A 40,395-nucleotide genomic window follows, 5' to 3' on the forward strand; every position below is an offset into this window, starting at 1 on the left:
GACCAGGCTCGAGTGGCCCGCGAGATACTGGGCGGAAACGGGATCACGACCGACTACTCCCCGATGCGCCACATGGCGAACATGGAGACGGTCTACACGTACGAGGGTACCCACGATATCCACACGCTGATCCTCGGCGAGGATCTGACCGGCATTCCGGCGTACAGCTGATCGAGACGATCGTTCCACACCTCCTGTGGGACGATCTCGCAGATCCAGTGTGTTTCGATCGTATCGAACCGGCCGTCGTCGCCGGCTGTTACTCGTCTCGGTCTAACTCTGAGAGCGACTCGTCGACGCCGCGGTAGGCGAAAAAGCCCTGTTGGCGAAGCGTCTCGAGTAGCTCCCCTTCGCGGTTGTTCATCGAGCCGTCGGGTGACGGCGTCCAGTAGTGGGCGAGTGCGCCCTCCCAGACGCGATCCGTGCCGGCGTAGAGTTCGTTCATCTCCTCGTAACAGGCCTCGAGCAGTTCGGGCGAGGGATCCTCGTAGCTGTCTTCGTGTACCACCGCGTCCAGGGGGATCCGCGGCGTCGGCTCGTCGTGTGTCTCGCCGACGGGGACGCCGATACAGAGCCCGAACGCCGGGAGGACTTCAGCAGGGAGATCGACGATCTCGGAGATCGTCGACAGTCCCTCGCTGATCGCACCGATCGGACAGACGCCGTAGCCATAGCTCTCCGCCGCGGTGATCGTTCCCTGGGCGGCGAGGGCGGCGTCGACCGCCCCCTTGAGGACCGCGGTCATCGGCGCCATCTCGAACTCGAGGTCGCGGTGGTCGTGGAGCAGTCGGACCCGACGGAGGTCGATACAGACGAGGAAGAAGTGACTGGCCTCCTCGATGCGTGGCTGGCCGCCGCCTGCGGCCTCGTGGATTCGCGCCCGCATCTCCGGATCTCGGACCGACACGAAACTGTACATCTGGATGGTGCCGCTCGTGGGCGCTTTCCGGCCGGCGTCGAGGATTGCGCGAATCTCCTCGTCGGGGATCGTCGCGTCCGCGTCGTACTCTCGGACCGTTCGTCGTCGACTCAGCCACCCGGTCAGTTTCGGAACCGCTGGCATCTCGTCGGCGAGTGCCGGGCGGGCCGCCGTATCTCGAGTCGACTTCGGTGGGTTTTCGCTCATCGTAGAGCTTTCAGAGCCGTTCCGCCTTGAGCGTACTGATCGACGACTGCGCCGACGAAGCGACGTTCTCCGGCAACGATGGTACGTTCTCGGTGTGTATCGATTTATACACTATCGCTGAAATGGTCTATCGCTAGGACAGTTCTACGTTTCTGTCAGTATACCGAAGGTGGATCGGTGTTGTGCCGGTAGATCGCACGGTCATTCCTCTCAGTTGTCGACGGTTCCGATCGTTTCTCCCTGTGCTCACGGTCGGCCGGTGTTCTCGTCTGGCGGACGTCCGTGTCGTCTGCCGACAGGGACGAGACCCGAGTTGTCCCGGTCTCGACCCGGTGTCGTTCGTCTCCATCGGTCGATCTGTCGGCTTCGTTTCGAACATACGTCAGTACCAACTATTATGACAGTTCTCTGCGAATCCGAGCGTATGTCACATCGAGTAGCAGTCATCGGCACTGGGGCGGAACCGGACGAGCCAGGCGACGACGGGTACGCGATGGCCTATCACCACGCCGCAGGGTACGACGCCTTAGAGGAGTGTACACTGGTCGCCTGTGCCGACATCGTCCGTGAGAACGCCGAGGCGTTCGCCGCGGAGTTTGGAATCGACGACGATGGCGTCTTCGAGGAGTACGACGTGATGCTCGAGACGGCCGAGCCTGATATCGTCTCGGTGTGCGTTCCGCCGGCGATCCACGACACGATCGCGATCGACTGTATCCGCTCGGGCGTCGTCGACGCGGTTCACTGTGAGAAGCCGATGGCCGACAGCTACGGCGGCGCTCGCACGATGGCCCAGGAGGCGAACAGACACGACGTCCAGTTGACGTTCAACCACCAGCGCCGGTTCAGCGACGCGGTTCGGACGGCAAAGCGGTTGCTCGACGAGGGCGAGATCGGCGACCTCGAGCGGATCGAGTTCGCCGCGCCGGTCGGTATCTTCGATTACGGGAGTCACTCGTTCGACCTCTGTAACTACTTCAACGACGAACTGCCGGCGAGTTGGGCGCTCGGCCAGATCGAGTACTCCGAGCGGAACGTCCTGTTCGGAACGCACAACGAAAACCAGGCGCTCGTGCTCTGGGAGTACGAAAACGGCGTCCACGGGCTCGGAACCAGCGACAGCCTCGGGGAGAACAGCCCGACGAGTGCGATCGACTGTCACAACCGACTCGTCGGTACCGACGGGACGATCGAGCTCGGCCCTGCAGGCGACGGGAATCTCCCGACCTTGCGCATCCGAGGGGACGGACGCGAGGGCTGGGAGACAGTCGAGACCGACGACGGCCTCCACGACTGGGAACTCGTCTACCGCGCGATCGCCGACGTCGTTCGCTGTCTGGAGACCGGGGAGAAACCGGAACTCGGCGCGCGGAACGCGCTCAACGCGACCGAACTCATCTTCGCGACCTGGGAGTCTGCTCGCCGCCGCGGGCGGGTCGACCTCCCGCTCGAGATCGAGGACAACCCACTCGAGTCGATGATCGACGACGGCGACGTTCGGCCGGAGCCGACCGAGGCGGAAGGCGAGTAGATGCCGCGAATCTCCGTCTGCCTCGAGATGGTCTACGAGGACGAATCGTTCGCGCAGCGCGTGCGCCGGGCCGGTGCCGTCGGTGCCGACGCCGTCGAGTTCTGGGGCTGGCGCGAGAAGGACCTCGACGCCCTCGAGTCGGCTGCCGCCGATGCAGGCGTTCCGATCATCGGCTGTCTGGCGGGGGGAACGCTCACCGACCCTGACGAGATCGACGGGGCCGTCGAGACGATCCGGGAGTCGATCGAGACGGCGGCGGCGCTCGGAGTCTCGACGCTCATCGCGACGACCGGCCCGGAGCAGGACGACCTCGGCCGGGACGTCCAGCGCGAGGCAGTCGTCGACGCACTCTCTCGAGTCGCTCCCGAGGCCGAACGGGCGGGCGTTACGATCGCTCTCGAGCCGTTGAACACGGCGGTCGACCATCCGGGACACTATCTCTCCCGTTCCGCGGAGGGGTTCGCGATCGTCGACGACGTCGGTTCGCCGAACGTGAAGCTGCTGTACGAATTCTATCACCAGCAGATCACCGAGGGGAACGTGATCCAGACGATCACGGAACACGTCGATCGAATCGGTCACTTCCACGTCGCCGACGTTCCGGGTCGACACGAACCCGGAACGGGGGAACTCGACTACGAGACCATCTTCGAGGCCATCGACGACACCGGGTACGATGGCTACGTCGGCTGTGAGTTCTCGCCGACCGGCGACCCGGACGAGGCGATGGAGGCCGTTCTCGCGATGCGGTGATGTGGTCTCCTGTCCGCCGGATCACACCTCGGTGACCGTATTCGAGAGCGTTCCGATTCCCTCGATGCCGATCTCGATCCGATCGGCCGGCTCGAGGGTGAACTCGTCGTCGGGGACGAGTGACGTGCCGGTCAGCAAGACGGAGACGTCGGGGACCGCGTTGTGTCTGAGATACCAGTCGACCAGCTCGTCGATCGAACGTACCATCCGACTCGTGTTCGTCGACTCGTCGTACAACACGTCGCCGTCTCGCTCGATGCGCATCCGGATCTCGAGGTCGGCGGGATCGTCGATCGACGCGGCCGACCGAACCGCCGGACCGATAGCACAGCATCGATCGTACACTTTCGATTGCGGGAGATACAGCGGGTTCTCACCCTCGATCGCCCGGCTGCTCATGTCGTTGCCGATCGTGTAGCCGACGATCTCTCTGCCCGAGAGGACGACGCCGAGTTCGGGTTCGGGTACGTTCCAGTCCGAGTCGCCCCGGATTCCGACCCGGTCGTTCGGTCCGACGACCCGTTCGGGCGTGGCCTTGAAGAACAGCTCCGGGCGATCGCTGTCGTACACCTCGAGATAGAACTCCGGCTTCGAACTCTCGGCCTCTCGAGCCTCCTCGCTGATCCGATAGGTGACGCCTGCAGCCCACACTTCCTGGGGGGTTACGGGCTCGATCAACGACTCGCCGCCGACGTCCTCGGACGGAATCGGCTCCGCCTCGTCGATCAGTCGACGGGCGATCGTATCGATCTCCGTCTCCGCGACGTTCGACGCGTACAGGAGATCGTCGAACGTCTGCAGGCGCGGGTTCGCCGTCGAGAGGTCGGAATACGCCCCGTCTCGCTCTCCGACGAGGTGCGTATTCCCGTCGACGGATCGTTGATAATACCGCATACCTCTGGTTCTCTCCCCGATACACATCAACGTTTCTGTAAGATTGGTATCTGTTTTCACCTGTTATCGGCGTCGTTCGGCGACGTGATTCACTCACCGCTCGCACTCGAGCGACCAGCAGGGCTGCCGTCGGCTGTTGGTTCGCGATCGGGACTGCGATGACTGCCGACGATTACGCTCGGATGTGCCGACTTTCGAAGCTCGAGTTCGTTGTCTTCGGAGTCGAGTCAGAATCGAATGATGATACAGTATCGGTTAGTTACGAATCAATTACACTACGTGTTCGTCACTCTCATCCAGCGCCGATCCACAGTCGGGGTTCGACGATCCCCATCCCGAGTCGCGGTCCCAGAACTCGTGAGCTGATTCGATTACGAGGGAAGATTCGGGGCGTCACTGTAACGGCGCGTACGGAAGTTGGATCGTGTCGGCGTCGACGCCTCTCTTTGCGTGTGTTGTGCCAGTCACTCCGTCGCGATTACTTCTATTTCAACTCCGATATCGATCGGTAACTCGACGACCTGTACGGCACTACGAGCGGGATACGGATCGCTGAAATACTCCTGGTAGACCTCGTTTATCGCGTCGTAGTCGTCGATGTCCGTGACGAACACGGTGGCTTTTACCGTGTTCTCGAGGGAGCTTCCCGCCGCCTCGAGGATTGCTTCGACGTTTTTCAGCGTCCGATGGGTCTGTTCTCGGATGTCCGTCGAAACGATCTCGCCGGTTTCCGGATCGACGGGCCCCTGTCCTGACACGAAAATTCGTCCGTCGTCGACGATCGCCTGTGAGAAGGGGCCGATACTCGCTGGTGCGTGCTCTGTTTCGATTTCGTTCATTCGACGGTACGAGATCGATCACCGCGGGGTAATAATGGCTTCGATCTCGTGGATTCGTCACGCGCAGATCGGAACTGACTGTCCATCGACCGCTCCGTTCAGAATCGGTCGTAGCGGTGGTCGTGTCGACTCACTCCTCGAGACGGGGCCGTTCGACGGAAACCGATTCTCGATCGAACGCCGGGGAGTTACCCATGTTCGAACGTCGGTTCGGCGGAGCGGTCGCTTGCGCTTCTCTCACCGGGCCTATTACGAATGTATGACTGTAAATCCACGACGACGGTTTCAGCCATGCTGAAATCAGTGTCCCTCGAACGGGTTGTTCCATGAGAACAGTTATTACAATTCAGGATAAAGTAGCGATAATCAGAATCATGCCCCAAAACGACGAAAACGCCGTCAAAACGACGGCTCGGTCGCTGGACATCATCGAAATGCTCCGGGAACTGAACGGGGCTAGACTTACCGAGATCGCCGATGCCGTCGGATTGCCCAACAGTACGGTTCACAATCACCTTTCGACGCTTCTGGAACGCGGTTACGTCGTCAAGCAGGGACACCAGTACCACGTCGGACTGCGGTTTCTCGACTTCGGCGAATACGCTCGTCGAACTCGGGAAGCGTACCTGCCGGCCCAAGACGAGTTGGATCAACTCGCCGCCGAAACCGGCCAGACCGCCTTCCTCCTTACCGAGGAAAACGGCGTCGGCGTCGTACTCTACGTCTCTCGAGCCGATGGGGCGGTTCCGGTCGACCTCCGCCCCGGAAACCGACTGCCGTTGCACAGTTCCGGGGTCGGCCAGGCGTACATGGCGTATCTGTCCGACGAGAAGATCGACGAGATCGTCGACCGATTCGGGCTACCCGAACGAACCGAGTCGACGATATCCGAACCGGCTGAACTCCACGACACCCTCGCTGAGGTCCGAGAACGCGGTATCGCGGTCGAGGTTGGTGGTCGCCTTCCCGGCGTGACGAGTATCGGCACGGCGATCAAAGACGAGAGCGGAACGATCGTGGCGGCGATCGGAATCGCTGGCGCTGGTGGCAGTTTCGACGACGTCGACGGCGCAATCGATCACGTCAAACACACCGCGAACGTCATCGATCTCCGTATTGCTCACTCGTAACATCGCTCCAGAACTGTTGGGAACTCGGTTTCGACACTGCTGAAACGAGTTTGCTCTCGTTCTGGCTCGAACCTCGGATCCCCATCACAAGGATTGATATAGGACGCCACGAGCATGAGGTACATGACGATCACTGGCTTGGAGGCGATCCCCGTACGGATGGGTGTCGCCCCACTCGAGGAGGACCTCGGGTTGGCCCCGTACGTCAGCAATCACGATCAGGTCGAGTCGGTCGATCGCGTGCTCGTCCGACTGGAGACCGACGACGGAACCGTCGGCTGGGGGGAGATGTTGGTCGCCCTCAAATCGGCCACCGTCACGAAAACTGTCATCGAGGACGTGGTCGCACCGGAACTGATCGGCGAACCGATCGAGAACGCACACGCGGTCCTCGAGGAGTTTTACTACCCCTACGTTCGGATCGACCCGTTTCTGGGCGCGGTCGACACTGCCGTCTGGGACGCCCTCGGAAAGAAAACCGACGCGCCCATCTCGGAACTGCTCGGCGGACGCGTGACCGACGCCGTCGACGTCGCGTTCTGTCTGGGTATTCTCTCGCCCGACGAGTCCGCAACCCACGCTCGAGAGGCCGCTGAGGCGGGATTTACGGCGCTGAAGACGAAGGCGGGACCGGACTGGAACGTCGACGTCGAGCGGTTGTCCGCGATGTACGACGCCGTCGACGGCGAACTCGACTTCCGTCTGGATCCGAACCAGGGGTGGACGATGACCGAGGCCGTTCGTGCGTTGACGCGCTTAGAAGAGCAAGGAATCCTCCTCGAGTACATCGAACAGCCGCTTCGGACGGAGACGTTCGGGAGTTACGCGTCGCTGCGGTCCCGGACGCGGACGCCGATCGGCGTCAACGAGGATACGTACTTCAACGGCAATCTCCGGCAACTGCTCAAAGCTGACGCGATCGACGCCGCCGTCGTCGATCTCGTTCCGGCCGGCGGTCTCTCGGCTGCTCGAGGGCAGGCCGCGGAGGCCCAGGCGGCCGGCGTCTCGGTCTCCCATCACTGCGGGTTCGATCTCGGGATCAAAACCGCGGCGATGCTTCATCTCGTCGGCTCGACTCCTGCCATCGATCTCGCGCCGGATTCGGTCTATTACGGGTGGGACGATTACGTGATCGAGAATCCATTCGAGGTCGAGGATGGGGCGTATCCGGTCCCCACCGGCCCCGGCCTCGGGATTACGGTCGACGAGTCAGCGGTCGAACGCTACCGTCTCGACGTATGATCGGCGGGAAGAACGCGGTCGGGATGCGAACGACTGGCAACGGGGATTCCGAATGACGGCCGTCTGGGCGTATCCGTGGGCACTCCGGGAGACGGGATTGGACCGAACCTGCCGGGAGCTAGCCGCTGCGGGCGTCGATCGAATCAACGTCGCGGCTCACTATCATTCGATCAGGACGCTCAATCCCCGCGCCGAATCGAACCCCTTTACCGATTCACCCGGTGGATGTTTCTTCCGTCCGACGGGAGAGCAGTTTCGTGACTCCCCGATCGAGCCACCCGTCTGTGACCTCCCCGGGTCGTCCGATCCCCTCGACGACGTGATCGAGGCTGCAGCCGACGCGGATCTAGAGGTATCCGCCTGGACGGTCTGTCTCCACAGCTCTCGACTGGCGAGCGAACACCCCGAGTACCGTCCCGTCGGCCCCTTCGGAACCGAACACGAACACGGGCTCTGTCCCAGCAACCCGGCCGTCCAGAGCTACCTGTCGGCGCTCGTCAGCGCGCTCACAGACCGCGGGGTGAGTCGGATCGACCTCGAGTCGATCGGTTACCCGACGGCGTTTCATCCCCACGGCGAGTCCTACGGGCATCTGAAGAACTTCGCCGCGACCGACGATGTGAGCCGGGTCCTGCTCTCGCAGTGTTTCTGTGAGGCCTGCCAGGAACGGGCCGACGTCGACCTCGAGGCGACTGCACAGTTGGTCCGGGATCTCCTCTCGCGGTCGTTGAACGGCGTCACCGATCCCCAGGAGACGTCGATAACCGACCTCGTGGACGAACACCCGCGTCTCGCAGATCTACTGGCGTTTAGACAGGAGACGATCACCCAGCTCGTCTCGCGTCTCGCTGGGAGTAGCGGCGACGTCCCGTTGAACTACTACGTCGCGGACGGATTGGGGAGGGGTGTCGACGACGGCCGGTGGGCGGGCGTCGATCTCGAACGACTCGCACCGCACCTGGATTCGGTGACGGCGCTGTATTACTCGGACGATACGGCGATGACGGACGGACGCGTTCGCCGACTTCGGGACCGGACGGGGATCCGAACCGAGGCGGGGATCACGGTCGATCCGTCCCTCTGGGCCGACGAGTCGGAGTGGATGGAGGCGGTCGACGCGGTACTCGAGGAAGAGCCGGCGGCCGTCCACGTCTACAACCACTCGTTGATGACCGACGACCACGTCGACTGGCTTCGGCGGGTCGACCCGTGATCGGTAGCCGGACAGCGGTAGTAGAAGCGTTTATTTACGATGGTCGTAGACTGATTTAGTAGAATGGTTACACTAGGGATCGAAGCGTTTCTCGATGCGGATCGGGGACGAGTGTCTCCGACGGTCGGACTCGTTACGAACCCGTCGGGAGTCACGGCCGATCTCGAGTCGACGATCGATCTCTTGAACGGCAGTGACGCCGTCGACCTCGAGGCGCTGTTCGGTCCGACACACGGTATCCGTGGGAACGAACACTCCCAGGACGAGATTACCGAGCATATCGACGAGAAGACGGGACTTCCGGTGTACGATCTGACGTCCCAGGGCACCGGTCGAAACGGCGGCCCGAACGGAACGACGGTCGAGCAGATCGCGAACCTCGATCGACTGATCTACGACATCCAGGAGGTCGGGACGCGCTTTTCGACGTTCGCTCGCGTCCTCGGACGCGTCCTCGCCGAGGCGGCGAAGGCGGACACGCCCGTGACGGTGCTGGATCGTCCCAACCCCATCGCCCCGTTCGGTTCTGCCGGGACACTCGCAGGACAACCCGGCGGGGCCGCGCTTCCGATCGTCCACGGGATGACGGTCGGGGAACTCGGACGCTACTTCGCAAACGAGATGGCCCTGGACGCCGATCTCAGCATCGTCGAGATGGAGAGGTGGTCCCGCGACCGGTGGTTCGACGACCTCGAGTTGACGTGGGTTCCGCCGTCTCCGAACATGCCGTCGTTGGATACCGCACTCGTCTATCCGGGGACGTGTCTCTTCGAGGCGACGACGCTGTCGGAAGGTCGCGGGACCACGAACCCGTTCGAACTGATCGGCGCACCCTGGGTCGACGCGACGGCGTTCGCGGCGATGTTGAACGACATCGATCCCCCCGGGGTGAAGTTCAGACCCGCGTATTTCACCCCCATGTTCTCGAAGCACGAGCGATCGGACGTCGAGGGCGTCCAGGTGCACGTACTCGACCGAGAGACGTTCGATCCGATCAGAGTCGGCGTGACGATGGTACTTACTGCATTTTACGAGTACGCCGAGTGCGGCTGGGTCCGAACCAACGGTGGCTATCCGATCGACGAGCTCACGGGTGGATCCGAACTGCGAACCGCGACAGCAGACGTTCGAAACGGGGCCAATCTTCGGATGACGATCGATCACGTCGTCGAAGGGTGGGAACGCGAGGCCGCCCAGTTTCTCGAGGAGAACGCCGAGTATCTGCTCTACGACTAGCGCCTCGCCTCGAGGGGTTCGTTGACGCCCTCGTCTCGGTCCCGCTCCTCGGTAGTTTTATATTGATCCAAAACAGTTCGCTACTCGAAGTATGCAACGCGATAGCAATGACGTCGGCATCTCTAGACGTAACGCTCTGCGTGCCGTCTCCGGAGTCGCGGTCGGAACCGCACTCGCAGGGTGTAGTGATGACGACACGGAGCCACAGGAAGGAATTGGTGGGAACGGCAACGGCAACGGAAACGGCGTGGGGGCCGGCCAGGTTCTCAACGTGACGTTTCCCGACGATCCCGAGAACTTCGATCCACATCTGACGACGATCAACATGGCCCAGCGGGTCCTCGAGAACGTCGTCGAGGGGTTGTTCCGGCTCAACGCCGACCTCGAGCCGGAGCCACTGCTCGCGACGGACTACGAGATCAGCGACGACGAGACCGAGTACACCATCTCGTTGAAAGAGGGCGTCCAGTTTCACGAACCGATCGGCGGCGAGATGACCGCCGCCGACGTCGTCTATACGTTCGAACGGGTGATGGATCCGGACGTCGGCTCGCCCCGTGCGGAGAACTTCACGCGAGTCGACTCCGTCGAGGCGGTCGACGAGTACACGGTGCGATTCGACCTCGAGGAACCGTTCGCACCGATGCTCACGGCGTTCGCGGAGTCCGTCGAGATCATCCCCGAGGGGGCCGCCGACGAGGTCGACCTCCAGGAACATCCGGTCGGCACGGGCCCGTTCTCGTTCGTCGACTGGACGGTCAATCAGGGCGTCGAGATCGAGGCCTTCGACGACTATCACGTCGACGGCGTTCCCGCACTCGAGAGCGTGGAGTTCGATATCGTCCCCGAGCCAGCGGCCCGACTGACGGCCCTCGAGGTCGGTGATACCCACCTTCTCGAGAGCGTTCCGTTCCAGGACATCGAGGATGTCTCCGGGAGCAGTGAAACGGAGGTCGCGACCCAGACTGGCCTCTTCAATCAGGGCTACTGGTTCAACGGCGACGAAGCGCCGTTCGACGACGCACGCGTTCGACGCGCTGTGAGTCACGCGATCGACCGGGATGCGATCATTCAGGGGGTACTCTTCGGCCACGGTGAACCGGTTCATTATCCGATTCCACCAGCCAGCGAGTGGGAGAACACGATCGATCCGGGCCCTGTCCCGTCCCAGGATATCGACCACGCACTCGAGTTGCTCGACGACGCGGGTGTCGATCCGGAGTCGGTCGAAACGTCGATCAAGGTCTCCCGTACTCCCGGACCCGGTGCGGACGCGGCGACGCTGATCCAGGGACATCTCTCCGAGCTCGGATTCGACGTCGAGGTCGTCGAACTCGACTTCTCGACCTGGCTCGACGAGGTCTGGGTCGACAACGACTACGAGATGGCGATCGGTTCCTGGAGCGGGCGTGTCGACCCCGACGGCTGGTACTACAGGCAGTACCACTCGGAGGGTGCCTGGAACCACTGGGCGTACGAAAACGACCGGGTCGACGAACTGCTCGAGGAGGGTCGTTCAGAGACCGATCCCGACGCTCGCGCGGATATTTACGGCGAGATCGAATCGATCGTCCAGGAGGAGGTGCCCATGACGTACCTCTACTTCGACGACGAGTCCGTCGGCTACCGCAGCGAAGTCGAGGGATACGAACTCGAGATCGCAAACCTCACGAGCTTCCACAACGTTACTATCGATAACTGATATCTCCCAAATGAAACGCTACGTCGTCAAGCGAATCGCCCAGTACGTTCCCGTCATGTTTGGCGTGACGCTGATCGCCTTTTTGCTGATCAACGTGGCTGGGGGCGATCCGGTCCGGACGATGCTCGGGACGGAAGCGTCCGAGGAACAGGTCCAGATGATCCGTGAGGATCTCGGGCTCGACCAGCCGTTGTACGTGAGATACTTCGATTGGCTGGGCGATGTTCTGTCCGGGGATCTCGGCACGTCGATCATGTACGGACAGCCGGTGAGCGACCTCATCGTCCAGACGCTTCCGGTGACGTTCTGGCTGGCCGGTGGCGCTCTCCTCGTCTCGATCTTCATCGGCATTCCGGCCGGGATCGTCTCCGCGACTCGGCGGAACACGAAGTTCGACTCCGGCGCGACCATCGCCGCCTACTCCGGAATCGCGATTCCGAACTTCTTCCTCGGGATCCTCCTGATCCTGGTGTTTGCCGAGTATCTCCGGGTGCTTCCGGCGTCCGGATTCGTTTCGCCGCTTGCGGACCCGATCCAGGGAATCCGACACCTGATCCTCCCGTGGATCGCGCTGGGGACGGCACAGGCGGCGATCGTGATGCGGTACATGCGCTCGAGCCTGCTCGAGGTGATGGACCAGCAATACGTCGAAGTCGCACGATCGAAGGGGCTCGTCCCCGCGTTGATACAGAACAAACACTCGATCATGAACGCGCTCATCCCTACGGTGACGATCATCGGCATCAACCTGGGCTACCTGCTCGGCGGCTCGATCGTCATCGAGGAGATCTTCGCGCTCCCGGGGTTCGGACGGCTCGCCTTAAACGGCGTCCTGAACCGGGACTTCCTGATCTTACAGGGTGTCTTGTTGGTTACGGCGTTCCTATTTACGACGGTCAACTTCGTCGTCGACATCCTGTATACCTATCTCGATCCGAGGATTCGCTATGAGTGAGACACAGACAACCGCCGACGTCGACAGCGAACCGGCCGAGACATCGGACCAGCAGTCGTTTCTGTCGGTGTTCGCACGAACCGTCCGCAACGACCGACTCGCACTCGTCGGAACGATCGGGCTCGGAATCACCATCTTCGTTGCGGTGTTCGGTCCGTTCGTCCTTCCCCACGACCCGACGGCGACCAATCTGGACCAGATGAATCAGGCGCCATCGTTCGTCCATCCGTTTGGCACCGATCGGTACGGCCGAGATATCCTCGCGCGGGTGGCACTCGGCGCTCGCACCTCGCTTATCGTCGCGTTCGTCGGGGTCGCCGTCGCGGCCGGGGTCGGCGTCACGCTCGGTGCGATCGCCGGCTACTACGAGGGCCTGCTGGGCGAGGGGATCATGCGCTTTGCCGATACGATCTTCTCGTTCCCGGCACTGTTGCTCGCACTCGCGATGGTCGCGATCATGGGCCAAAACTGGTACAACGTGATCATCGCTGTCGGGGTGGTCTACTGGCCGATCTTCGCCCGGATTACCCGCGGGAGCGTCCTGTCGGTCAAAGATGAGGAGTTCGTTCAGGCCGCCCGATCGATCGGGGAGTCAGATTTCCGGATCATCGGATCGGAGATCCTCCCGAATATTACGGCCCCGATCATCGTCCAGGGGACGATCAGTATGGCCGTCGCCATCTTACTCGAGAGTGCCCTTTCGTTTCTCGGACTCGGCGTTCCCCCACCGGACCCGTCCTGGGGACGTATGCTGGCGGATAGTCGCCAGTTCATGACGCACGCACCGTGGTGGACGATAGCCCCAGGTCTCGCCATCATGTTCACCGTGTTGAATCTCAACTTCGTGGGCGACGCGCTTCGCGACGCCCTCGACCCACACCAAGGAGACGAAATGGAGGCTACCCGATGAGCCACGATCGAAACGTCGAGACGGCGAGAATCGAGACGGAGCGAGATCAGTCGAACCCACCACAGCAGTTACTCGACATCAGCGACCTCTCGGTGACCTTTCCGTCCCAGGAGGGGCCAGTCGAAGCGGTAACGGACGTCTCGCTGTCGATCGAACCCGGAGAGACGGTCGGTCTCGTCGGCGAAAGCGGCAGCGGCAAGTCGGTCACCGCCGCGACGATTCTCGGATTGCTCGAGGAATCGGCCAGAATCGACGGCTCGGTCGAATTCGACGACCAGCAGCTGCTCACGAAAACCGACGACGAACTCCGCGAAATCCGCGGCGATCGAATCTCGATGATCTTCCAGGAGACCGGGTCGTCGCTCAACCCCGTCCTTACGGTCGGCGACCAGATCTCCGAGACGATCCGGACCCATCGGTCGATCCCGAACGAGGGGATCAGCCGACTCGAGACGTCCGTACTCGGCAATCTGCTTCGGTCGAAGTCCCACCCGACGAACTACGAGCGGTCCTGGGAGCAGACCGTCGAGTTGTTCGAGCGAGTGGGTATTCCCGCCCCGGAACAGCGCGCACTCGAGTACCCCCACGAGTACTCGGGCGGCATGAAACAGCGTGCGATGATCGCGATGGCGATCAGCTGTCGGCCCGACCTGCTGATCGCGGACGAGCCGACGACGGCACTCGACGTGACCATCGAGGCACAGATCCTGGACCTGATCGACGAAGTGCAAGCCGAGTTCGATACGGCGGTGTTGTTCATCACCCACGACATGGGCGTCGTCAACGAAATTTGTGACCGTGTCGCCGTGATGTACGCCGGTCGAGTCGTCGAGCGGGCGCCGACCGACGAACTGTTCGCACACCCGAAACACCCCTACACGCAGGCGCTCCTCGACAGCATCCCGAGCCTCGAGGGTGGCCAGACGCTCGATCCGCTCGCGGGCCAGGTTCCGGACCCGACCGACAAACCGCCCGGCTGTCCGTTCGGTCCCCGGTGTCCGTCGGCGACGGCCTGCTGTGACGCCCGGTTCCCGCCGGAGTATCCGGTCACGACGGCGGACGAACCACTCCCCGTCCGGGAGGGCGGAGACGACGACGTCCCGTCTCCCCGGCGAAACGATCCGACGGGACACGCCGTCCACTGCGTCCTCTACGGGAGCGGCGACGGCCTGGCACCGCGTCGGTCGCCGTCGGACGAGGATCGACAGAACGCAGATCGAGGTCGGCCGGAGACGGACGGAGGTGAGCCATGAACGCGAACGATTCACAGGAGTCGACGCCCGAATCCGTCGGCGGGACGGAACCGATCCTCGAGGTTCGCGATCTCGAGAAGTACTTCCGGGTGAACGAGGGGGTGCTCGCCTCGCTCGTCGGGGCCACGCAGTACGTCAGGGCGGTCGACGGCGTCTCGCTTACGCTCGCCGAGGGGGAGACGTTCGGACTCGTCGGCGAGAGCGGCTGTGGCAAGTCGACGCTCGCACGAACGTTACTCCGGCTGGAGGAGCCGACGGGCGGATCGATCACCTTCCGTGGGACCGAGTTGACCACCCTGTCGGACCGCGAGTTGCGCCCCATCCGGTCGGAGATCCAGTTCATCCACCAGGATCCGTCGTCGTCGCTGAACCCGCGTAAACGAATCGGGGACATCCTTCGGCGACCGCTCGAGCTTCACCGCGACCTCGACGAGACGGAGCGGGCGGCGGAGATCCGGTCGCTTCTCGACCGCGTCGGCCTCGATCCCGGAATGCGCCACCGGTATCCCCACGAACTCTCCGGCGGGCAGAAACAACGCGTCGAGATCGCACGGGCGATCAGCGTCAACCCGTCGTTTATCGTCGCGGACGAGCCCACGAGCGCCCTGGACGTCACCGTCCAGGCCCAGATTCTCGAGCTCATCACCGAGATCCAGGAGGAGTACGACCTGACGCTCGTGTTCATCTCCCACGATCTGCGGACCATCCGCTACATCACCGACCGCGTGGGGGTCATGTACCTCGGCGAACTGGTCGAGGTAGCGCCGACCGGGACGATATTCGATGAGCCGGCCCATCCTTACACTCAGTCGCTGCTCTCGGCAGTTCCGGAGATCGGCGGGAGCGAAACCGCACAGATCCGACTCGAAGGACAGCCACCGGATCCGATCGACACGCCATCCGGCTGTCGATTCCACACCCGGTGTCCGCTCGCCCAGGAGGCGTGTTCGGCGGTCGAGCCCGAGTCCGCGTTCGTCTCGTCCGACCACCAGTATCGGTGTCACTTCACCGATCCAAATACGCGGACCGGCACGATCGGCGAACCGACGGACGCGGCCCCGGATCGGATCGAGGACACCGGACCGGAGGTGTCGAATGACTGAGCCGGCACCGTCCCGTAACTCCCATCCGCTCCGACCGGTCCTCGAGCGCGGTCTCGAGCGCGGCCTGTTCGACGGTGCGGTCGTCCTCGTGGGCTCGAGCGCCGGCGTGGACGCGGAACTCTGCGTCGGGGACCGAAACACCGCCGGCGATCCGGTCACGTCGGAGACGGCGTTCGACGTGGCGTCACTCACGAAGGTGGTCGCGACGACGACCATCACCGTCCGCCTCGTCCAGGAAGGGAAACTGACGCTCTCGTCGACGATGAGCGATCACGTCGACGAACTCCAGGGAACGCCGCGGGGGGAGATTCCGCTGCACTCCTTACTGACGCATACGTCCGGCCTCCCGCCGTACAAGGCGTTTCCGTTCGGCTGGGAGTCTACATCCGCCGTCCTCGAGTCGCTGTTCGACAGCCCGCTCTCGGTGCTTGCCGAGCCCGGCGAGTGGCACGTCTACAGCGATCTGAACTTCGTCTTCCTCGGGGAGGTCCTCCGCCGCGTGACCGACGACTCTCTCGCGACGCTCTTCGAGCGCCACGTCACGGACCCACTCGGCCTCGAGGAGACCGTTCTCGGGCCGACCTCGGTCGAGAACGTGGCGGCGACGCGCGACCGCCGCTGGGAGGGGCGGGTTCTCGAGGGGGAGCCCCACGACTATCTCGCCCGGGCGATGGACGGCGAATCGGGGAACGCCGGCGTCTTTTCGACGGGTCGCGATCTGGCGACCGTCGCTCGGATGCTGCTGTCCGACGGCGAGTACGAAGGGGAACGATACCTCTCGCCAGGGATGGTCGAACGGCTGCGAACCGACGTGCTCGAATCGATGGAGACGCGACAGGGCCTTGGCTGGAAACTCGGGGACGCCGACACGCCCGGAACGGCGTGGTCGGCGGAGGCCTTCGGCCACACCGGATTCACCGGCACATCGATGTGGATGGATCCGCGCGCCGACCGATTCGTCGTCGTGCTCACGAACCACGTTCTGGCGATGGATCCGGACGGCTCCCTGGCCTCGTTTCGCCGGCGAGTCCACGACGTCACCGCCGCGACCGACTCGAGGGCTGATTCCCCATGAGCGTCGACGTTCGACGATACGAGGACGACGACTTCGAGGCGATCAACGAGATCCTGTCGACGACCTCGCCGTGGACGGTCTACGAGGAGAGCTACCGACTCGAGGTGGCAGACGTCGCGGACGACGACTTGCTCGCCATTGGGACCGTCGACGACACCGTCGCCGGCTTCGCGTGGACGGTTCCGAACGGCGCGTTCGATCGATCGGGCTATCTCAAACTGATCGGCGTCGCCGAGGACGCACAGGGCCAGGGCATCGGCTCCGCGTTGCTGGACCACGCCGAACGGTTCGTCTCGACGGAGACGACGAGCGACGAGCTGTTCCTGCTCGTCTCGGACTTTAACGAGGCGGCACAGGCGTTCTACCGCCACCGCGGCTACGACCAGGTCGGCCGACTCGAGGGATACGTACAGCCTGGGATCGACGAATACGTCTTCAGAAAATCACTCCATGACAGCTAACGCAGACGAGACGACGTCACGAGCGCATCGATCGGACGACCACCCCCGTACGAGCCAAACGTCGGGTACGCCTCCGCAGACCGACCGCTCCTCGGTCAGAACTGACGGCGGCGGGCCGCGGTACGCCGTTGGCCTCATGTCGGGGACCTCTCTCGACGGGATCGACGCCGCCTGCTGTTCGGTGACGGAGACGGGGAGAAACGAGGAGTATCCTTACGAGGTCACCGTCGAGTCGTTCGTCTCCGAGGAGTATCCGGACGAACTCAGAGAGCGGCTGGTACAACTCTGTGACGAGGAGACGGGGACCGTCGACGAGGCCTGCCGGCTGAACGTCGGACTCGGAACCCTCCTCGCGGACGTCGCGACGCGGGCGATGGACGAGGCGGGAGTCGACCCCGACGACGTCGCGGTCATCGGCAGTCACGGCCAGACGATCTGGCACATCGGAACCCGGGAGTCGCTTCCTGGCGTCGCCACTCCCCGGCGGTCGACCCTCCAGATCGCGGACGGAAGCGTGATCGCGCGGGAGACGGGCGTGAAGACGGTCTCCGACTTCCGGACGGCGGACGTCGCGGCGGGGGGTCACGGTGCCCCGCTGGCACCGTATCTGGACGCGACGGCGTTCAGTGACGGGGAACACCACCGTTCGTTGCAGAACGTCGGCGGTATCGGAAACTGTACGCTTCTCCCGCCATCGCCCGGACGGGACGACGTCCGCGCGTTCGACACCGGGCCAGGAAACATGGTCATCGACGCCGTCGTCGAGATCCTCACGGACGGCGAACGGACCTACGACGTCGACGGGGAGATCGCCGCGGGGGGAACGCCCGACGAGTCGATGATCGATCGATTCATCGAAGACCCCTACTTCGACGAGTCACCGCCGAAGACGACCGGCCGGGAGGAGTTCGGTCACGAATACGCTCGCCGGTTTATCGACGCGGGACGCGACCGCGGACTCGAGGATGCGGATATCGTCGCGACGGCGACGGCGTTTACGGCCGAAACGATCGCCGAGGCCTACGAGCGCTTCGCGGAGCCCTACCCCGACGAGATGTTCGTCTCGGGCGGCGGGGCGTACAACCCTACGTTGATGGCCATGCTGTCCGAGCGCGTGGCGTGTGACGTCTATCGGCTGTCGACGCTCGGGTTCGATCCCGACGCGAAAGAAGCCGCGCTGTTCGCACTCATGGGCGTCGCCCGCCTCGACGGTCGACCGAACAACGTCCCAGGCGCGACGGGGGCGGACCAACCGGTCGTGATGGGCAAGGTGAGCCTCCCGTGACGAATCGAACTATCGTCGACTCCCCCGACGTCTCGTTTCCCGAGGCGTCGACGTGGGGTACGAACCCGCGGCCGGAGCTCGCGGTGTTCGACTTCGACGGAACGCTCGTCGACCAGCGCGGCGGCTGGCTCCTCTTACAGGAGCTGTTCGGCACCCGTGAACAGGGGAAGCGTCTGACGGAGCGATACCGCGAGGACGAACTGACGTTCGCCGAGTGGTGTGACGAGAACGCGGCCCTGTTGGACGGTCGCGGCGTCAAGAAAACCCACATCGATCGTGCCGCATCGGCTGTCAAGCTCACTCGAGGGGCGGGCGAGTTACTCGAGACGATTTCGGACGCGAACGTTCCGTTCGGGACGGTCAGCGCCGGCGTGACGAACCTGCAGGACGTGTTGTCGAAATTCGAGCCCGCGTTCGTTCGGGGCAACGAGATCCGGTTCGACGATTCGGGATCGATCACCGGCGTCGACGCCGGGGTCGGTCCGAACGAGAAAGACGACGTCCTCGAACGGATCTGTCGCGACCGCGAGATCACCACGACTGACGTCTTCTACGTCGGCGACTCGCATACGGACGAGGAGGCGTTCGAAGTCGCGGGGACGTCGGTGTTGTTCGATCCGGACGATCGGATCGACGACGGCGTCTCCGAGACGGTCGACGCGGTGGTCGATACCAGGGATCTCCGCCTTGTCGAGCGACTGTTCGTCACCGCTGTCGGTCGGTAGTGATATCGCTCGAGGTAGCCGATTACCGATTCTGGACGTGGATCGCTTCGAAGAGGTCGGCGATCTCGTCCGTGAGATACTCGAAGAGCACCTCGCCTTTTTCTGCGGAGGCGCGTTCGGGGGCACCGATCGCACCCGATTCGGAGTACTCCTCGAACGGCCGGTAGACCCCGAGTGGCCCCGGCTGGACGAGGTCCTCGTCTCCGAGATCGTACGGTTCGTCGAACGGTTCGGCGTCCATGGCGTCTCGATCGACGAGCGAGGGATCCAGGTGGAACACGAGCGACGTCTCGAACTCACCGCCGTGGGCCATGCCGCCGAGATCGCTGTCTCGAATCTCCTCGACGAGATCGGTCGCGAGGTCGAAGTAGGTGAACCCGAGCACCTGACTGTCCGGATTCGCGTAGCCCACTTCGCTGACGACTGCGCCGACGAGCGCCCGGTTTCCGCCGTGGCCGTTGACGAGGACGACCGCGTCGAATCCGTTCGCCAGACCGGCCTCGACGATGCTCTGCGTGTGGGCGAGAAGCTGATCGAACGCGGCCGTGAGCGTCCCGCCGAGCGATCGGTGATGGGGCGAGTAGCCACACCAGATCGGCGGCGTCACGAGTATCGGAACGTCGTCGACGGCGTCGGCGCTCGCCGAGGAGACGGCCGTCGCGAGGATCGTGTCCGTCCCGACGGGGAGGTGATAGCCGTGTTGTTCGACGCTCCCGACGGGAACGACCAACACGGACCCATCCTGGGAGCCGATCGCACGAATGTCGTTCGCTGGCCTCATCGCCCACGACACGGACCGATAGCTCTCTTCGAACCCGAACATACGTCGACCTCACCGACAACCCCCATAAGACATTCGACGTGTCGGTCCGACAGGGAAACCTACTTGATGGAGCTACGGCAACTGATATCAGTATATGGACGACCGGGTACTCGAGGGCCAGACAGCTATCGTTACGGGTGCGGCCAAGGGGATCGGACGGGAGATCGCGACGACGCTCGCGGCGGAAGGTGCTGACGTCGTCGCCGCGGATATCGACGCGGAGAACGCATCGGAGACCGTCTCTCTGATCGAAGATGGCGGCGAATCGGCGCTGTTCGTCGAGACCGACGTCACGGAGACGGCGTCCGTCCGGTCGATGGTTGACGAGACGATAGAGGCGTTCGGATCGATCGACGTACTCGTAAACAACGCCGGCGGATCGCTCGACGACGACGTCGCCCACGCGGTAGATCCCGAAAGCTGGAAGCAGATCGTCGATCTGAACCTGACCGGACCGTACATCTGTACGCACGAGGTGTTGCCGGCGATGGTCGAGTCGGGTGGCGGCTCGATCGTCTTCGTCTCGTCGGCGAACGCACTCACCGGCATCGGTCTCCCGGCGTATTCGGCCGCGAAAAACGGATTACACGCCTTTTCGCGCCTCGTCGCGACCCAGTACGGACGGTACGGCATCCGATCGAACGCCGTCTGTCCGGGGACGATCGTCACCGACTCCCGACGCGAGCAACGCGCCGCCGACTGGGACGACGAGTTCCGCGAGCAACTCCTCGATCAGTACCCGATGGGGGAGTTCGGGACGCCGGAAGACGTCGCGAACGCCGTTCTCTACCTCTCAAGCGACCTTGCACGCTTCGTGAGCGGAACCGAACTCGCGGTCGACGGCGGACTGACCTGTGGACTCGATCAGACCTTCCAGCGGACGCTCTACGACGTCGATCGCCTCGAGTGAGCGCTAGAGCCCCCAGTTGCCCTGCGTTCTCGACGTGGCGCGCAGGGCGTAGCGTTCTCGGTACGTCTACGCTGAGTGTGGCGTCTTGGCAGGTCTACGCCGGGCGTAACCGTTGGTACCGCTCGAGGGTGAGCCACGAGGCGACGAGCAGACAGCCGACGAGCACGAGGAGAAATCCGCCGTAGGCCGCTGTGTACCCCGAGTGGCCGCCCACGATTCCGACGTAGGCGGGGCCGAGGCTTCCGAACGCCATGTATACCGTTCCGACGACGCCGTAGTCCCCTCCCTTGTGCTCCTCGGGAAACGCCGTGATGAGATACGACGACATCGGGGGCCAGAATCCGGTCAGTCCAACGGCGAGAAGCAGTATTCCGACAGCGACGCCGACGGTCGACGAAGAAAATAGGAGCACCGCGAGACCGACGAGACCGCTTCCGATCGCGGTGACAACGGTGGGGAGTGACCCGATGCGGTCGCCACAGTAGCCCGAAAGCGGCGTGGCGAGAACGCCGACGGCGAACACCGCGGCGTAGGCCACGTTACTCGCGCCGCGAGAGAGCCCCCGATCGGCCTCGAGGACGATCGGAAGGAAGCTGATCGTGCCGTTCCAGACGAACATGAACAGGCCCGCGACGAGAATCGCCGATCGAAGCCCCGGGGTCAGTGCAATTCGGCGCAGCGTCGGCCAAATCTCGAGCGTTGGTTTCTGGATCGTGTGCGGTTCGCTGCTCCAGCCGCTGTACAGTACGGTAACGACCGCGAGGCCGATCAGAATCGGCGCGAACGCGTACCGCCAGGTTGCGATCGCGATCGAAACGGCGGCGAACCCGGATGCGAACACGCCGGCCAGGCTCACGGCCGCATCGTTCAACCCGAACGCGCGCCCCCGTTTGCGCTCGAAGACGTCCGAAAGCTGGGCGAACCCTGCGGGGACGTAGATTCCGAGTCCGATTCCGACGAACGACACGCCGAGCAGAAACGTCAGGTATCTTGTGGCAGTGGCGAGAAGGCCGTAGCCGACGATCAGCGAAAGGAGACCGAGGACGATCGCGGTCGTTCTCGAGAGGTCGTCGGAGATCCGACCCCCTGGATACCGGAATGCCGCCGTACAGGAGGCGAGTACGCTTAGTGCGAATCCCGCCCTTGCCTCGGAAATCGAGAGCGTCGTGATGATCTCGGGGAGCAACGGTGGGAGGACGAGAAAGCCGAGTTGTCCACAAAGCGTTCCGAGAGTAACGACGAACAGGATTCGGCCGGAGTGGCCGCTCGTAAACGTCTCGTCCGCTCGTTGCTTTGCTGGCGCTTTGCTCACTACCATTTGATTATCGACCACAAACGTTAATCTTCAGATGGCCCACCGTAGCAACCAGTCCGAAACGGGTCAACGGCTCGACGATACACGCCTGATAGAGATACGAGCGCATACCCCCGCCTTCCCGTGAGTGACGAGTGTTCCGACGCTCTGTCAGAACCGAGGAGCGAACAGGCGGGGGTCGAGCGGACACCATAGTGTGGCAAGCACCGTTCTATTGCAGTGCCGGATTTCCCACGGGTTCACTTCCACTCCGGATGGCTGAGCTATATATCGAGCACAACCGAAATGCTCATACGGCGACGATGGGCGAACTCACGAAAACCCTCGAACTGAAGCTTGTAGCCCCCAACGCTCACAAGCGACAGAAACTTCGCGAGACACGCGACGCGTACCAGCGGGCGCTTCAGGCCGCCTTCGACGCTGGCTGTGACACACAGTCAGCGGCCAACGACGTGGTTGTCGAGTACGACCTGAGCGGCTACGCGAAAAACGCCCTCAAGAAGTACGTCCCACAACTCTGTGGGAACAGCTACGACGCCAACGAGCTTCACGACGACCATCCGGTTCGGTTCACCAACGAGGGACTGCAACTTGACCATCAGCCACAGAACGCTATCGAGTGGTACGTCAAAGTCCCGCACCACGAAGATTACCACCTCTGGATTCCGGCATGCGCCAATCCCGAACAGCGGGATTGGCTCGAAGCGGTGTACGCAGACGCCGCCGAGATGGGTGAGAGTCGGCTGTTCGAGCGGGACGGAACGTGGTATCTCCATATCACCGCCACCCGCGACGTAGAGGACCAATCTGCGGCGTCCGACAACGAACAGACGCCGATTGGTGTAGACATCGGAGAAGCGAGTCTCGTCACGGTGTGTCACCGCGACGAGAGCGGTTCTCCTGTTCGCCCCCGACTGTGGACCGACGACGGTAAGACCGTTCGTCGGCTCCGCAAAACCTACTTCACCGCCAAGAGACGCCTTCAGAAGCGCGGCAGTGAGCGGATCGTAGAGTCCTACGGTGACGCACTGTGGGACCAGATTGACGATGTGTTCCACCGTGTAACCCGCGAGGTCGTGGAGTACGCCGAGTCTGTCGAGAATCCAGTGTTGGTACTGGAAGACCTGACGTACATCCGCGAGAACATGGACTACGGCGAGTACATGAATCGGCGGTTGCACGGGTGGGGATTTGCCAAGCTCCACGCACAGATTCGCTACAAAGCCGCCGAGAAGGGGATTCCCGTCGAGACGGTGAATCCCCGGAACACGTCGAAGGCGTGCCACGCTTGCGATGAACACGGCTACCGGCCACGACAGGCGACGTTCAGATGCTCGAACGGCGGCTGTTGGGTCACAGAATATCAGGCCGACGTGAACGGGGCGATAAACATTGCAGACCGCTACCGTAGTGGAGAGAGTCACCGCCGAAGCGACCGAGTTTCCCGGCAGAAGGCCGGTGACGATGACTCGGCTACGGATGGGGCCTCTTTGACCGGGCCACAAGACAGCCACACCGATGCTGAAACCCAGCAGAAGACGTGTGGAACGTATGCGTCTTGAAACCAACAGGCCACAACGCTGGGCCTGAAATCACATGGTGGGATTCCCGCGTCTTCAGGCGCGGGAGGAGGTCAAGAGAAGGCCGATGCGGTATCACCCCGTCGTGAACAGTTGGTTTCCGTGTATATCTCCGATATGCCCAAATGCTTGTCATCGAACATATAATAATGACTTCAGCATCGCTACTGAGAATTATTTGAATATTTATGTGTCTGTTCGTGGTGTGTTATAGTAATGTTGTAATTATACAAGATTCACTGTCATCTGTCGCCTACTCATCGATGAGTTGTGGAGCGGTTGACCCACACCTTTAGTGTATGAAATCACTTTCCTAGCAGTGCTGTCCGAATAGTCGAGTTGACGCTCGATCGTAATCAAAAGGAGGCAATCAGATACTCGGGGAAATCGGGAAACTCAGCTTCCAAGAAAGTGCCACTCCATGCAAATATCACGACGTCGAAAAACAATTGTGAGTTGAGGATAATTGTAGTATATACACAAGATTAAAACCTGTTAAAACTAGCAACTTTTTTATTATTCCCGACACCACAATAGCTTCGCCATTGACGAGTTCGTCACATCATTACTCAGCTTTTCACGTAGTGTGAATGACGTATCTATCGCTCAAACAGCTACGAGAGGGTGTCTGCTAACTGATTTTCCCGATGCACGGAATGTTGAATTGATCACTACCCGAGGGAACTGCTCGCATTTTCGCATCGATAGGTGCACCGTCAACGTGGTCGGGTGCGAGACCAGCATCGGCATACCTGTTCAGCAGCGACTCTTCTACCGATCTGTCGACTCAAATTATAGGATACCCAACGTGCAAACCCGAGATTGGTGCCTGATCGCCCACTACCCACCGCTCCACGCACCTCCAGGTTCCAGGCTGTTCACGGCCGACGAGCGTTTTGCTGCCGGCCTTTCGCACAATTCCCGTCTCACGGTCGTACCCAGCGCTTAACTCGATAGGGCAATTTACTCTAGTCAATGGAACGCCTTCCCCGCCAGAAAGAGCGCGATACTGAAACAGAGCACGAAACCACTGGACAAGAGGGCGTTCGAAGCTGTCCTGAATGTGAGTCAACGTCGCTCACGAGAAGTGCAGATGGGAGTGAAATTAGCTGTGAGGACTGTGGACTGATTTTAGAAGAGGAGACGATCGACCGAGGGCCGGAATGGCGGGCGTTCAACGCGGCTGAACGTGACTCTAAATCACGCGTTGGTGCACCGACGACGCAGACGATGCACGATAAGGGACTGACGACGACGATCGACTGGAAAAACCAGGACGCCTATGGACGGTCTCTCTCCTCCGAGAAACGCAGTCAGATGAATCGACTGCGGAAATGGCAAGAGCGGATCCGAACAAAGGACGCTGGCGAGCGAAACCTCCAGTTTGCGCTCTCTGAGACCGATCGGATGGCCTCTGCTCTGGGCGTTCCCCGCTCTGTCCGGGAGGTTGCAAGCGTCCTCTATCGACGTGCACTCGAGGAGGATCTCATCCGGGGACGCTCGATCGAAGGTGTGGCCACGAGCACGTTGTACGCAGCCTGTCGGATGGAAGGAATCCCACGATCCTTAGATGAGATTGCGGCCGTCTCACGGGTTGACCGAATGGAGATCGGTCGCACGTATCGATACATCTCGAAGGAACTGGGTCTCGAGATGCAACCCGTCGATCCAAAAAAATACGTCCCCCGCTTTTGCTCTGAACTCGAACTTCCCGACGAAGTACAATCGAAGGCCAACGAAATCATCGATACGACTGCCGAGAAAGGGATGTTATCGGGGAAATCGCCAACAGGGTATGCCGCAGCTGCCATCTATGCTGGTGCGCTTCTTTGTAATAAGAAAAAGACCCAGCGTGAAGTCGCTGACGTCGCGCAGGTAACTGAAGTCACGATTCGAAATCGGTATCAAGAGCAAATCGCCGCGATGGGTATTCACGACTAACTTAGGCGATTGAGGTCTGGTTCACAGGTAGTAGTCCTCTCGTTCGACAACTTCACCGAAGCCGACGGTTTCTTTCACATCAGTGATTTCGATGGTCACCCGTTCTCCTTTCTCTGTCTCGGGGACGATGATCACATACCCTCGTTCGACGCGAGCAATACCATCTCCTTGCTCCCCGATACCTTCGATATCCACAGTGCGGTTTTCGCCTTCCTCAACAGGTGGCTCTGGACCCTCCACCGCTCGTCTCTGAGTACTGTCCTCTGTCGGTGTGGGTTCTGTTCCAAGTAGTGCGACGCGGTACTTTTCGCCCTCTTGGAGGTTTCCAGTTTCAATCTCGCGGTCGGGAATTTCGAGAATGTACGAATCGCGCTCTTCGATCACACGAGCACTGAACAGACATCGCAGGTTGTCGGGAATCTCCATCAGTATCGCTCCTTCTCAAAGAGCTATTTGGATAACCTCTTGAGACCATCGATAACAGACGTTCTCGATTGGGTCACGTCTCTGTTCCAAATGGTGATCACCGACGCGCTCGAGCCAGCGTTGACTTTGGCCGGACACAGGGTCCATTCTTCGATCATCTATTTCAAGATGTCCACGATCAGATGGATCTTTCTTCTCTCGATGAGGGAGATGGCTCCCCAGCAGCGTCAGATTCCCCGAGTGAGGACGTTGATGAGCCGGGAGAGTTTTTTCACCGACAGTTAGTAGTACTCTGAGTTCATAGTACAACATAACATGTCGGGTAGTACTCGAGACCCAGAGGTCGTACGTGTCTCGCAGAAGGGACAGACAACGATCCCGAAGACGCTCCGAGAGAAGTTCGGGATCGACACCCCTGGAGAGGTGTTCATTTACGAGGACGACGACCGAATCATCGTCGAACCAATCCCGTCACTCGAAGAGCTAGGCGGGATTCACGCCGACACCGACCACAAGCGTGGCGACGTGCTCGACCGGGTTCGCGAACTGAAACATGAGGAACGCCGGCGTGAAGAGGTCCGTGCTGACCGACTCCGACCGGCTGACTCGGAGGATGAATGAGCGACCGATACGTCTTTGACACTGAAGCGATCATCGCGTATCTCTACGACGAGCCTGGTCGAAGCGTCGTCGAAGCGTATCTTCGAGACGTTCGTGATGGGGTTGTCGAAGGGCTGCTGGCAGAAACTAACGCTGGTGAAGTACTCTATCTCGTTGCACGCTTCGAAGGAATTGACGACAAACCAACGACAGACTCGCTTCGCACTGCTGATCGAGATCTCCGTGCGCTCGAGCGGTGGGGAATTAGCATCGAACGAGCTGACTGGCGGCTTGCCGCCGAGGTGAAGGCGGACGGTCACATTTCGTTTGCGGACGCACATGGCGTTACACTCGCCCACGAGAGCGATGCGACACTCATCACCGGTGCTGATGACGACTTCGAGACGCTTCCGGTCGATGTCGACGTCGTCCGATTTCGCGAGAACAGCGTCTAACCCACTATGTACACCCACTTGGGTGAGGTAGCACCTGTCGTTGCCGACAGGGGGATACGTCATCTCGTCGTTCTCACATCGTAATATTGGTTCTTTGTATGACATAATCGACGAAGCCACTTCGAGCCTGTTCCCAATCAAAATAATCATAGGAAACTATATTCAATAATTGAATCAACCAACAAACACTCACTTCTTGGGATCAAGGATTTGTGTGGCGGGTTCGTGTCACATCTGCCATACCGGGTGTTCCACGACAAATCCCCGCCCCTTGCTAGCATCAGCCCTTGTGCAGGGTACATCCTGCCTGGGGTTTCGCCGAACTATCTTTAAGCAGCGAGAGAATCCCGCCGTTTACAGTAGACGTCGAACCTAATTCACGACACTGCTGGTGAGGTTGTCTATGGTCAAGACAACCGAAGCAAAACAGGTCTGTCGTGCCGCATCAACTCTTGTCTACCCAGAACTCGACTTTGACATCAAGTCGTGTGGAAAGTACACGAGAGAGGACTTTCTCGAAGTCCTCTCTCGGATCGCTTTTGATCAAGAGTTCGCCAATACAGGCGGGAAAACGTACCAGTTAGATCACAAGGAACCAGTTGACATCACGTCAACGGCTCGCAATTCGCTTGCAAAGTCACTTCTCTACCATCTTCGGAATCTGGAAGCGGACGCCATCGACGAGCAGTTCGATGGCGTCCGCGACGATCTCTTCGAGATTCTTCGGAAACGTCGGCTGTTACCGAACTGTGTCGATGTCGCGATCGATCTTCACGAATGGCGGTTCTACGGTGCAGCCGACACAGATCACGTTCTCACCACCTACCCGGATCAAGGAACGACTCGAACGTACTGTTTTGCGACTCTCTGTATTGTGGCACCTGGAACACGATTTACGCTTGCTGTACTTCCGCTCGAAGAGAACGGCTTTCGCGCCAAGCGCGAAGCCGTTCGAACGCTGCTGGAGACCGCCCAGCAGTACATCTCGCTCAGACACGTCTATCTTGACCGTGGCTTCTATCAGGTTCACGTTGTCGCGGAACTGGAACAACTCGACGTCGATTACATCATTCGTGCGCGTCCGAGTAAAGGGATGAAAGACCGTCTCAGCGCCGACGCTGAGACGGTCGTCGATGACTATCTCATGCAACGCAAACGGAAACCGACCGCATCAGTTCCTGTAACAGTCTTTGCTGTCCCACACCGGTCGAAAGAGGACGAACACGTGTGGTTTGTCACAAACCGAGAGATAGAGCCAGAAGCAGCACGAGCGTACGCGGCAGCATTCCGCCGCCGATGGGGGATTGAAACCTCATACCGGCAGATCGGTGACTTTCTTCCGAGAACGACGTCGCCGACGTTCTCGGTGCGACTGTTCTACTTTCTGTTTGCGGTTGCACTGTACAATCTCTGGGTTTTAGCGAATGTTATCGTCACAGATGGTACAATTCCAGGGAAGCCACCGATCTCAACGAAGATCTTCCAGGAATTTGTTCTTCCAACCGACTACGGATAGAACTCCACTCCAGACGACCGAGCTAATCGGTTAGGAAGCACCCAATGAGTGATAACGCTACGGAGCGCCGACGAGCGGCGCTCCTTCGCTCTCTCAACCGCACCTCCACTCACTGGATCAATTACTCCGTCACCGAAAGTGACGAAGCAATCTGTTTCAGTTTGTTCTACATTTTGGTTCGGCAACGACTGTTTACGCCGGGCGAGGATGTCATCGAAACGCCGTCTCCCAGTGTACCCGAGGGACATAGCTCGTTAAAACAGCGCCGCCGACAACTCTGACGTCATTGATCTCGGCCGCTCGCCTGCTCGTGATCGTCAGCGACGATAATATCGTCTGACTCCTCGTCTGTATCGTCGTCTCCGCTCTCGAGGTTCTGAATAGCTTTTTCGATGTCTTCTTGCGTGGCTTCGTCCATCCCAACCCCCTGAAACGCCATTTCACACTTGACGACGGTAAAACGCGACCACTGTATTCTCACTCTGAAAACGGCTCTCTCCCGCGGTTCGTAACGAACGCGACGTAGGGGATCTCGGCCGCGCTTGACGCAACTAACCGTCCTCAAACGGCTGGTGTTCGGCGTGGCGCCCGACAGTCTTGGGAGGACTGATACGGTTTACTGTAGATCATTTCCGGTGAGACCGCGACCCGGACGGCGGTCTCACCGGTAAATCGCTACAGTAATCCGTATGAATGGAGGGCGATTCCATAAGAGGAGCTTTTAGCGTGAATTGCGTCAACGGGAGCGTTCAGTCCGTATTTTCTTCGTCGTCTGTGATTTCGATGTAGAACTCGCCGTTGCCGCCGAAGTCGTCGTCCCTCTCGATGACGTCAAAGTCCACTGACTCAACCTCTTCAGCCGTCATTTGCGTCTCGTCGCCTTCGTCACTGTGCTCACCGTCGTCATCTCCGTTTTTGATTTCGATTGCGAACGCTTCCTCGTCGGAGTCGGCTGCGTTGTCATCGTCTATCTCGAATTCCATCTCGACGTGATGGCTGCGAACGGTCTCCTCTTCAAGAGCCACGGTGGCGAAGATTGTGGTGCCGTTCTCGCCGGCGGTCAGTTCAGCCCCGACTTCGTCGCCGTCGCGGTCGGTGACTGCTACCTCGACGGATTCGGGTTCGTCAAGTTGCGTCTGGACGTTGTAGGCGATGTCATCGTCGTCGAGTAGCGTCTCCGTGAGCTGCTCGGCTTCCTCGTCGGTCAGCAGGCCGTCGTCCTCGACGGTCGTGGTCACGTCACCAAGCGGCGCGACCGTATCGTCGATGACAAGCGCGCGTTCACCGAGGTCGATAGACAGCGACGCACGCGGGAGGCGGTCGTCGTCGGACGGCGCGAGGCGGACATCGTATTCGTCTTCGATGGCGACGAACTTGCCGTCGTCGAGTGCCTGTGCTTGATAGACGTCTGCCTGGAGGGCGTCGACGCCGTCGAAGTGTTCCTGGAGGGCTTCGATATCACGGACGAGTTCGAGGAGATCGTCGGTCTCCTCGTCGTCGAGCGCGTCGTCGTGGTCGACGACCTCGATGTCGGCGTTCGAAAGCGATGCGTCAGCGGGAACGGACGTGTTCGCGCTCCCGGCGGCTGCGAGCCCCACCGTTGCGAGGGTCACGAGCGCCGTAAGGGCGAGCACGTAGACGGTGTATCGATAGTCTCGGTGCATGGTAGAGTAGTTCAGGGCAGCAGTCCACCCGTCGCCTCGCGTCGACGACTGGGCAAACCGCCGCATCCGGACCTTGGCAGAAACACCTCTTTAATTCCCGTTGGAAAGTGGTGTGAAACGCGTTCGAAACGCGTTTTGCTGACGTTTCAGGCGTTTCATCCCGCCTCGAACCGGTGTTTTCATATCGGCGCTGGAGACCATATCAACACGATGGTGCCGGCTTCCCTCCCCCGGCTCGCGCTCGTGGCTTCGCTTGTCGTCCTTGGCGTCAGCCTCGCCGGGTTTGCCACTGTCGCCGGTCTCGCGGATGATCTCTCGACAGCGACGGCTGGTGAAGTCACCGTCGAGGACGGGGCTGTTGCGTTCGTTGACGCCGACGGCCACCGGACGCCAATAGCCGATGTCGGCGATGCAGAACAGCTTGCCGTCGCCGATAAGGGCGGTCTACTGGCGGTTACGACCCAACCGAACGAGACTGAAGCGTTGACTGAATCCCAACGCGAGACCGCCGCCCGGGTCGCCGTCTCGAATCCGGCCCTCGCGGAGATGCTTCGAACAGCCGACGGAGTGACCGTCGACGTCGTGCCGTTGCGGACCGACGACCCCGTCGACAGCCAGCTTCGCCGTCCGAATCCCTCAGCCGACAGCGCTGCCAGTACGACCCCTGAGTTCCGTCCGGCTGCGGTCGCTGACAGCTCAATCACGCTGGAGCGGGTCGGGCCGCAGTTCCACGAGCACCGTGCGCTCGTCATCGTCGAACCCGTTGATGCCGATGCCGAATATCGTGTCGTCGTCGACCTTGATGCGGAGGTCGTCGACCGAATCTTCCAGCTCGAAGTCCTCAGCTAACATGTTCCTAAACGCCCTCCGAGACGGCAGACTGATCGCTGCCGTTGTGCTTGTCGCTTCCACGTTCGCCCTCGGGGTACAGCTGTTGAATCCGCCCGAACTCGTCGTCGCAGCCGGCGGCGATGACACCGCCGTCGAGACGGTCGGCTACTACTTCGCCTATCGGGACGTCGCCGTCGTCGCCGTCTCCGCGGCTGTGCTCAGTGCGTCGGCGACGTTTCTCGCGCTCGATGCCCGCCGTTCTGACGGCGCGACACACAGCGGTCCCGAAGCTGGCGACGACGGGGCCGACGCCGTCGACAAAGAGCGTCGACGGGAGAGTTGGGAGGAGACAGCAGCGGGGCTGGCTGACACCGAGCGGGTCGTGTATGAGACGGCACTGGAGGCTGGGGGCGAGATTCCCCAGCGCGATATCGTCGAGCGAACCGACCTCTCGAAGGCGACGGTGAGCCGAACGCTTAGCAGCCTCGAGTCCCGCGGGCTGCTCGACCGCGAGCGGCGCGGGATGGGCAACGTCGTCGTGCTCCAGTAGTACGACTTCTGTCTGGACGACGGCGGCGTTCAAATATGAGTACGTATCGCGTTAGCGCAATTTTCCGGAGAGTACCTTCGCGGCGACGAGAACGGGATCCCACGTGGTGTTGAACGGCGGCGCGTACGCGAGATCGTAGTTCTCGAGGTCGGAGACGGTCGCTGCTTCCGTGAGCGCGCCGACGATCGCGTGGCTGCGGTGGACGGCCCCCTCACCATACTCGCTGACGAGGCTCGCCCCGAGGACGCGTCCCGTCTCACGATCTGCGATCAGCGTGATCGTAACCGTCCCGCCTTCCGGATAGTAGCCGGCGCGGGATTTCGCCGTGACAGTTTCGCTCACCGGATCGAAGCCGGCCGCTCGAGCCTCCTCGTGGTCGAGCATCCCGGTCCGTGCTGCCTCGATGTCGAACGCTTTGACGGCCGCCGTGCCAGCTATCTTCCCCCCTTCGGTCGGTCGTCCGGTGACGGTCTGGCCGATCGCCCGACCGTGACGGTTGGCGGTCAGCGCGAGCGGGACGTACGCCGGTTCGCCCGTGACGACGTGGGTCGATTCGGCGCAGTCGCCCGCCGCATACACGTCGGGAACGCTCGTCTCCCGATACGAATCCGTCTCGATTGCACCGGTCTCACCGAGTTCGATGCCAGCGTCCTCGGCGAGCGCCGTTCGTGGTCGAACGCCGGTTCCGAGCAGGACCATCTCGACGTCGATCTGCTCGTCGTCGGTGACGACGGCTTCGACGCGTTCGTCACCCGAAAGCGTCTGCACGTCGGCTCCGAGGTGTACCACGACGTCCTGCTCTCGAAGATGGTCCGCAACTGCGTCACTCGTCGCATCGCTGAACCCCTTCAAGACACGATCGCCGCGCTGGAAGAGATTGACTTCGAATCCGTTCGCGGCCAGTGCTTCGGCCATCTCGACACCGATGTAGCCGCCGCCGACGATGCCGACGGGACCGGCGCAGTCCTCGAGGTATCGGCACGCGGGGCCCCTGTCGGGCTGCTGGAGCGTGCCCCCGTCTCGTGCTCTCGCGACGTACTCGCGGAGTTCCTTCCCGTCGCTCATCGATCCGAGTGTGTGGACTCCCTCCAGCGCTGTTCCGTCGATCGGCGGCACCACCGATTCCGATCCCGTCGCAATCAGCAACTGGTCGTACGACTGGACCGTCTTGCTACCATCGTGTTCAGCCGTGACCGTGTTCTCGTCGGGATCGATCGCGACGATCTCGTGGCCCGTCCGCAGATCGATGTCCCGTTCCTCGCGGAACTCTTCCGGCGTCACCGAGACGAGGTCCTCGAGCGACTGAATTTCGCCTTTGATGTAGTACGGAAGCCCGCAGGCGCCGTAGGATACCCACTGTCCCTTCTCGAAGACGACCACCTCGAGATCGGAGTCCTCGCGTTTCGCTTTACTCGCAGCGGACATGCCGGCGGCGTCTCCACCGACGACGACGAACGTAGTCACAGGTCAAAATCGTCGTCTGCCGTAATAAATCCGAGTCGGCTGTGTGTCATCGATAGTAGCCACTGCAGGTCTTGCACACCCGATCGCCAGACGGATCGGCGATTGGTGTGGACATCGTTTCAGTTGTTACTATAGGATTGCCCGTCGAAACCCCGCGACCGCCCTGGTGCCAACTCATACTGGTGGACAAACCGAGTCACAGCCGGACACAAAGAGTTGTTCTTCGACTCAAAATTACTTTCGGGTTGCTCCAGAGCAAACCGTCAAGGCGGTCGAGAGAATACCTTTTGCTATGAGCGAGAATGACCGGGACAACCGTGGACACTTCCAGACTGAACATAGTGACCGGGAGTATCTTGCAGCTGTTGCTAACCGGGAGCCAGCTGGGACGTCGGAGATTGCAGAGGAGGTTGGTGTAACACGGCAGAATGCCGACCAGCGACTACGCAGGCTCGAGGATCAAGGGAAAGTTAGTTGCAAGAAAGTCGGGACGTCGCTCGTCTGGAGCCTCGAGGAGGAAACACACGTTGTCCAGCATGTTGATCCGGATGATTCCTTCTGGGAAGCAGAAACCTACCCTGGTGAAGAGATGAGTGCTGAGGATATCGACGACGTCCTCTACAGCTAGAGGTTTCGAATGGCACCTGCACCCGAGCCGTTATTTATCGATACTGCCGCATTCTTCGCCCGGTTTAACGAACGGGCTACGGAGCATGAACGAGCGACTGCCGTTTTCGATGGGATTCGGTCGGGAACCCTCCGGTTTGACCCCTTGTTTACGAGTCAGTACGTGCTTTCGGAACTTGCGACACTCATACTCCGGAAAGTTAGTCACCGAGCAGCGGTGAATGCACTTGAAACCATTCGAACTGCCCGTTCTTTCAACGTTCTACCGGTAGGTGGGAGTGCGTTTGACAGGAGTTGTGAACAATTTGCTAAGTACGATGATCAGCAGATCTCATTTGTCGACCACTCGAGTGCAGTACTCGCTGTTGATCGCGGTATAGATCACGTTTTCACGTTTGGCCGTAGTGATTTCCGAACGCTCGGTTTCACCGTTGTCCCGGACGATATCTGACGATCCTGGTCCAGTTTTTAACCAACACAGACTCCGCTGGCGCGGTGTCCTTGTCCTCTTCGACTTTCAGTCGCAACTCTCCCTGTCAACAATCTCCGTCGCAAGAGCGTCGACTAAAATACCTGTTGCCGCTTCCGATTTCAACGAGGGTATCCCCTGTCGAGAGACCACGCTGGCGGAGTGTCTCACCGGGAGTTGGCCACAGTTTCCACCACCAGTCCCAGTCCGGTTACCTCGTGTTCTGAAAGCGTTCCATATGACGTCTCATTTGGAGCTGTCGTCGAGCCAGGTATCGTGAAGGTCGAGCCAGACAACGCCGCCTGGAGCCGACGGATCGTCTCGGAAGAGCGCCGTACTGATTCGGCCGGTCGTTCCGTCAGTCGTCTCCTGGAACTCCTCGTATCGCACCACCGCGAAGTCGTCCATCTGTTCGACGACCTCGACGTTTCGAATATCGATCGAAAACGTCCCTTCGTCGTCTCGGCCGTAATCCTCGTGGATTCCGGACACGACGGCTGCCCGGTCGCGGCGATTACCGTCAGGAGTCACCAGTTCGAAATCGGGTGCGAGTGTTCTTTCGAGTCTGGTGAACGCATCACGGTCCAGCGCTCCGCTGTACCAGTCGACGAAAAACTCGTGTAGCGCCTCGATTTCGGCGCGATAGGTCGAATGGGATGGCACAGCAGTATTTTGGCTGGCAGTGGTATAGACGTGTTCTTCGACTACTGTACATCGCCGACGGCGTTATCGGCGACGTCGGAATGGAGGTTAGGGGTGCACCGGGCGACGAGGTCGTCGAAGAGCTCGACTAGTACGGATACTGGGTCCGCAGCGGAGCTGATACGGAACGGACGGCGTCGGGTCCTCGAGATATCGCCCCTGTCGATGCGACCTACGAAGCGGCTGAGTCCGTGGGGCCGTCGAAATTCCGAAGATCGAGTGACCTCGGGACGTCGACCGACGGCCGTCACTGGACTGAATTACAACGCAATCGATCACCAGGTCATCGCGCGAGCAACGCGTACAGCAGTCCCAGAATGACGCCGTAGACGGCGTGTCCCATCAGGCTCTGACCGTTCCAGTCGGGTACGGGCGGGGCCATCTCCGTCATCGCACCGACCCACGCCGGCATGACGAACGACGCCAGGACGACCCAGAGCACGACTCCGTAGGCTAGCCCCGCAACGGCGATGGTGAGGTTGCTACCGAGTCGGTCCCCAACTCTCGTCGTCTGTAACACGAGAGCGAAGACGACGCCGAGAACGACCGAGTGGAACATGTGGATCGCCCACCCGACGGCGAGCGACGGACCGAGGCCGTACATCCCCGGGATCGCCATCTCCACGATCATCTCCATCTGCATCGTCATCATCACGCCGAATATGAGACCGCCGGCTAAGCCACCGGTGAGGCCGGCTTGCCACGGTTCCAGTCCCGTCTGTGTTCGCGTGTCCGTCGGTGTGGCTGTTTCAGATGCCATACGATATCATGGGGCACTGTTGGAGGTAACGGTATCTCGGTTTGGTATACGGCTTGCACAACCACCTGGGACGTATGACTAACGACTGAAACGATTCACACACCGCTCGCAGCCATCGCCCGGAGACCGCTCAACCAGATCGGTCTCCAGGTGGACTATCACGATTGGGTGTGCAATGACGTAGAGGCTGCCAATATTCGAACAGCTTCGAGAGCCAATCCGTTACTCGGTTCAGTCGGAGTCCCCGAATTGTCGAATCTCTTTCGTCTGGCTGTATCCGTGAAATCGAAGGGACGGCCGCGAGTCAGACGGACTCCACTCGAGCTATCGAAGGGATTGTCGAACGCCGAACCCCTGGCCCGGTTCCAGTCACGAGTACTGATCTCACGTCGTTACTCCCGTTGTGTCGATCGTTCCGGCGACGTACGCGACGCTTAGAAGCAACAGAAGGATACCTGCCGGTAACAGCCACGCGAACATCGTCAAGAGGAGTCCACTCGCCTGTATCCCCAGAGCGATCAGAACGACGGGTCCACAACAGACCGTTCCGGACAGCAGTGCCGGAAATGACGCGAGTAGACCGGATCCGGCACTGATTCCACAGGCTGACGGCTGCACGACCGCGAGATAGGTCAGGCCGAGATTGATACCGACGAGGGTGGCGAGGAGAAGTCCGATAGCCACGTTCATCGGCGAGACGAGGATTCGAACGAATCCAGTGTCGACCATGGCAACGGCCTCGAACGATGCGGGGCCAGTTCGGTCGAATAGTCGACCTAGCGGATCGTCGACCACGATCAGACCGGCCGCCACGTCGGGTCGAACTGCGAGGTCGCCGACGGCCCAGAGGAACGCGACGAGGTAGCCGATCGTCACGATGGTCGCGGTCGCCAGCGAGTCGTACCGACGGACGACGAGCAACATCGCGGCTCTCGTTTCTTCGATCCGTAATCGGGGATTCAGCCGCCCCGCCAGTCGGTCGATCGTGCTCATTCGTGGACCACCGTCGACGGATAGTAGCCGTACCAGGCGAACCACATCGCGTCGAAACCGATTTCGCACTCGAGAGGGAGTGCGTCCGGATCGTACGGGTCACCGTCGACGACAACACTCCCACCGTCCGCCTCGACCGATCTTTCTTCCGGGTTTCGATACACGTAACCCGTATCGAGCACCTCGTCGTAGACGGTCACGTACGGCGTTTCACTCATCGTCCCTTCGACGACCGCCTGCTCGCGCAAGCTGTCCTTGGGGACGGCCATCGCGCCATCGGCGTTCCGGGCTCCGATGACGACCGCTTTCATCCGGAAGCGGTCGTCGGTCGCCAGCGGGCTGAACAGTGTATTCTCGTTTTCGTAGTACCCACTCCGAGGATTGTATTCCCCGTAGGGATCGTCGCCGTAGTTTCGAATGTGACCGGTGTCTTCGGTGAGGACGACCGTCTCCGGATACTGTTCGCGCCAGCGATCCCAGCTCGTCCAGTTCACCTGAAACTCCTCTACGTACTCGCCTTCGTGTGGGCCGCGGATACCCAACGCGAGTATCTGGGGCCACCACGTCTCCGTTTCGCGGTCGAACATGACGAGATTGCTGTTGATCAACCGGCCGGAGACGCCGAGTTCGTTCTCGCCGCGGTAGAACCCCTGTGCCGTCCCGGTCAACGGGCAGTACGTCACCGCGACCGACTCGCCACCGACTACGTCGTTGACGATTTCGTGCCACACGAGATTGTACTGTGGATAGGCCTTCGTATCGCCGTTCAGCACGACGCCAAAGATCGGATCGCCACCGTCTAGGTTTTCCGGTGGATCGTCGGCCGAAGCGAACTGCGGATCGTCGACCGAGGGAATCCCGTCTTGACCTGGTCCACCGGGCAGGATCGCATCGTTCAGTTCTTCGACCGTGTACTCCTGGGGAAGCGATCGGTCAGCCGTCGGTAGACCGTTGGTTACAGCCGGTTTATCGTCCGACTCGCGATCGAGAATGTCGGGACTACCGAGACAGCCTGCAAGGGCAGCCAGGCCGACAGCTGCCGCCGATCCGAGGAAACCCCGTCTAGAACTGCCGTCTGTCGTGGGACTCTCTCGCATACCTCTCGAAACGGTCCCAACTTAAATAACCGGGCGGCGGCTGTGTCCCTGTCACGCACAGCCAGTATCTATCCGGACGACGAGCGCTGATCGTGGTACTTGACATCGGGAAACTGTCTATGACATTGCTCGCCGCTGATCGGTGGGACGGTTCTGGCCGTCGGCGTGTCGGTACTTTTTGACAGAGTGTGTTACCTCTCGTTACCTGATACTATTCGGGTGCTGGCTCCTGAACGCTGTGTGTGAAATGGCATGAAACGGACACGCCGGAGACGATTTTGGAACGATGGTGAAACGACCGCTTTGCGGACAGTAACCGACCGCAGTGAGTGGACCGTACCTGACGACAGTTGCCGATCCGATCGATGCGATCCCAAAACCGAACTCCCGGCAGTGGGCACTTTGGGCGATACTACTTGCCCTCGAGTCCGGATGTATTCTTGCGAACGCCCTCTTCAGGGTCGCACAACTCGTGTTGTTTCATCTGTCTCCGTTTGGCTGGTTCATTCTCGGTGTCTGGGTCGGCTGGAAGACGGGCCCATCTCGGCGGTACGAACGCACGAAGTCGTTACCGATGTGATCGCTGGCCCGTATTTCCCCGTACTCGAACGCCACGTTCGTCGCAAGGGTATTGCCACTCAACTGGCAACCGTTTCATACGTACCAGTAGCGTACACACATGTATAATTACGATTACTTATCTAAGCAGGTTGACGAGTTGTATTGGCACTGTTCACTATCACCTATCAGTTCAAAACCATTATATAGACAGTGCAGTTAGCTAGATACCCTCTCTATTATCAAAGATCCGATAACGATTACGAGTGGACCGATAAACCCAAAGAGCACAAATGGCAACACCAGGACGACCTCGAGTAGGGAGTGGGCAGCAAGTATCGAATCGAGGCTCTCACCCTCACTCGTTGTATCTCCCATATAGTGACCGAACAGAACGAGTGCAGCGACGAGCCCGTATCCTTTAATGACGATTCTGGCCCACTTCAACCCGACAATACCGCCAGCGACGCCCGCAGCGACCAGCGCTCCGACTGTTACGATCGTGTGGATTCCGCCGACGATATTGACCACTGTCCCGACAGCGTAGAGATACACGAAGACGAATAGTAGCGGTGCACCGATATGATAGAAGAGGGGAAAGAAAATCCACTCAACAATCTCAGTTCCAGCCGAGGATCCTGGCTGGGACGACCTGGTGATGTCGTGATCGTGTTGGGTATTGTGGCACCGTCGGCACAACGTCACTAAGTTCGTGAGGTCGTGAGATCCTCCTCGAGAGATTGGCACACGGTGATGTGCATGGAGTTCGAGGCTCCCGTGTGGTCCTCCTTGTCAACCACATAATTGACAGGTGTAGTTATCACGTTGATAGACGCGCTGTCGTCGGTCGTCCCAATCCGGTGGGTAGTTGGCTGCGGTCATTTCTTCCTCTGGTGAACTGATCTATATCGAATCCGTTCTCGGGTACTGTCATGACTCATATCTCAACTGTTCGTTTCACCACCCAAATCGGTAGCGGCCCGTGGGTCAACAGCCCCACATACTTCACTCAGTCTGACGACGTCGCTCGTTGAGGGTGGGGTTTCTCCACGAACTCAGCCGTTGGGTTCGTTTGCGGACGGGAAGGCGGTGGGTCAGGAACTCGAGGACCGCGTCGATGGTACGTGAGGCGTGGTTCTTGGTGTCTCCTCGCTGATCTCTTTCCGCTACAAGGAGAGAATCCCGTCGTTTACGACGTCCTCAGAACGCGAGAGTGGTCGGCGCTATGTTTGTATCTCCAGGGCGCCTATAGGCTCTGATGAAGAGAGTTCGTCGGACTGAGATGGTGGAGCATTTGTCGGAACAACAGCTTGATGAAGCGATCAATGAAGCCCAGAAGGCGGACGAGACTCGTCTCGTCCGGCGACTCTGTTTCATCAAGAACGTCTCTTTCGGCGACACCGACAAAATGGCTGCACGACGTGTCGGTGCGTCCCAACCAACCGGCGGACGCTGGCTCAAAGCCTGGAACGAAGGTGGGATCGATGGACTTCGGCCGAGCTTCGCGGGCGGCCGTCCCGCGAAGCTCTCCCCTGAACAGTTTGACGAATTCTTTGAACTCCTCGAAGACGGTCAGCCGTGGACACCACAGGAGATCGAGGATCTTCTCTGGGATCGCTACGGCGTTACGTACGATCGTGCCCACCTTGCACGAATTCTCCGGAGTGATGGAATGCAGTAT

At 60.6% G+C, this 40,395-nt stretch carries 42 protein-coding genes and 2 pseudogenes (1 of these 44 cut by a window edge); 28 read left to right on the plus strand and 16 right to left on the minus strand.

All coding sequences use genetic code 11. From position 1 onward, the window contains the following. On the plus strand, positions 1-171 hold the 3' portion of the coding sequence (locus FYC77_RS12425) for an acyl-CoA dehydrogenase family protein (RefSeq protein WP_149081817.1). It extends 993 nt beyond the left edge of the window; only the last 171 of its 1,164 coding nucleotides appear in the window; its start codon lies off the left edge, out of view; the stop codon is at positions 169-171. 88 nt (positions 172-259) lie between these two features. On the opposite strand, the gene FYC77_RS12430 is transcribed toward FYC77_RS12425, so the two are convergent. Then, positions 260-1,126 (minus strand): nitroreductase family protein, encoded by an 867-nt coding sequence (locus tag FYC77_RS12430; protein WP_149081818.1) that lies wholly within the window; start codon positions 1,124-1,126, stop codon positions 260-262. Between the two features lie 424 nt (positions 1,127-1,550). On the opposite strand from FYC77_RS12430, the gene FYC77_RS12435 reads away from it, so the two are divergent. Beyond that, a complete protein-coding gene (locus tag FYC77_RS12435) occupies positions 1,551-2,657 on the plus strand; it encodes a Gfo/Idh/MocA family protein (RefSeq protein WP_149081819.1) in 1,107 nt (368 codons plus the stop codon). After that, positions 2,658-3,410, plus strand: a complete 753-nt coding sequence (locus FYC77_RS12440; protein ID WP_202911829.1) for a hydroxypyruvate isomerase family protein — start codon at positions 2,658-2,660, stop codon at positions 3,408-3,410. It begins immediately after the preceding gene. 21 nt (positions 3,411-3,431) lie between these two features. Here FYC77_RS12440 and FYC77_RS12445 read toward each other — a convergent pair whose 3' ends face one another. Further along, on the minus strand, positions 3,432-4,304 hold the full coding sequence (locus tag FYC77_RS12445; RefSeq protein ID WP_149081820.1) for a fumarylacetoacetate hydrolase family protein: 873 nt from the start codon (positions 4,302-4,304) through the stop codon (positions 3,432-3,434). Positions 4,305-4,768: 464 nt separating this feature from the next. Next, positions 4,769-5,143: a RidA family protein gene (locus FYC77_RS12450; protein ID WP_149081821.1), complete on the minus strand. Its 375-nt coding sequence runs from the start codon at positions 5,141-5,143 to the stop codon at positions 4,769-4,771. Between the two features lie 374 nt (positions 5,144-5,517). Here FYC77_RS12450 and FYC77_RS12455 point away from each other — a divergent pair, with 374 nt between their 5' ends. The 13 genes from FYC77_RS12455 (at position 5,518) to FYC77_RS12515 (ending at position 19,433) form a co-directional block, all read left to right on the plus strand. After that, positions 5,518-6,273 (plus strand): IclR family transcriptional regulator, encoded by a 756-nt coding sequence (locus FYC77_RS12455; protein ID WP_149081822.1) that lies wholly within the window; start codon positions 5,518-5,520, stop codon positions 6,271-6,273. A 123-nt stretch (positions 6,274-6,396) separates the two neighbouring features. Further along, positions 6,397-7,515: a mandelate racemase/muconate lactonizing enzyme family protein gene (locus FYC77_RS12460; RefSeq protein WP_202911830.1), complete on the plus strand. Its 1,119-nt coding sequence runs from the start codon at positions 6,397-6,399 to the stop codon at positions 7,513-7,515. A 52-nt stretch (positions 7,516-7,567) separates the two neighbouring features. Beyond that, positions 7,568-8,728 (plus strand): alpha-amylase family protein, encoded by a 1,161-nt coding sequence (locus tag FYC77_RS12465; RefSeq protein ID WP_149081823.1) that lies wholly within the window; start codon positions 7,568-7,570, stop codon positions 8,726-8,728. Between the two features lie 63 nt (positions 8,729-8,791). Further along, positions 8,792-9,964, plus strand: a complete 1,173-nt coding sequence (locus tag FYC77_RS12470) for an exo-beta-N-acetylmuramidase NamZ family protein (protein ID WP_149081824.1) — start codon at positions 8,792-8,794, stop codon at positions 9,962-9,964. A 91-nt stretch (positions 9,965-10,055) separates the two neighbouring features. Next, positions 10,056-11,666, plus strand: coding sequence for an ABC transporter substrate-binding protein (locus tag FYC77_RS12475; RefSeq protein ID WP_149081825.1), 1,611 nt, complete (start codon positions 10,056-10,058; stop codon positions 11,664-11,666). A gap of 10 nt (positions 11,667-11,676) precedes the next feature. Beyond that, positions 11,677-12,621 carry an ABC transporter permease gene (locus FYC77_RS12480; protein ID WP_149081826.1) on the plus strand — a complete coding sequence of 315 codons (945 nt, stop codon included), beginning with the start codon at positions 11,677-11,679 and terminating at the stop codon, positions 12,619-12,621. Then, positions 12,614-13,531, plus strand: a complete 918-nt coding sequence (locus FYC77_RS12485) for an ABC transporter permease (protein ID WP_149081827.1) — start codon at positions 12,614-12,616, stop codon at positions 13,529-13,531. The genes FYC77_RS12480 and FYC77_RS12485 overlap by 8 nt, the downstream gene beginning before the upstream one ends. Beyond that, positions 13,528-14,784 (plus strand): ABC transporter ATP-binding protein, encoded by a 1,257-nt coding sequence (locus FYC77_RS12490; protein ID WP_149081828.1) that lies wholly within the window; start codon positions 13,528-13,530, stop codon positions 14,782-14,784. The genes FYC77_RS12485 and FYC77_RS12490 overlap by 4 nt, the downstream gene beginning before the upstream one ends. Next, positions 14,781-15,887: an ABC transporter ATP-binding protein gene (locus tag FYC77_RS12495; protein ID WP_149081829.1), complete on the plus strand. Its 1,107-nt coding sequence runs from the start codon at positions 14,781-14,783 to the stop codon at positions 15,885-15,887. Before FYC77_RS12490 ends, FYC77_RS12495 begins: the two co-directional genes overlap by 4 nt. Then, positions 15,880-16,962 (plus strand): serine hydrolase domain-containing protein, encoded by a 1,083-nt coding sequence (locus tag FYC77_RS12500; protein ID WP_149081830.1) that lies wholly within the window; start codon positions 15,880-15,882, stop codon positions 16,960-16,962. Before FYC77_RS12495 ends, FYC77_RS12500 begins: the two co-directional genes overlap by 8 nt. After that, positions 16,959-17,423, plus strand: a complete 465-nt coding sequence (locus FYC77_RS12505) for a GNAT family N-acetyltransferase (RefSeq protein WP_149081831.1) — start codon at positions 16,959-16,961, stop codon at positions 17,421-17,423. The genes FYC77_RS12500 and FYC77_RS12505 overlap by 4 nt, the downstream gene beginning before the upstream one ends. Continuing rightward, positions 17,413-18,708, plus strand: coding sequence for an anhydro-N-acetylmuramic acid kinase (locus tag FYC77_RS12510; protein ID WP_149081832.1), 1,296 nt, complete (start codon positions 17,413-17,415; stop codon positions 18,706-18,708). The genes FYC77_RS12505 and FYC77_RS12510 overlap by 11 nt, the downstream gene beginning before the upstream one ends. Next, on the plus strand, positions 18,705-19,433 hold the full coding sequence (locus tag FYC77_RS12515) for an HAD family hydrolase (protein WP_149081833.1): 729 nt from the start codon (positions 18,705-18,707) through the stop codon (positions 19,431-19,433). Before FYC77_RS12510 ends, FYC77_RS12515 begins: the two co-directional genes overlap by 4 nt. A 22-nt stretch (positions 19,434-19,455) precedes the next feature. On the opposite strand, the gene FYC77_RS12520 is transcribed toward FYC77_RS12515, so the two are convergent. Further along, the gene (locus FYC77_RS12520; RefSeq protein ID WP_149081834.1) at positions 19,456-20,256 is read right to left on the minus strand and encodes a creatininase family protein; all 801 of its coding nucleotides are present in this window, start codon (positions 20,254-20,256) and stop codon (positions 19,456-19,458) included. Positions 20,257-20,350: 94 nt separating this feature from the next. On the opposite strand from FYC77_RS12520, the gene FYC77_RS12525 reads away from it, so the two are divergent. Continuing rightward, positions 20,351-21,166 (plus strand): SDR family NAD(P)-dependent oxidoreductase, encoded by an 816-nt coding sequence (locus FYC77_RS12525; protein ID WP_149081835.1) that lies wholly within the window; start codon positions 20,351-20,353, stop codon positions 21,164-21,166. Positions 21,167-21,260: 94 nt separating this feature from the next. Here FYC77_RS12525 and FYC77_RS12530 read toward each other — a convergent pair whose 3' ends face one another. Beyond that, positions 21,261-22,478, minus strand: a complete 1,218-nt coding sequence (locus tag FYC77_RS12530; protein WP_162354523.1) for an MFS transporter — start codon at positions 22,476-22,478, stop codon at positions 21,261-21,263. A 305-nt stretch (positions 22,479-22,783) separates the two neighbouring features. Here FYC77_RS12530 and FYC77_RS12535 point away from each other — a divergent pair, with 305 nt between their 5' ends. Continuing rightward, positions 22,784-24,043: an RNA-guided endonuclease InsQ/TnpB family protein gene (locus FYC77_RS12535; RefSeq protein WP_149081837.1), complete on the plus strand. Its 1,260-nt coding sequence runs from the start codon at positions 22,784-22,786 to the stop codon at positions 24,041-24,043. A gap of 993 nt (positions 24,044-25,036) precedes the next feature. Continuing rightward, complete coding sequence (locus tag FYC77_RS12540; protein ID WP_149081838.1) at positions 25,037-26,002, plus strand: transcription initiation factor IIB; 966 nt, start codon at positions 25,037-25,039, stop codon at positions 26,000-26,002. A 21-nt stretch (positions 26,003-26,023) separates the two neighbouring features. Here FYC77_RS12540 and FYC77_RS12545 read toward each other — a convergent pair whose 3' ends face one another. Next, positions 26,024-26,428: a TRAM domain-containing protein gene (locus FYC77_RS12545; protein ID WP_149081839.1), complete on the minus strand. Its 405-nt coding sequence runs from the start codon at positions 26,426-26,428 to the stop codon at positions 26,024-26,026. A 315-nt stretch (positions 26,429-26,743) separates the two neighbouring features. On the opposite strand from FYC77_RS12545, the gene FYC77_RS12555 reads away from it, so the two are divergent. The 3 genes from FYC77_RS12555 to FYC77_RS12565 all read left to right on the plus strand — a co-directional run bounded on the left by FYC77_RS12555 (position 26,744) and on the right by FYC77_RS12565 (position 28,999). Then, positions 26,744-27,049, plus strand: coding sequence for an AbrB/MazE/SpoVT family DNA-binding domain-containing protein (locus FYC77_RS12555; protein ID WP_149081840.1), 306 nt, complete (start codon positions 26,744-26,746; stop codon positions 27,047-27,049). After that, on the plus strand, positions 27,046-27,483 hold the full coding sequence (locus FYC77_RS12560) for a PIN domain-containing protein (RefSeq protein ID WP_149081841.1): 438 nt from the start codon (positions 27,046-27,048) through the stop codon (positions 27,481-27,483). The genes FYC77_RS12555 and FYC77_RS12560 overlap by 4 nt, the downstream gene beginning before the upstream one ends. Before the next feature lie 403 nt (positions 27,484-27,886). Further along, positions 27,887-28,999, plus strand: a complete 1,113-nt coding sequence (locus tag FYC77_RS12565) for a transposase (RefSeq protein WP_149081842.1) — start codon at positions 27,887-27,889, stop codon at positions 28,997-28,999. A gap of 283 nt (positions 29,000-29,282) precedes the next feature. Here FYC77_RS12565 and FYC77_RS20170 read toward each other — a convergent pair whose 3' ends face one another. Both FYC77_RS20170 and FYC77_RS12570 read right to left on the minus strand, forming a co-directional pair. Continuing rightward, the gene (locus tag FYC77_RS20170) at positions 29,283-29,438 is read right to left on the minus strand and encodes a hypothetical protein (RefSeq protein WP_162354524.1); all 156 of its coding nucleotides are present in this window, start codon (positions 29,436-29,438) and stop codon (positions 29,283-29,285) included. A 310-nt stretch (positions 29,439-29,748) separates the two neighbouring features. Next, positions 29,749-30,663 (minus strand): hypothetical protein, encoded by a 915-nt coding sequence (locus tag FYC77_RS12570; protein ID WP_149081843.1) that lies wholly within the window; start codon positions 30,661-30,663, stop codon positions 29,749-29,751. A 210-nt stretch (positions 30,664-30,873) separates the two neighbouring features. On the opposite strand from FYC77_RS12570, the gene FYC77_RS12575 reads away from it, so the two are divergent. Further along, positions 30,874-31,512: a hypothetical protein gene (locus FYC77_RS12575; RefSeq protein WP_149081844.1), complete on the plus strand. Its 639-nt coding sequence runs from the start codon at positions 30,874-30,876 to the stop codon at positions 31,510-31,512. A gap of 1 nt (position 31,513) precedes the next feature. Then, a complete protein-coding gene (locus FYC77_RS12580; protein WP_149081845.1) occupies positions 31,514-32,044 on the plus strand; it encodes a helix-turn-helix transcriptional regulator in 531 nt (176 codons plus the stop codon). Between the two features lie 51 nt (positions 32,045-32,095). Here FYC77_RS12580 and FYC77_RS12585 read toward each other — a convergent pair whose 3' ends face one another. Then, complete coding sequence (locus FYC77_RS12585) at positions 32,096-33,508, minus strand: FAD-dependent oxidoreductase (protein WP_149081846.1); 1,413 nt, start codon at positions 33,506-33,508, stop codon at positions 32,096-32,098. Between the two features lie 292 nt (positions 33,509-33,800). On the opposite strand from FYC77_RS12585, the gene FYC77_RS12590 reads away from it, so the two are divergent. Next, on the plus strand, positions 33,801-34,136 hold the full coding sequence (locus FYC77_RS12590; RefSeq protein ID WP_149081847.1) for a winged helix-turn-helix domain-containing protein: 336 nt from the start codon (positions 33,801-33,803) through the stop codon (positions 34,134-34,136). A 9-nt stretch (positions 34,137-34,145) separates the two neighbouring features. Next, positions 34,146-34,586 (plus strand): type II toxin-antitoxin system VapC family toxin, encoded by a 441-nt coding sequence (locus FYC77_RS12595; RefSeq protein WP_149081848.1) that lies wholly within the window; start codon positions 34,146-34,148, stop codon positions 34,584-34,586. A gap of 112 nt (positions 34,587-34,698) precedes the next feature. Here the strand turns inward: FYC77_RS12595 and FYC77_RS21045 are convergent. Both FYC77_RS21045 and FYC77_RS12605 read right to left on the minus strand, forming a co-directional pair. After that, a pseudogene (locus FYC77_RS21045) lies at positions 34,699-34,842 on the minus strand (class I SAM-dependent methyltransferase); the annotation flags it as partial. An 8-nt stretch (positions 34,843-34,850) separates the two neighbouring features. Further along, positions 34,851-35,267 carry a DUF4440 domain-containing protein gene (locus FYC77_RS12605; protein ID WP_149081849.1) on the minus strand — a complete coding sequence of 139 codons (417 nt, stop codon included), beginning with the start codon at positions 35,265-35,267 and terminating at the stop codon, positions 34,851-34,853. Here FYC77_RS12605 and FYC77_RS20175 point away from each other — a divergent pair. Beyond that, entirely contained in the window at positions 35,261-35,398 is a 138-nt protein-coding gene (locus tag FYC77_RS20175; protein WP_162354525.1) for a hypothetical protein, read from the plus strand. The genes FYC77_RS12605 and FYC77_RS20175 overlap by 7 nt on opposite strands. Positions 35,399-35,589: 191 nt before the next feature. Here the strand turns inward: FYC77_RS20175 and FYC77_RS12610 are convergent, their stop codons facing one another. From FYC77_RS12610 to FYC77_RS20910, 5 genes and pseudogenes are all read right to left on the minus strand, one after another. Next, a complete protein-coding gene (locus tag FYC77_RS12610) occupies positions 35,590-36,066 on the minus strand; it encodes a DUF6789 family protein (protein WP_149081850.1) in 477 nt (158 codons plus the stop codon). A 384-nt stretch (positions 36,067-36,450) separates the two neighbouring features. Beyond that, positions 36,451-37,059, minus strand: a complete 609-nt coding sequence (locus FYC77_RS12615; RefSeq protein ID WP_149081851.1) for a hypothetical protein — start codon at positions 37,057-37,059, stop codon at positions 36,451-36,453. Next, complete coding sequence (locus FYC77_RS12620; RefSeq protein ID WP_149081852.1) at positions 37,056-38,156, minus strand: DUF3179 domain-containing protein; 1,101 nt, start codon at positions 38,154-38,156, stop codon at positions 37,056-37,058. The genes FYC77_RS12615 and FYC77_RS12620 overlap by 4 nt, the downstream gene beginning before the upstream one ends. Positions 38,157-38,933: 777 nt before the next feature. Next, entirely contained in the window at positions 38,934-39,269 is a 336-nt protein-coding gene (locus FYC77_RS20725; protein WP_238386937.1) for a hypothetical protein, read from the minus strand. 123 nt (positions 39,270-39,392) lie between these two features. Beyond that, positions 39,393-39,476, minus strand: a pseudogene (locus FYC77_RS20910) (HNH endonuclease); the annotation flags it as partial. Positions 39,477-39,996: 520 nt separating this feature from the next. Here FYC77_RS20910 and FYC77_RS12630 point away from each other — a divergent pair. Further along, positions 39,997-40,395, plus strand: a 399-nt coding sequence (locus tag FYC77_RS12630) for a helix-turn-helix domain-containing protein (protein ID WP_162354526.1), incomplete at its 3' end; no start/stop codon positions are given.

Source organism: Natrialba swarupiae, assembly GCF_008245225.1.
Taxonomy (GTDB): domain Archaea; phylum Halobacteriota; class Halobacteria; order Halobacteriales; family Natrialbaceae; genus Natrarchaeobius; species Natrarchaeobius swarupiae.

Bases quoted from the DNA above. Each gene is read 5' to 3' on its own strand.
- FYC77_RS12520 (WP_149081834.1), bottom strand. From the start codon at position 20,256: ATGTTCGGGTTCGAAGAGAGCTATCGGTCCGTGTCGTGGGCGATGAGG.
- FYC77_RS12495 (WP_149081829.1), top strand. From the start codon at position 14,781: ATGAACGCGAACGATTCACAGGAGTCGACGCCCGAATCCGTCGGCGGG.
- FYC77_RS12435 (WP_149081819.1), top strand. From the start codon at position 1,551: ATGTCACATCGAGTAGCAGTCATCGGCACTGGGGCGGAACCGGACGAG.
- FYC77_RS12430 (WP_149081818.1), bottom strand. From the start codon at position 1,126: ATGAGCGAAAACCCACCGAAGTCGACTCGAGATACGGCGGCCCGCCCG.
- FYC77_RS12505 (WP_149081831.1), top strand. From the start codon at position 16,959: ATGAGCGTCGACGTTCGACGATACGAGGACGACGACTTCGAGGCGATC.
- FYC77_RS12440 (WP_202911829.1), top strand. From the start codon at position 2,658: ATGCCGCGAATCTCCGTCTGCCTCGAGATGGTCTACGAGGACGAATCG.
- FYC77_RS12595 (WP_149081848.1), top strand. From the start codon at position 34,146: ATGGCACCTGCACCCGAGCCGTTATTTATCGATACTGCCGCATTCTTC.
- FYC77_RS12510 (WP_149081832.1), top strand. From the start codon at position 17,413: ATGACAGCTAACGCAGACGAGACGACGTCACGAGCGCATCGATCGGAC.
- FYC77_RS12500 (WP_149081830.1), top strand. From the start codon at position 15,880: ATGACTGAGCCGGCACCGTCCCGTAACTCCCATCCGCTCCGACCGGTC.
- FYC77_RS12455 (WP_149081822.1), top strand. From the start codon at position 5,518: ATGCCCCAAAACGACGAAAACGCCGTCAAAACGACGGCTCGGTCGCTG.
- FYC77_RS12570 (WP_149081843.1), bottom strand. From the start codon at position 30,663: ATGCACCGAGACTATCGATACACCGTCTACGTGCTCGCCCTTACGGCG.
- FYC77_RS12540 (WP_149081838.1), top strand. From the start codon at position 25,037: ATGGAACGCCTTCCCCGCCAGAAAGAGCGCGATACTGAAACAGAGCAC.
- FYC77_RS12460 (WP_202911830.1), top strand. From the start codon at position 6,397: ATGACGATCACTGGCTTGGAGGCGATCCCCGTACGGATGGGTGTCGCC.
- FYC77_RS12545 (WP_149081839.1), bottom strand. From the start codon at position 26,428: ATGGAGATTCCCGACAACCTGCGATGTCTGTTCAGTGCTCGTGTGATC.
- FYC77_RS12590 (WP_149081847.1), top strand. From the start codon at position 33,801: ATGAGCGAGAATGACCGGGACAACCGTGGACACTTCCAGACTGAACAT.
- FYC77_RS12445 (WP_149081820.1), bottom strand. From the start codon at position 4,304: ATGCGGTATTATCAACGATCCGTCGACGGGAATACGCACCTCGTCGGA.
- FYC77_RS12575 (WP_149081844.1), top strand. From the start codon at position 30,874: ATGGTGCCGGCTTCCCTCCCCCGGCTCGCGCTCGTGGCTTCGCTTGTC.
- FYC77_RS12465 (WP_149081823.1), top strand. From the start codon at position 7,568: ATGACGGCCGTCTGGGCGTATCCGTGGGCACTCCGGGAGACGGGATTG.
- FYC77_RS20175 (WP_162354525.1), top strand. From the start codon at position 35,261: ATGGCACAGCAGTATTTTGGCTGGCAGTGGTATAGACGTGTTCTTCGA.
- FYC77_RS12560 (WP_149081841.1), top strand. From the start codon at position 27,046: ATGAGCGACCGATACGTCTTTGACACTGAAGCGATCATCGCGTATCTC.
- FYC77_RS12475 (WP_149081825.1), top strand. From the start codon at position 10,056: ATGCAACGCGATAGCAATGACGTCGGCATCTCTAGACGTAACGCTCTG.
- FYC77_RS12480 (WP_149081826.1), top strand. From the start codon at position 11,677: ATGAAACGCTACGTCGTCAAGCGAATCGCCCAGTACGTTCCCGTCATG.
- FYC77_RS12525 (WP_149081835.1), top strand. From the start codon at position 20,351: ATGGACGACCGGGTACTCGAGGGCCAGACAGCTATCGTTACGGGTGCG.
- FYC77_RS20170 (WP_162354524.1), bottom strand. From the start codon at position 29,438: ATGGCGTTTCAGGGGGTTGGGATGGACGAAGCCACGCAAGAAGACATC.
- FYC77_RS12565 (WP_149081842.1), top strand. From the start codon at position 27,887: ATGGTCAAGACAACCGAAGCAAAACAGGTCTGTCGTGCCGCATCAACT.
- FYC77_RS12615 (WP_149081851.1), bottom strand. From the start codon at position 37,059: ATGAGCACGATCGACCGACTGGCGGGGCGGCTGAATCCCCGATTACGG.
- FYC77_RS12490 (WP_149081828.1), top strand. From the start codon at position 13,528: ATGAGCCACGATCGAAACGTCGAGACGGCGAGAATCGAGACGGAGCGA.
- FYC77_RS12535 (WP_149081837.1), top strand. From the start codon at position 22,784: ATGGGCGAACTCACGAAAACCCTCGAACTGAAGCTTGTAGCCCCCAAC.
- FYC77_RS12450 (WP_149081821.1), bottom strand. From the start codon at position 5,143: ATGAACGAAATCGAAACAGAGCACGCACCAGCGAGTATCGGCCCCTTC.
- FYC77_RS12620 (WP_149081852.1), bottom strand. From the start codon at position 38,156: ATGCGAGAGAGTCCCACGACAGACGGCAGTTCTAGACGGGGTTTCCTC.
- FYC77_RS12580 (WP_149081845.1), top strand. From the start codon at position 31,514: ATGTTCCTAAACGCCCTCCGAGACGGCAGACTGATCGCTGCCGTTGTG.
- FYC77_RS12555 (WP_149081840.1), top strand. From the start codon at position 26,744: ATGTCGGGTAGTACTCGAGACCCAGAGGTCGTACGTGTCTCGCAGAAG.
- FYC77_RS12470 (WP_149081824.1), top strand. From the start codon at position 8,792: ATGGTTACACTAGGGATCGAAGCGTTTCTCGATGCGGATCGGGGACGA.
- FYC77_RS12485 (WP_149081827.1), top strand. From the start codon at position 12,614: ATGAGTGAGACACAGACAACCGCCGACGTCGACAGCGAACCGGCCGAG.
- FYC77_RS12610 (WP_149081850.1), bottom strand. From the start codon at position 36,066: ATGGCATCTGAAACAGCCACACCGACGGACACGCGAACACAGACGGGA.